47 protein-coding genes and 4 pseudogenes are annotated in these 56745 nt (G+C 74.2%); 30 read left to right on the top strand and 21 right to left on the bottom strand.

What is annotated here, in order from left to right:
- Window positions 1-39: 39 nt before the first annotated feature.
- The 3 genes from ACH4DX_RS05815 to ACH4DX_RS05805 are packed head-to-tail and all read left to right on the top strand — an operon-like array spanning window position 40 to window position 4186.
- The gene (locus tag ACH4DX_RS05815; protein WP_398122659.1) at window positions 40-2187 is read left to right on the top strand and encodes a putative cobaltochelatase; all 2148 of its coding nucleotides are present in this window, start codon (window positions 40-42) and stop codon (window positions 2185-2187) included.
- Entirely contained in the window at window positions 2187-2795 is a 609-nt protein-coding gene (gene cobO, locus ACH4DX_RS05810) for a cob(I)yrinic acid a,c-diamide adenosyltransferase (RefSeq protein WP_398154105.1), read from the top strand. Before ACH4DX_RS05815 ends, cobO begins: the two co-directional genes overlap by 1 nt.
- A complete protein-coding gene (locus ACH4DX_RS05805; RefSeq protein ID WP_398154104.1) occupies window positions 2789-4186 on the top strand; it encodes a cobyrinate a,c-diamide synthase in 1398 nt (465 codons plus the stop codon). Before cobO ends, ACH4DX_RS05805 begins: the two co-directional genes overlap by 7 nt.
- Before the next feature lie 29 nt (window positions 4187-4215).
- Here ACH4DX_RS05805 and ACH4DX_RS05800 read toward each other — a convergent pair whose 3' ends face one another.
- Window positions 4216-4947 carry a ZIP family metal transporter gene (locus tag ACH4DX_RS05800; protein WP_398154103.1) on the bottom strand — a complete coding sequence of 244 codons (732 nt, stop codon included), beginning with the start codon at window positions 4945-4947 and terminating at the stop codon, window positions 4216-4218.
- Between the two features lie 181 nt (window positions 4948-5128).
- Between ACH4DX_RS05800 and ACH4DX_RS05795 the strand changes: the two are divergent.
- Together ACH4DX_RS05795 and cobC are read left to right on the top strand one after the other, a co-directional pair.
- Window positions 5129-6601: pseudogene (locus tag ACH4DX_RS05795) on the top strand (cobalamin biosynthesis protein); the annotation flags it as partial.
- Window positions 6602-6658: 57 nt separating this feature from the next.
- A complete protein-coding gene (cobC, locus tag ACH4DX_RS05790) occupies window positions 6659-7753 on the top strand; it encodes an Rv2231c family pyridoxal phosphate-dependent protein CobC (protein ID WP_398154102.1) in 1095 nt (364 codons plus the stop codon).
- A gap of 208 nt (window positions 7754-7961) precedes the next feature.
- On the opposite strand, the gene ACH4DX_RS05785 is transcribed toward cobC, so the two are convergent.
- Window positions 7962-8900: an SCO1860 family LAETG-anchored protein gene (locus tag ACH4DX_RS05785; protein WP_398154101.1), complete on the bottom strand. Its 939-nt coding sequence runs from the start codon at window positions 8898-8900 to the stop codon at window positions 7962-7964.
- A gap of 432 nt (window positions 8901-9332) precedes the next feature.
- On the opposite strand from ACH4DX_RS05785, the gene ACH4DX_RS05780 reads away from it, so the two are divergent.
- Window positions 9333-11585: an NACHT domain-containing protein gene (locus ACH4DX_RS05780; RefSeq protein ID WP_398154100.1), complete on the top strand. Its 2253-nt coding sequence runs from the start codon at window positions 9333-9335 to the stop codon at window positions 11583-11585.
- 123 nt (window positions 11586-11708) lie between these two features.
- On the opposite strand, the gene ACH4DX_RS05775 is transcribed toward ACH4DX_RS05780, so the two are convergent.
- Window positions 11709-12797, bottom strand: coding sequence for an amidohydrolase family protein (locus ACH4DX_RS05775; RefSeq protein ID WP_398122666.1), 1089 nt, complete (start codon window positions 12795-12797; stop codon window positions 11709-11711).
- Window positions 12798-12940: 143 nt separating this feature from the next.
- On the opposite strand from ACH4DX_RS05775, the gene ACH4DX_RS05770 reads away from it, so the two are divergent.
- The 5 genes from ACH4DX_RS05770 to thpD all read left to right on the top strand — a co-directional run bounded on the left by ACH4DX_RS05770 (window position 12941) and on the right by thpD (window position 17873).
- Window positions 12941-14053, top strand: coding sequence for a pyridoxal-phosphate-dependent aminotransferase family protein (locus ACH4DX_RS05770; RefSeq protein ID WP_398154099.1), 1113 nt, complete (start codon window positions 12941-12943; stop codon window positions 14051-14053).
- Window positions 14054-14485: 432 nt separating this feature from the next.
- Window positions 14486-15043: a diaminobutyrate acetyltransferase gene (ectA, locus tag ACH4DX_RS05765; protein WP_398154098.1), complete on the top strand. Its 558-nt coding sequence runs from the start codon at window positions 14486-14488 to the stop codon at window positions 15041-15043.
- A gap of 127 nt (window positions 15044-15170) precedes the next feature.
- Entirely contained in the window at window positions 15171-16442 is a 1272-nt protein-coding gene (ectB, locus tag ACH4DX_RS05760) for a diaminobutyrate--2-oxoglutarate transaminase (protein WP_398154097.1), read from the top strand.
- Between the two features lie 65 nt (window positions 16443-16507).
- A complete protein-coding gene (locus ACH4DX_RS05755) occupies window positions 16508-16912 on the top strand; it encodes an ectoine synthase (protein WP_030571738.1) in 405 nt (134 codons plus the stop codon).
- Between the two features lie 61 nt (window positions 16913-16973).
- The gene (thpD, locus tag ACH4DX_RS05750; RefSeq protein WP_398154096.1) at window positions 16974-17873 is read left to right on the top strand and encodes an ectoine hydroxylase; all 900 of its coding nucleotides are present in this window, start codon (window positions 16974-16976) and stop codon (window positions 17871-17873) included.
- A gap of 123 nt (window positions 17874-17996) precedes the next feature.
- On the opposite strand, the pseudogene ACH4DX_RS05745 reads toward thpD, so the two are convergent.
- A pseudogene (locus tag ACH4DX_RS05745) lies at window positions 17997-19058 on the bottom strand (alkene reductase).
- Window positions 19059-19251: 193 nt separating this feature from the next.
- On the opposite strand from ACH4DX_RS05745, the gene ACH4DX_RS05740 reads away from it, so the two are divergent.
- Window positions 19252-19791: a MarR family winged helix-turn-helix transcriptional regulator gene (locus ACH4DX_RS05740; RefSeq protein ID WP_398154095.1), complete on the top strand. Its 540-nt coding sequence runs from the start codon at window positions 19252-19254 to the stop codon at window positions 19789-19791.
- Between the two features lie 147 nt (window positions 19792-19938).
- Here the strand turns inward: ACH4DX_RS05740 and ACH4DX_RS05735 are convergent, their stop codons facing one another.
- The 3 genes from ACH4DX_RS05735 to ACH4DX_RS05725 all read right to left on the bottom strand — a co-directional run bounded on the left by ACH4DX_RS05735 (window position 19939) and on the right by ACH4DX_RS05725 (window position 22418).
- Window positions 19939-21048, bottom strand: a complete 1110-nt coding sequence (locus ACH4DX_RS05735) for an aminotransferase class V-fold PLP-dependent enzyme (protein WP_398154094.1) — start codon at window positions 21046-21048, stop codon at window positions 19939-19941.
- Window positions 21049-21161: 113 nt separating this feature from the next.
- On the bottom strand, window positions 21162-21917 hold the full coding sequence (locus tag ACH4DX_RS05730; protein WP_398154093.1) for a DsbA family oxidoreductase: 756 nt from the start codon (window positions 21915-21917) through the stop codon (window positions 21162-21164).
- A gap of 156 nt (window positions 21918-22073) precedes the next feature.
- Window positions 22074-22418, bottom strand: coding sequence for a winged helix-turn-helix transcriptional regulator (locus ACH4DX_RS05725; RefSeq protein ID WP_398122675.1), 345 nt, complete (start codon window positions 22416-22418; stop codon window positions 22074-22076).
- Between the two features lie 62 nt (window positions 22419-22480).
- On the opposite strand from ACH4DX_RS05725, the gene ACH4DX_RS05720 reads away from it, so the two are divergent.
- Window positions 22481-23620 (top strand): Gfo/Idh/MocA family protein, encoded by a 1140-nt coding sequence (locus ACH4DX_RS05720; RefSeq protein ID WP_398154092.1) that lies wholly within the window; start codon window positions 22481-22483, stop codon window positions 23618-23620.
- 25 nt (window positions 23621-23645) lie between these two features.
- Here ACH4DX_RS05720 and ACH4DX_RS05715 read toward each other — a convergent pair whose 3' ends face one another.
- The gene (locus tag ACH4DX_RS05715; RefSeq protein WP_398154091.1) at window positions 23646-24278 is read right to left on the bottom strand and encodes a DUF1349 domain-containing protein; all 633 of its coding nucleotides are present in this window, start codon (window positions 24276-24278) and stop codon (window positions 23646-23648) included.
- Between the two features lie 4 nt (window positions 24279-24282).
- On the bottom strand, window positions 24283-25911 hold the full coding sequence (locus tag ACH4DX_RS05710; RefSeq protein ID WP_398154090.1) for an aldehyde dehydrogenase (NADP(+)): 1629 nt from the start codon (window positions 25909-25911) through the stop codon (window positions 24283-24285).
- Window positions 25912-26079: 168 nt separating this feature from the next.
- On the opposite strand from ACH4DX_RS05710, the gene ACH4DX_RS05705 reads away from it, so the two are divergent.
- The 4 genes and pseudogenes from ACH4DX_RS05705 to ACH4DX_RS05690 form a co-directional block, all read left to right on the top strand.
- Window positions 26080-26853: an IclR family transcriptional regulator gene (locus tag ACH4DX_RS05705; RefSeq protein WP_398122679.1), complete on the top strand. Its 774-nt coding sequence runs from the start codon at window positions 26080-26082 to the stop codon at window positions 26851-26853.
- 318 nt (window positions 26854-27171) lie between these two features.
- Window positions 27172-28509 carry a sensor histidine kinase gene (locus ACH4DX_RS05700; protein WP_398154089.1) on the top strand — a complete coding sequence of 446 codons (1338 nt, stop codon included), beginning with the start codon at window positions 27172-27174 and terminating at the stop codon, window positions 28507-28509.
- Window positions 28510-28524: 15 nt separating this feature from the next.
- Window positions 28525-29196: a response regulator gene (locus ACH4DX_RS05695; RefSeq protein WP_398154088.1), complete on the top strand. Its 672-nt coding sequence runs from the start codon at window positions 28525-28527 to the stop codon at window positions 29194-29196.
- Between the two features lie 105 nt (window positions 29197-29301).
- Window positions 29302-29574: pseudogene (locus ACH4DX_RS05690) on the top strand (penicillin-binding transpeptidase domain-containing protein); the annotation flags it as partial.
- Window positions 29575-29940: 366 nt separating this feature from the next.
- Here the strand turns inward: ACH4DX_RS05690 and ACH4DX_RS05685 are convergent.
- The 3 genes from ACH4DX_RS05685 to ACH4DX_RS05675 all read right to left on the bottom strand — a co-directional run bounded on the left by ACH4DX_RS05685 (window position 29941) and on the right by ACH4DX_RS05675 (window position 33054).
- Window positions 29941-30555: a TIGR03086 family metal-binding protein gene (locus tag ACH4DX_RS05685; RefSeq protein ID WP_398154087.1), complete on the bottom strand. Its 615-nt coding sequence runs from the start codon at window positions 30553-30555 to the stop codon at window positions 29941-29943.
- Window positions 30556-30877: 322 nt separating this feature from the next.
- Window positions 30878-32044: a hypothetical protein gene (locus ACH4DX_RS05680; protein WP_398154086.1), complete on the bottom strand. Its 1167-nt coding sequence runs from the start codon at window positions 32042-32044 to the stop codon at window positions 30878-30880.
- Window positions 32041-33054, bottom strand: coding sequence for a 5-dehydro-4-deoxyglucarate dehydratase (locus ACH4DX_RS05675; RefSeq protein WP_398154085.1), 1014 nt, complete (start codon window positions 33052-33054; stop codon window positions 32041-32043). Before ACH4DX_RS05675 ends, ACH4DX_RS05680 begins: the two co-directional genes overlap by 4 nt.
- Window positions 33055-33298: 244 nt before the next feature.
- Between ACH4DX_RS05675 and ACH4DX_RS05670 the strand changes: the two genes are divergently transcribed.
- The 8 genes from ACH4DX_RS05670 to ACH4DX_RS05635 all read left to right on the top strand — a co-directional run bounded on the left by ACH4DX_RS05670 (window position 33299) and on the right by ACH4DX_RS05635 (window position 42406).
- A complete protein-coding gene (locus ACH4DX_RS05670) occupies window positions 33299-34108 on the top strand; it encodes an NAD-dependent epimerase/dehydratase family protein (protein WP_398154084.1) in 810 nt (269 codons plus the stop codon).
- Between the two features lie 100 nt (window positions 34109-34208).
- Complete coding sequence (locus tag ACH4DX_RS05665) at window positions 34209-35396, top strand: alpha/beta hydrolase family protein (protein WP_398154083.1); 1188 nt, start codon at window positions 34209-34211, stop codon at window positions 35394-35396.
- Window positions 35397-35804: 408 nt separating this feature from the next.
- Entirely contained in the window at window positions 35805-36566 is a 762-nt protein-coding gene (locus ACH4DX_RS05660) for a DeoR/GlpR family DNA-binding transcription regulator (RefSeq protein WP_398122687.1), read from the top strand.
- A gap of 142 nt (window positions 36567-36708) precedes the next feature.
- Entirely contained in the window at window positions 36709-38079 is a 1371-nt protein-coding gene (locus ACH4DX_RS05655; RefSeq protein WP_398154082.1) for an ABC transporter substrate-binding protein, read from the top strand.
- Complete coding sequence (locus tag ACH4DX_RS05650) at window positions 38076-39026, top strand: carbohydrate ABC transporter permease (protein WP_398154081.1); 951 nt, start codon at window positions 38076-38078, stop codon at window positions 39024-39026. The genes ACH4DX_RS05655 and ACH4DX_RS05650 overlap by 4 nt, the downstream gene beginning before the upstream one ends.
- Window positions 39023-39955, top strand: coding sequence for a carbohydrate ABC transporter permease (locus ACH4DX_RS05645; RefSeq protein ID WP_398154080.1), 933 nt, complete (start codon window positions 39023-39025; stop codon window positions 39953-39955). The genes ACH4DX_RS05650 and ACH4DX_RS05645 overlap by 4 nt, the downstream gene beginning before the upstream one ends.
- Window positions 39952-40941 carry a zinc-dependent alcohol dehydrogenase family protein gene (locus tag ACH4DX_RS05640; protein ID WP_398154079.1) on the top strand — a complete coding sequence of 330 codons (990 nt, stop codon included), beginning with the start codon at window positions 39952-39954 and terminating at the stop codon, window positions 40939-40941. The genes ACH4DX_RS05645 and ACH4DX_RS05640 overlap by 4 nt, the downstream gene beginning before the upstream one ends.
- A 250-nt stretch (window positions 40942-41191) precedes the next feature.
- Window positions 41192-42406: a TerD family protein gene (locus ACH4DX_RS05635; RefSeq protein WP_398154188.1), complete on the top strand. Its 1215-nt coding sequence runs from the start codon at window positions 41192-41194 to the stop codon at window positions 42404-42406.
- 60 nt (window positions 42407-42466) lie between these two features.
- Here the strand turns inward: ACH4DX_RS05635 and ACH4DX_RS05630 are convergent.
- A pseudogene (locus tag ACH4DX_RS05630) lies at window positions 42467-42760 on the bottom strand (TROVE domain-containing protein); the annotation flags it as partial.
- Window positions 42761-43062: 302 nt separating this feature from the next.
- On the opposite strand from ACH4DX_RS05630, the gene ACH4DX_RS05625 reads away from it, so the two are divergent.
- Together ACH4DX_RS05625 and ACH4DX_RS05620 are read left to right on the top strand one after the other, a co-directional pair.
- Entirely contained in the window at window positions 43063-43371 is a 309-nt protein-coding gene (locus tag ACH4DX_RS05625) for a hypothetical protein (RefSeq protein WP_398154078.1), read from the top strand.
- Between the two features lie 150 nt (window positions 43372-43521).
- Window positions 43522-44133 carry a PQQ-binding-like beta-propeller repeat protein gene (locus ACH4DX_RS05620; protein WP_398154077.1) on the top strand — a complete coding sequence of 204 codons (612 nt, stop codon included), beginning with the start codon at window positions 43522-43524 and terminating at the stop codon, window positions 44131-44133.
- 13 nt (window positions 44134-44146) lie between these two features.
- Here ACH4DX_RS05620 and ACH4DX_RS05615 read toward each other — a convergent pair whose 3' ends face one another.
- Window positions 44147-45622 (bottom strand): alkaline phosphatase PhoX, encoded by a 1476-nt coding sequence (locus ACH4DX_RS05615; protein WP_398122694.1) that lies wholly within the window; start codon window positions 45620-45622, stop codon window positions 44147-44149.
- Window positions 45623-45775: 153 nt separating this feature from the next.
- Here ACH4DX_RS05615 and ACH4DX_RS05610 point away from each other — a divergent pair, with 153 nt between their 5' ends.
- Window positions 45776-46723 carry an SDR family NAD(P)-dependent oxidoreductase gene (locus ACH4DX_RS05610; RefSeq protein WP_398154076.1) on the top strand — a complete coding sequence of 316 codons (948 nt, stop codon included), beginning with the start codon at window positions 45776-45778 and terminating at the stop codon, window positions 46721-46723.
- A 734-nt stretch (window positions 46724-47457) separates the two neighbouring features.
- Here ACH4DX_RS05610 and ACH4DX_RS05605 read toward each other — a convergent pair.
- Window positions 47458-48966, bottom strand: a complete 1509-nt coding sequence (locus ACH4DX_RS05605) for a hypothetical protein (RefSeq protein ID WP_398154075.1) — start codon at window positions 48964-48966, stop codon at window positions 47458-47460.
- 301 nt (window positions 48967-49267) lie between these two features.
- Between ACH4DX_RS05605 and ACH4DX_RS05600 the strand changes: the two genes are divergently transcribed.
- Complete coding sequence (locus ACH4DX_RS05600; RefSeq protein ID WP_398154074.1) at window positions 49268-51118, top strand: endonuclease/exonuclease/phosphatase family protein; 1851 nt, start codon at window positions 49268-49270, stop codon at window positions 51116-51118.
- Between the two features lie 51 nt (window positions 51119-51169).
- Here ACH4DX_RS05600 and ACH4DX_RS05595 read toward each other — a convergent pair whose 3' ends face one another.
- The 5 genes from ACH4DX_RS05595 to ACH4DX_RS05575 all read right to left on the bottom strand — a co-directional run bounded on the left by ACH4DX_RS05595 (window position 51170) and on the right by ACH4DX_RS05575 (window position 54962).
- Window positions 51170-52084 (bottom strand): SRPBCC domain-containing protein, encoded by a 915-nt coding sequence (locus ACH4DX_RS05595; RefSeq protein ID WP_398154073.1) that lies wholly within the window; start codon window positions 52082-52084, stop codon window positions 51170-51172.
- Between the two features lie 110 nt (window positions 52085-52194).
- Complete coding sequence (locus ACH4DX_RS05590) at window positions 52195-52896, bottom strand: antibiotic biosynthesis monooxygenase (protein ID WP_398154072.1); 702 nt, start codon at window positions 52894-52896, stop codon at window positions 52195-52197.
- 190 nt (window positions 52897-53086) lie between these two features.
- On the bottom strand, window positions 53087-53884 hold the full coding sequence (locus ACH4DX_RS05585; RefSeq protein WP_398122700.1) for an SGNH/GDSL hydrolase family protein: 798 nt from the start codon (window positions 53882-53884) through the stop codon (window positions 53087-53089).
- A 167-nt stretch (window positions 53885-54051) separates the two neighbouring features.
- Entirely contained in the window at window positions 54052-54798 is a 747-nt protein-coding gene (locus ACH4DX_RS05580) for a hypothetical protein (RefSeq protein WP_398154071.1), read from the bottom strand.
- Window positions 54795-54962 carry a hypothetical protein gene (locus ACH4DX_RS05575; protein ID WP_398154070.1) on the bottom strand — a complete coding sequence of 56 codons (168 nt, stop codon included), beginning with the start codon at window positions 54960-54962 and terminating at the stop codon, window positions 54795-54797. Before ACH4DX_RS05575 ends, ACH4DX_RS05580 begins: the two co-directional genes overlap by 4 nt.
- A gap of 256 nt (window positions 54963-55218) precedes the next feature.
- Here ACH4DX_RS05575 and dapA point away from each other — a divergent pair, with 256 nt between their 5' ends.
- Window positions 55219-56229 (top strand): 4-hydroxy-tetrahydrodipicolinate synthase, encoded by a 1011-nt coding sequence (dapA, locus tag ACH4DX_RS05570; RefSeq protein ID WP_398122703.1) that lies wholly within the window; start codon window positions 55219-55221, stop codon window positions 56227-56229.
- A gap of 202 nt (window positions 56230-56431) precedes the next feature.
- On the opposite strand, the gene ACH4DX_RS05565 is transcribed toward dapA, so the two are convergent.
- Complete coding sequence (locus ACH4DX_RS05565; protein WP_398122704.1) at window positions 56432-56632, bottom strand: hypothetical protein; 201 nt, start codon at window positions 56630-56632, stop codon at window positions 56432-56434.
- Between the last annotated feature and the right edge of the window lie 113 nt (window positions 56633-56745).

Below are 56745 nucleotides of genomic sequence, written 5' to 3'. Positions count from 1 at the left end.
CGCCGAGCGGTCACCGCAGCACACTCAGGAGGTCACCGCGTGAGCACCCCGTACCCCTTCACCGCCCTCGTCGGCCAGGACGACCTGCGCCTCGCCCTGCTGCTCAACGCCGTGTCCCCCGCCGTCGGCGGCGTCCTGGTGCGCGGCGAGAAGGGCACCGCGAAGTCCACCGCCGTACGCGCGCTCGCGGCGCTGCTGCCCGCGGTGGACGTCGTGCCAGGATGCCGGTTCTCGTGCGCGCCCGGCGCACCCGACCCGGGGTGCCCCGACGGGCCGCACGAGGCGGGTACCGGCACGGCGCGGCCCGCGCGCATGGTGGAGCTGCCCGTGGGCGCCTCCGAGGACCGCCTGGTGGGCGCCCTGGACATCGAGCGGGCGCTCGCCGACGGCGTGAAGGCCTTCGAGCCGGGGCTGCTCGCGGACGCGCACCGCGGGATCCTGTACGTGGACGAGGTGAACCTCCTCCACGACCACCTGGTCGACCTGCTGCTCGACGCGGCTGCCATGGGCGCAAGCTACGTGGAGCGCGAGGGCGTGTCCGTGCGGCACGCGGCGCGGTTCCTGCTCGTGGGCACGATGAACCCCGAGGAGGGCGAGCTGCGGCCGCAGTTGCTCGACCGGTTCGGGCTCACCGTCGAGGTCGCCGCCTCGCGCGAGCCCGACCAGCGCGTGGAGGTGGTGCGTCGGCGGCTCGCGTACGACGACGCCCCGGAGGCGTTCGCCGCGCGCTGGGCGGAGGACGAGGCCGAGGTGCGGGAGCGTGTCGTCGCCGCCAGGGCGCTGCTGCCGAAGGTGCGGCTCGGGGACGGCGCGCTGCGGCAGATCGCGGCGACGTGCGCGGCCTTCGAGGTGGACGGCATGCGTGCCGACATCGTGATGGCGCGGACGGCGACCGCCCTGGCCGCGTGGGCGGGGCGCGAGGACGTCCTCGCCGACGACGTGCGGCAGGCGGCGCTGCTCGCGCTGCCGCACCGGCGGCGCCGCAACCCCTTCGACGCGCCGGGGCTCGACGAGGACAAGCTCGACGAGACCCTCGAGGAGTTCGGCGACGACGACCCCGGCACGCCCCCCGAGGACGACCCGGACCCGGACAGCGGCCCCGACGGCGGCCCGGACGGCGGTGGCGGGCGGCCCCCGCGGGACCCCGGCCCCGAGGGCCCCGGGAACGACGGCACCACCGAGACCCCTGAGGCCCCTGACGCTTCGGAGGCCCCCGAGTCCCCCGAGGCCCAGGACGCCACCGACCCCGCCGACTCCCCCGACGACCGGCAGCCCCGGCCCCAGCGCCCCGCCGCCCCCGAGCAGCCGCCCGTACGCGCCTCGGAGCCCTTCCGTACGAAGGTCCTGAGCGTGCCCGGGCTCGGCGAGGGCGCGGCGGGCCGGCGGTCGCGGGCCCGTACCGAGCACGGCAGGACGACGGGGGCGCGGCGGCCCCGCGGCGCCCTCACGAAGCTGCACCTGGCGGCGACCGTGCAGGCCGCCGCGCCGCACCAGCGGGCACGCGGGCGGTCAGGGCGTGGGCTCGTGGTGCGCAGGGACGATCTGCGCCAGGCGACCCGGGAGGGGCGCGAGGGCAACCTCGTGCTCTTCGTCGTGGACGCGTCCGGGTCGATGGCGGCGCGGCAGCGGATGACCGCGGTGAAGGGCGCGGTGCTCTCGCTCCTTCTCGACGCCTACCAGCGGCGGGACAAGGTGGGTCTGGTGACGTTCCGCGGGAGCGCGGCGGAGGTGGCGCTGCCGCCGACGTCGTCGGTCGACGCCGCCGCGGTGCGCCTGGAGTCGCTGCCGACGGGCGGGCGCACACCGCTGGCGACCGGTCTGCTGCGGGCGCACGACGTGCTGCGGATCGAGCGGCTGCGGGACCCCTCGCGGCGTGCCCTCGTGGTCGTGGTGACGGACGGGCGGGCCACGGGCGGCGCCGAGCCGCTGGAGCGGGCGGGGCGTGCCGCCCGGCTCTTCGCGGCGGAGGGGCACGCCTCGGTCGTCGTGGACTGCGAGTCGGGTCCTGTGCGGCTCGGGCTCGCCGCGCGGTTGGCGCGGGAGCTGGGCGGGAGCGCGGTGACCCTGGACGAACTGCGGGCGGACACGATCGCCGGGCTCGTCGAGGATGTTCGGGGCGGCACCCGGGGTGCGGCCGGTGTACACGGCGGGCAGCGTGCCCGCGGTGCGAAGAGGAGGGTCGCCTGATGCCTCAGGGACAGCCGAGTGTGGTGCCGCAGGACGGCCTGACGACGCGGCAGCGGCGCAACCGCCCGCTGGTGTTCGTGCACACGGGGATCGGCAAGGGCAAGTCGACGGCCGCGTTCGGGCTCGCGCTGCGCGCCTGGAACCAGGGCTGGCCGATCGGGGTCTTCCAGTTCGTCAAGTCGGCGAAGTGGAAGGTCGGCGAGGAGAACGCGCTGCGGGTGCTCGGCGCCAGCGAGCAGGGCGGCACCGTCGACTGGCACAAGATGGGCGAGGGCTGGTCGTGGATCCAGCGCGTCCCCGCCGAGGGCGAACCGACCAACGAGGACAAGGCCCGTGAGGGCTGGGAGCAGGTCAAGCGGGACCTCGCGGCGGAGCGGTACCGGCTCTACGTCCTCGACGAGTTCGCCTACCTCCTGCACTGGGGCTGGATCGACGTCGAGGAGGTCGTCTCGGTGCTCCGCGACCGGCCGGGCACCCAGCATGTGGTGATCACCGGGCGCAACGCCCCGGAGCAGCTGGTGGAGTTCGCCGACCTCGTCACCGACATGTCCAAGGTCAAGCACCCGATGGACGCGGGCCAGAAGGGGCAGCGGGGCATCGAGTGGTAGCACGTCTCGTCGTCGCGGCGCCGTCGTCGGGAAGCGGGAAGACGACGGTCGCGACCGGTCTGATGGCCGCCTTCGCCGCGGCCGGGCTCGCCGTGTCCCCGCACAAGGTCGGCCCCGACTACATCGATCCCGGGTACCACGCCCTGGCCACCGGGCGTCCCGGGCGGAACCTGGACGCCTTCATGTGCGGCCCCGGCCTGGTCGCGCCGCTGTTCGCACACGGCGCGCGCGGGTGCGACGTCGCCGTCGTGGAGGGCGTGATGGGCCTGTACGACGGGGCCTCCGGGCAGGGCGAGCTCGCGTCCACGGCCCATGTGGCGAAGCTGCTCCGGGCCCCCGTGGTCCTCGTCGTCGACGCGTCGTCGCAGTCGCGGTCGGTGGCGGCGCTCGTGCACGGCTTCGCCTCCTGGGACCCCGGGGTCCGGATGGGCGGGGTGATCCTGAACAAGGTGGGGTCGCAGCGCCACGAGGAGCTGCTCCGGGACGCGCTCGGCTCCTCCGGGGTGCCGGTGCTCGGCGCGCTGCGCCGGGCCCCGCAGGTGCAGGCCCCCTCCCGGCACCTGGGCCTGGTGCCGGTGGCCGAGCGGGGCGCCGCGGCCCTGGAGTCCGTGGCGGCGTCGGCCGAACAGGTGCGGCGCGGCTGCGACATGGAGGCCCTGCTCGCCCTCGCCCGGAGCGCGCCGGAGCTGCCGGGGGCGGCCTGGGACCCCCACGAGGCCGTCGCCTCCGCCACGGGGACCGCTTCCGCCGGGCTCACCTCCGCGGGAGCCGCACCCCCCGCACCCGGTGCGGCACCCGTCGTGGCCCTCGCGGGCGGCGCCGCGTTCACCTTCTCGTACGCGGAACACGCCGAGCTGCTCACCGCGGCGGGCGCCGACGTCGTGCCCTTCGACCCGCTGCACGACGAGGAGCTGCCGCCCGGCACCCGCGGCCTCGTCATCGGCGGCGGGTTCCCCGAGATGTACGCGCCGGAGCTGTCCGCCAACGAGCCGCTGCGCAAGGCCGTGGCCGACCTCGCGGCGAGCGGGCGCCCGGTGGCCGCCGAGTGCGCGGGGCTGCTGTATCTGGCGCGGGATCTCGACGGCAAGCCGATGTGCGGGGTCCTGGACGCGCGGGCCCGGATGTCGGAGCGGCTGACCCTCGGCTACCGCGAGGCCGTCGCCGTGTCGGACAGCGTGCTCGCGCCGGCGGGCACCCGGATGCGCGGGCACGAGTTCCACCGCACGGTCGTGGAGCCGGGCGCGGGGGCGGTGCCCGCCTGGGGCATGCACACCCCGGAACGGCGCGTCGAGGGGTTCGTGGCGCGGGGGGTGCACGCCAGCTATCTGCACACCCACTGGGCCGCCGAGCCGGGGGTCGCCCACCGGTTCGTGACGCGGTGCGCGGCGTGAGCGCTGCGCCGCCCGCGGCCCCGGCCCGCTCACTCCGCGAGGCCCACCACCAGCCAGATGAACGCCGCGCCGGCCACCGTGCACAGCACCGTCGAGCGCGCGGGGTGGTCGTGGTGCGCCTCGGGCAGGATCTCGGCGGCCGCGAGATAGAGCAGGGCGCCGCCGAAGAAGCCGAGGTAGCCGCCGAGCAGCGGTTCGGGAAGGGTGAAGGCGAGCGTGGTCGCCGCGCCCACGACGGGGGCCACGGCGTCCGCGAGGAGCATCAGGACGGCCTTGCGGCGCGCGTTCCCGTACAGGCGGGTGAGCGTGTACGTGTTGAAGCCGTCCGCGAAGTCGTGGGCGATGACGGCGAGCGCCACCGCGGCGCCCATGCCGCCGCCGACCTGGAACGCGGCGCCGATGGCGACGCCGTCCATGACGCTGTGGCCGACCATCGCCGCGGCGGCCGTCAGGCCCACCTGCGGCACCCGGTCGTTCGCCGTCTCCGCCCCGCCGTGCGCCGCCCGCCGCAGGGCGAGCAGCCGCTCCACCACATGGGCGAAGAGAAAGCCCGCGACGACGAGCAGCAGCGCCGCGGGCACGCCGAAGACCGGCCCGCCGGCCGCGTCGAGGGCCTCGGGGAGCAGGTCGAGGCCGACCACGCCGAGCATCAGGCCGCCCGCGAGGCCGAGGACCAGATGGCGCCGGTCGGTGACCCGCCCCGCGGTCCAGCCGCCGACGAGGGTCATGAGGAACGCGCCGAGTGCCACGAACACCGCCATGCGCCCTTGCTAGCGGATTGATCCCGTCCGTGCACCGCGCACCCGCCCGCGGGCCCCGCGAGCCACTCGCCCGGCCCCGGCCGCACCGCTCCCCCGGCGCCCGATCTATTCTCGGCGGTTGTCCGCTGTTCCGCTGTCCGTCACGTTCGTTCCGCCGTCCGCCACGTTCAAGAGACACCAGGTACTCCCCATGGCCGAAGTCGCGCCCACCGGCAGGGCAGCATTCGGCGACGCCGGGTTCGACACGCTGGGGTTCCCCGTGGAGGGCGACATCGCCGGGGTGACGCGGGCCGTCCTCGGCGGTGAGCCCGTGGCCCTGGACGCGGAGCTGGCGTGGCCCCTGCCCGCCCTGCCGCCCAATGTCACTCCCCTCGCCGCGCCCGGCGAAGGACAGCGGCCCGGCCGGGCGACCGTGCGGATATCCGACCGCACCTGCACGCCGTCGCTGCGCGAGGTCACGCTCCGGCCGCCCTCCCTGGTCGTGGGCGTCGGGGCGGGCAGCGGCGCGCCCGTCGACGAGGTCCTGGAGCTGGTGCGGGAGTCGCTGCGGGCCGCGGGGCTCTCCGCGCTGTGCGTACGGGAGTTGGCCACCGTCGCGGGCAAGGGGGACGAGGCCGGGGTGGCCGGGGCGGCGGCGCGCCTCGGGGTGCCGCTGGTGACGTACCCCGCCGCCGAGTTGGCAGAGGTGGAGGTGCCCCACCCCTCACGGGCACCGCTCGCCGCCGTCGGGACGCCGTCGGTCGCCGAGGCCGCGGCGCTGCGCGGCGGCGGCGAACTCCTCGTGCCCAAGCGGAAGTCGGAGCGGCCCGACGGCGGGCCCGCGCGCGCCACGTGCGCCGTGGTGCGGCGGTCCGCGCGGGGGCGCCTCGCCGTGGTGGGCCTCGGCCCCGGCGACCGGGACCTGCTCACGCCGCGCGCCCTGGACGAACTGCGGCGGGCCGGGGTGCTCGTGGGCCTCGACGGGTACGTCGAGCGGATCAGGGACCTGCTGCGGCCGGGGACGCGCGTCGTCGCCTCGGGTCCCGGCGCCGAGGAGGAGCGGGTCCGCACGGCCGTGGCCGAGGCCCGGGCGGGGCGGGCCGTCGCCCTGGTCGAACCGGGAGACACCGGTGGGCACGCCGGGCACGCGCTGGCGTCGCCCGCGCTCGCCGACGCGGGGGACGGCATCGACGTCGTGGGCGTGCCCGGGGTGACGGCCGCGGCCGGGGCCGCGGCGCTGCTCGGCGCTCCCCTCGGCGACGACCACGTCTCGATCGCCTGGTCCGACGCGCGCACACCGTGGGAGCTCGTGGAGCGCCGGGTGCGGGCGGCGGCGGAGGTGGACCTGGTGGTGACGCTGCACGCCCCGTACGCCTGCGGCGCCGAGCGCCCCGGCGACGTCGGGCAGCGGCTGCCGAGGGCCCTGCGGCTCCTTGCCGAACACCGCGCGCCGACCACCCCCGTGGGCGTCGTACGCGATGCCGCGCACCCCGGCGGGAGGGTGCACCCCGACGAGAGGGTGCGCCTGACGACCCTGGCCGCGCTCGCACCGGACGACGTCGACCGCACGGCCGTGGTGATCGTCGGCAACTCCGCGACCCGGACGGTCGCGGGCCGCATGGTGACGCCGCCCGGCGGCCACCGACCGCCCGCTCCTGCCGATGAGCACCAGTGACGACCCCCTACGCGTACGAGCACGAGCACGAGGACGAGCATGAGAGCGGCGGCAGCCATGGGCACTTCCACTGACGCGGGGCCGGAGGCCGAGGCGGGGTACGAGGCCGAGGCGGAGGTCGATCTGCGGCATCACGGGGACGCCGAGGTGCGCGGCGGTGGCGGGCTCGTCGACCTCGCCGTCAATGTCCGTGCCGGTACGCCGCCCGCGTGGCTGAAGCAGTGTGTCGCGGATTCGCTCGACGGGCTCGCCGCCTATCCGGACGGGCGGGCCGCGCGGGCGGCGGTGGCGGCGCGGCACGGGGTGGTACCGGAGCGGGTGCTCCTGACGGCGGGGGCGGCGGAGGCCTTCGTGCTGCTCGCGCGGGCGCTGCGGGTGCGGCGGCCGGTGGTCGTGCATCCGCAGTTCACCGAGCCGGAGGCCGCGCTGCGCGACGCCGGGCACCGGGTGCGGCGGGTGGTGTTGCGGGCCGCTGACGGTTTCCGCCTCGATCCTGACGCCGTGCCCGCGGACGCCGACCTGGTCGTCGTCGGCAACCCGACGAACCCCACGTCGGTCCTGCACCCGGCGGCGGACCTGATCGGGATCGCTCGGCCCGGGCGGATCCTGGTGGTGGACGAGGCGTTCATGGACGCGGTCCCCGGTGAGCGGGAGGCCCTGGCGGGACGCGTGGACGTGCCGGGGCTCGTGGTGCTGCGGAGCCTGACGAAGACATGGGGCCTCGCGGGGCTGCGCATCGGCTATGTCCTGGCCGACCCGGACGTCGTCGCCGAACTCGCCCGCGCCCAGCCGCTGTGGCCGGTGTCCTCGCCCGCCCTCGCCGCGGCGCAGGCGTGCGTGGGGCCGCGTGCGCTCGCGGAGGCGGGGCATGTGGCGCACCGTGTCGCCGCCGAGCGGGCGCGTCTGGTGGCGGGGCTCGTCGAGGTGCCGGGCGTGTCGGTGGCGGGGCCCGCGGAGGGGCCGTTCGTGCTGGTGCGGGTGGACGGGGCGCGGGAGGTGCGGGCGCGGTTGCGGGAGCGGGGGTTCGCTGTGCGGCGCGGCGACACGTTTCCTGGCCTGGGGCCCGAGTGGGTGCGCGTCGCGGTTCGCGACCGCGCCACCACGGACGCCTTCCTCTCCGCCCTGCGGGCGGTCTTGCGCGTCACGTCCTGAGCCCCCACGTCTTCGCACCGCGCGCCGCGGGCTGTGCCCCACCCGTTCCCGCCCCTGGCGGCCCGCTGTCCGTCCTCCTGTGGGCAGCTGGGCCGCCCAGAGGGCGGAACGGGTGGGCACAGCCCAGGCCGACGGTGCCGTCATGGCTGGCGGAGGGGGCAACCCGGCCCCGGGCCGGGGGATACGGTGCCCCGACCCGGGTCGCTGGTCAGCGGCGGCGGCGGGTGTAGGCCAGCGTGCCACCTCCGGCGAGGAGGAGGGCGACGGCGCCTCCGGCCACGTACGGGGTGGCCGAACTGCCGCCGGTCTCGGCGAGGTTGTCGTCGGGGGCCTCCTTCTCGGCGACGACCGGCTCCGCCGCCTTGCCCTGCGGCACGGGCTCCTCCTCCTGCGGCCGCGGCAGCGGCTTGGCCCCGGGCCCGGGCACGGTGCAGTCGGCCCCGGCCAGCGTGACGGTCCCCTCCACCGCCGCGACCCCGAGTTTCAGCGGATCCACGGACACCTTGAGCCGCAGGGCGACCGCCGCCGCCGTACGGGACGTGGTCCGCGTCGAGGACAGGTCGAGCCGCACCTCACCGACGCCGGGCACGGCGACCTGCGTGGAGCCCGCGGCCCGCAGCGCGACCCGCTTGCCGAGCACGGTCACACCGCCGAGCAGCTCCGACTCGGCAACGGGCCGCTTGCCCGACACGCACACGGCCCTGGACGTCACCTGGTCCACGGCGACGAGGGGCAGCGCCGGCAGCGCGGGCAGGTGCACCTTGGCGCGCACGAGGTTGCTGTACCCCTCCGCCGTGCCGCTCCTCACCGTGGCCCGCGCGGTCGCCACGTCCGCGCGCAGCACGTGGAAGGGGCGGCCGCCCTCGACTCCGTCGAGCTTCGCGGTGAGCGTGGACTTCGTGGCGTTCGCGGGCGCGGACACGTCGTTGAGCGCGGTGTTCAGCGGAAGGTTCACCGTCTTGTCGAGCAGGGACACGTCGAGGCCGGTGCGGAGCACGACGGCGCTCGCGCGGCCACCGCGGTCGTCGTCGGTGGCGTGGGCGGTGCCCGCGGAGGCGAGCGCCGTACAGCTCGCGGTGGCGAGGGTGGCGGCGACGACGGCGACGGTGCGGCGGGCGGGCAGTCTGCGGAAGGCGTTGCTGGTCAAGGTGGTGGAACCTCACATGAGTCACGGAAGTGCCGGCCGCGCACGCCACACGGGGACATCGCGTGCGCGGGGCACCGCGGATGCCGGGGCGCGTCCTGCGGCGCCCCGACTCCGGGAATCTTTACGCACGGAGAGTGAACGGTCAGCAACCTGACGTGAGTTCACTCCAAGGAGAGGTTTCCGCCGATGCATTCGAATCCGGCGGCACGGGCGTTCCCTCGGGTCCCGTGACTCCCGTCCGTGCCGGGGGCGAGGGGGTGACAAGCGGGGTCGCCCTGTTGACAGTGGGGCGCGCCGAGGGGACGTACAACGAGTCCGGGCCCGTACGGGTAACTCCCCGTCAACGCACGGGAGGCACGGGCCATGAGCAACGGGCGGCGGGCAGGGCACTATGGCTGGGTGCGGCGTGCGGAGGGGGGCGGGCCGGGGCCCGTGGGGGTCCGGTACCTGCTGCTCGTGGTGCTCGGTACGGTCGGGGCGCTGGCCCTCGCCCGGTACTTCGCGCTGGGCACGGCGGCGACGGCCGCGACGCTGCTGCCCGCGATGGCGCCGCTGTACCTGGCCTGGGCCGCCTTCCGGCACCAGGCCGCCGGGGCGGGTCCCGTGGACCTGGACCTCGCCGCCGACCAGTTGGCGCACGCGGTGCGCAGGCAGTGGGCCGCCGAGGCCCGGCTCCGGCGGGTGAACGACCCCTACCCGCTGCCGGTCTCCTGGCGCGGCGCCGACGCCGAACTCGTGGAACCCTGGAGCCTGTTGACGTATCTGCCCCGTGCCTGGCCCGGCGGCCCGCCCGGGGACCCCGCCGCGTGGCCCGCGGACCCGGCGGGCCTCGCCGGGTCCGGCGCGCAGATCGGCGAGGTGTTCTCCGACCGGGTGCCCACCGGGCGCCTGGTCGTGCTGGGGGAGCCGGGCGCGGGCAAGACGGTGCTCCTGATCCGGCTCCTCGAGGACCTGTGCGAACGGCGCACGGCGGGCGGTCTCGTACCCGTGCTGTTCTCGCTGGCGTCCTGGGACCCGGCCCGCGAGGAGCTGACGGACTGGCTGGCCGAGCAGCTGCGGCGCAGCCATCCGGCGCTGCGCGCCCCGGCGGCGGGCACCGGGGGCGGGCTCGCGCGGGCGCTGCTCGACGAGCGGCGGATACTGCCGCTGCTCGACGGCTTCGACGAGCTGCCGCCCGCCCTGCACCCGCGGGCGCTGGCCGCGGTCAACGGGGCGCTGTCCGCGAAGCAGCCCGTGGTGCTCGCCTGCCGTACCGACGGCTACCGGGCCGCCCTCGCCCGCAGCGCGGGGGCCGTGCGCCTCAACGGCGCCGCGGGCATCCAGCTCCTGCCGCTCACCGCCGCGCAGGCTGCGGCGTATCTGCGCCGTGACGCGGGTGGCCCGCACGCGCCCGCCGCCGAGCGCTGGCGGCGCGTGGTGAGCCACCTGGGCACGGACACCCCCGTGGGACAGGCCCTGAGCACCCCGCTCGGCCTGTTCCTGGCCCGCACCATCCATAACCCGCGCACCTTTCCCCAGGACCCGGCCCACACCACCGCCCTTCCCCAGGACCCGGCCCGCACCACCCATGACCCGCACGCCCTACCCCAGGACCCGGCCCGCACCACCCATGACCCGCACGCCCTACCCCAGGACCCGGCCCACACCACCTCCCCCGGCGCCCGCGGCGAGCCCGTCCCCCACCCCGACACCCTGTGCGACCCCGTCGCCTTCCCCACCCGGGCGGCTCTCGACACGCATCTGTTCAACGCCTTCATCCCGGCCGCCTACGCCCCGTACGGCCCCCGCCCGCCGCGGTGGACGGCGGAGCGGGCGCGGCACGTGCTCGTGTTCCTCGCCCGGCATCTGGCCGCGCACCACGGCGGCGGCTCCGACCTCGCCTGGTGGGAGTTCCACCGGGCGATGGGCGTGGGGACGCTGCGGCTGTCCTCGGGCCTGGTCTCCGCACTCGCGTTCGGCCTCGGCGGCGGGCTCGCGGTGGGTCTGGTCCTCGGGACGGGGCCCGGGCTCGCGACGGGCGGTTCGGGCGGCCTCGTGTACGGAGGCACGGTGGCGCTGCTCCAGCGCCCCAGCACGCCGGGGACCCGGCCGCGGCTGCGCCGGTCGTCGGGTCGGCTCCGGTCCGGGCTCTCGGTGGGGCTCGCCTTCGGTCTCGCTGGCGGGCTCGCGGGGGGACTCGCCGCCGGGGTCGCCGGCGGGGTGGTGTGCGGGCTCGCCGTCGGGTTCGCGGGCGCCCTCGTGGGCGGGATCGGCGTCGAGAAGCCCGACCTCACCACCGCGATCGGTCCCGGCACTCTGCTCGCTCTCGACCGGCGTACGTTCCTCGTCATCGGGACCGCGGCCGCGCTGGTGGTGGGGCTCGTGTACGCGCTCGGGGTGCTGTTCGCCGGGGGGTTGCTCGGGGGGCTCGTCGTGGGCATCGGGGGCGGGCTGGCGGCCGGGCTCGCCACCGGGCCGCTGCCGACGGCCTGGGCGGACTTTCTGCTGGCCAAGGCCTATCTGGCGGTGCGGCACCGGTTGCCGTGGAACCTCATGGCGTTTCTACGGGACGCGCATGAGCAGCGCGGGGTGCTGCGGCAGGCGGGGGCGGTGTACCAGTTCCGGCACATCGACCTGCAACGCCATCTGGCCGCCGGGGCGCCGGGGGCCGTCGCGGGGGCGCCCCAGTCCCGCCCCTTCCCGTAACCAGGGGCGCTGCGCCCCCTGGACCCCAGCCCTTTGCCGGCGCTCCGCGCCTCGTCCTCAAACGCCGGACGGGCTGAGATCTCGCCGCCCGGCGAAAGTTCAAGCCCCTTGCGCGTCGCCCCCTCAGCCCACCACCCGCCCGTTCACCACCACCGCCTCCGGCGCCCCCAGCACCCGCACGTCGGCCCGCGGGTCCTGCCCGTACACGACGAGGTCCGCCGGAGCCCCCTCCACGAGCCCGGGCCGCCCGAGCCAGTCCCGGGCGGACCACACGGCGGCGGACAGGGCCTCGACGGCCGGGATGCCCGCCTTGGTGAGTTCGGCGACCTCGCCGGCGATCAGGCCGTGGGCGAGGGAGCCGCCCGCGTCGGTGCCCGCGTACACGGGAACGCCCGCGTCGTAGGCGGCTCGCACGGTGTCGTAGCGGCGGGCGTGCAGGCGGCGCATGTGGGCGGACCACTGGGGGAACTTCTTCTCGCCGCCGGCGGCGAGCTGCGGGAAGGTGGCGATGTTGACGAGCGTAGGGACGATCGCGACGCCGCGCTCGGCGAACAGCGGGACGGTGTCCTCGGTGAGGCCGGTGGCGTGCTCGACGCAGTCGATGCCCGCCTCGACGAGGTCGCGCAGCGAGTCCTCGGCGAAGCAGTGGGCGGTGACCCGGGCGCCGAGCCTGTGGGCCTCGGCGATGGCCGCCTCGACGGCGCCGCGCGGCCAGCACGCGGTGAGGTCGCCCGCGTCGCGGTCGATCCAGTCGCCGACGAGCTTGACCCAGCCGTCGCCGCGCCGGGCCTCGCGGGCGACGTACGCGACGAGGTCGTCCGGTTCGATCTCGTGGGCGTAGTTGCGGATGTAGCGGCGGGTGCGGGCGATGTGCCGCCCCGCGCGGATGATCTTCGGGAGGTCCTCGCGGTCGTCGATCCAGCGGGTGTCGGACGGCGAGCCCGCGTCCCGCAGGAGCAGCGCGCCCGCGTCGCGGTCGGTGAGCGCCTGCTTCTCGGCCTCCTCCGGCGGAACCGGGCCGTGCGCGTCCAGACCCACGTGGCAGTGCGCGTCGACCAGGCCCGGCAGCGCCCAGCCCCGGACCGTGCTGGTGTCCGCGGCGGCGGGGCGCCGGTAGGTCACCCGCCCGCCGACCACCCACAGTTCGTCCCGTACGTCATCGGGCCCGACGAGCACCCGCCCCTTCACGTGCAGCACCGCGCGATCGCTCATGGGCAGCAGCTTAGACAGGACCGTGGCGGGCGAGAGGGCTGACTTCGGCAGTCGGTACGCTCGACGGCGAGCGGCCGGGGCCCGTGCCCGCGGCCGCCGCGACCGACCCGCCGTACAGACCCCTCACCGAAGCGAGCAGCAGCGTGACCCACCCCTTCCTTGACCTGGCGCCGCTCGGCGCCGCGCACTTCGCCGCCATCGAGGACCGGGTGGCCCGGCTCCTGGACACCGGGCAGGACGTCGTGATCATGCAGGGCGAGGCGCTGCTGCCGCTCGAGGGCTGCATCCGCGGCGCCGCGCGGCCCGGCACCACCGCCCTGAACGTGATCACGGGGCCGTACGGGCAGACCTTCGGCGACTGGCTGCGGGACTGCGGCGCCACGGTCGTCGACCTCACCGTGCCGTTCCACACCGCGGTGACCGCCGCGCGGGTCGAGGAGGCCCTCGCCGGGAACCCGGAGATCGACTTCGTGTCGCTCGTGCACGCGGAGGCGGCCACCGGCAACACCAACCCCGTCGCGGAGATCGGGGAGGTCGTGCGGGCGCACGGCGCCCTGTTCATGCTCGACGCCGTGGCGTCGGTGGCCGCCGAGCCGCTGCTCCCGGACGCGTGGGGCGTGGACCTGTGCGTGATCGGCGCGCAGAAGGCGATGGGCGGTCCCGCGGGTGTCTCCGCGGTGTCGGTGAGCGAGCGGGCCTGGCAGCGGCTCGCCGCCAACCCGCAGGCCCCGCGCCGCTCGTACCTGTCGCTGCTCGACTGGAAGGAGCGGTGGATCGACGGCGGCCGCAAGGCGCTCCTGCACGCGCCCGCGCAGCTGGAGATGCTGGCGCTCGAGGCGTGCGTGGAGCGTATCGAGGCGGAGGGTCTGGACGCGCTCATGCGGCGGCACGCCACGGCCGCCGCGGCGACGCGCGCGGGCGCGGTGGCGCTCGGCGGCGGCCTCGAGCCGTATGTGCACGCGGCGTCGGACGCCGCTCCCGTCGCCACGACGCTGCGCGTCCCACAGGGGGTCGACGCCTCCGCCCTCGTCGCGCGGGCGCTCGCGGCCGACCCGGTCCTGCCGCTGGTCGCGGGCGGCGGTGCGCTGGCGAAGGAGATGATCCGCGTCAACCACTACGGTCCGAACGCCACGCGCGGCGTGGTGCACGGCTGCCTGGCGGCCCTCGGCGCCGCGATGGGCGAGACGACGGGCGGGACGGGGCGCGCGGTCGATCTGGAGGCGGCCCGGCGCGCGGTGACGGCTGCCTGGGCGTAGGGGGCACGCAGGGGCATGTAGGGGACACGAGGGAACACGAGGGGACGGGACGGTCGCGCGCCGCCGCCTTCCGCGGCGGTGGTGCGCGGCCACGCAAACCTCCACGACAATTCACCCGCGAATTCCATGCGCACGCTTTAATGAATTCCTAATACGAACAGCTTGCCGTATTCTTCTGCCCGCTTTCGTGAAGGCTAAACACTAAGGTTTTGTAAGAGTCAAAGGTCGCAATCCGGGCGCATCCAGTCGACCTTATGGCTCTGTGACGCACTCCACAGAGCGCCCGTAATGCCGGATATAAACTGGACAAATCCCTATGAAACACCAGCCGCTCATGCGGGCGTACGCGCATGCGTGATAACAGACAGGAGGCCGTGGCGTAACCCCTTTCCCCGATGCAATCCCAGAAATTGCTCGGTAAATTCAATCCGCATGACCGCTGCACAAGCCGATCTACCGACCGACCTGCAAGCGAAATTCCTCGGAATGCCCGAGGGGCTGCGACTCGACACCCCGGGTGTCGCCGACGGTGCCGCGATCTGGCGGATCGCCCGCGACTCCAAGGTCCTCGACCTCAACTCGTCGTACAGCTACCTGCTGTGGTGTCGCGACTTCGCGGCGACGTCCGTGGTGGCCAGGGAGGCCGACGGCGCGCCCGCAGGCTTCATCACCGGCTACATCCGCCCCGACAAGCCGCGCACCCTGGTGGTCTGGCAGGCGGCCGTCGACCACGCACACCGTGGCCGGGGCCTCGCCGGTGCGCTGCTCGACGGGCTCGCCGCGAAGGTCGCCGCGGACCGCGGCCTCGACGCCCTGGAGACCACCATCACTCCGGGCAACACCGCCTCCGAGCGGCTGTTCCTGTCGTTCGCCGAGCGGCACGGGGCGGGCGTCGAGCGGACCGTGCTGTTCGACGCGGCCCTGTTTCCCGGTGACGACGGCGGGCACGAGCCCGAAGTCCTCTACGACATCGCTCCGCTGTCCTTCTGACCTCGGCTCACGGGGCATGGCGCCCCGGCCGCCGCCACGGTTCAGTGCTGACACTCCGTCACCTGCCGGGGCGCGACTCCCGTCCACTCAAACCCCTCACGACATTCCATCTCCCAGGAGATTCGCTGTGACCATCACCCAGCCCGACCTGAGCGTCTTCGAGACCCTGGAGTCGGAGGTGCGCAGCTACTGCCGCGGTTGGCCCACCGTCTTCGACCGCGCGCAGGGCAGCCGCATGTTCGACGAGGACGGTCATGAGTACCTCGACTTCTTCGCGGGCGCCGGCTCGCTCAACTACGGCCACAACAACCCGGTGCTCAAACGCGCCCTGATCGACTACATCGAGCGGGACGGCGTCACCCACGGCCTCGACATGTCGACGACGGCCAAGCGTGCCTTCCTCGAGTCCTTCCAGAACCTGATTCTGCGCCCGCGCGACCTGCCGTACAAGGTCATGTTCCCGGGCCCGACGGGCACCAACGCGGTGGAGTCCGCGCTGAAGCTGGCCCGCAAGGTCAAGGGCCGCGAGTCCATCGTGTCGTTCACCAACGCCTTCCACGGCATGTCGCTCGGCTCGCTCGCGGTGACCGGCAACGCCTTCAAGCGCGCCGGCGCCGGCATCCCGCTGGTGCACGGCACACCGATGCCGTTCGACAACTACCTGGACGGGCGCACCCCCGACTTCATCTGGTTCGAGCGCCTCCTCGAGGACTCCGGGTCCGGCCTGAACCAGCCCGCCGCCGTGATCGTGGAGACGGTGCAGGGCGAGGGCGGCATCAACGTCGCGCGCGCCGAGTGGCTGCGGCAGCTCGCCGACGTCTGCAAGCGCTGGGACATGCTGCTCATCGTCGACGACATCCAGATGGGCTGCGGCCGCACGGGCCCCTTCTTCTCCTTCGAGGAGGCGGGCATCACGCCGGACATCGTCACCGTCTCCAAGTCCATCAGCGGCTACGGCATGCCCATGGCCCTCACGCTCTTCAAGCCCGAGCTCGACGTGTGGGAGCCCGGCGAGCACAACGGCACCTTCCGCGGCAACAACCCGGCGTTCGTGACGGCCGCCGCGACCCTGGAGACGTACTGGGCCGACGGCTCGGCCATGGAGAAGCAGACCCGGGCCCGCGGCGAGCAGGTCGAGCAGGCCCTCGTCGCCATCCGTGACGAGCACCCCGAGGCCACCGTCGAGTACCGCGGCCGCGGTCTGGTGTGGGGCATCGAGTTCCGCGACAAGGAGCGCGCCGGCGCCGTCGCCAAGCGGGCCTTCGAGCTCGGCCTGCTCATCGAGACCTCCGGTCCCGAGAGCGAGGTCGTCAAGCTGCTCCCGGCCCTGACCATCACGGCCGACGAGCTCGACGAGGGCCTGCGCACGCTCGCCCGCGCGGTCCGCGAGACCGCCTGAGCGCACTGCGCCGCGCCGAGACCCTCGTACCGTACAAACCCAGCACAGAACAGGAAGCACCCACTGTGATCGTCCGTTCGTTCAAGGACATTGAAGGCACCGACCGGCACGTCAAGGCCGCGTCGGGCACCTGGGAGAGCAAGCGCATCGTGCTCGCCAAGGAGCGCGTCGGCTTCTCGCTGCACGAGACCATCCTGTACGCGGGTACGGAGACCTCCATGTGGTACGCGAACCACATCGAGGCCGTGGTGTGCACCAAGGGCGAGGCGGAGCTCACCGACCACACCAACGGTGAGACCCACGTCATCACCCCCGGCACCATGTACCTGCTGAACGGGCACGAGAAGCACACCCTGCGGGTGAAGGAGGACTTCCACTGCCTGTGCGTCTTCAACCCGCCGGTGACCGGCCGTGAGGACCACGACGAGAACGGCGTCTACCCGCTGCTCACCGAGCCGGACGCCGAGTAGGACCGCACCCCCCACAGACATCCCGCACCAGGGCCGTACGAGAGGAGAGGCAGGCACCACCATGACCACCGCACCCGAACGCACCGCCGACCTGTACCCGACCCGAGGCACCGACGAGGTGCTCATCGAGCGCAGGGACCCCGTCGTGTGGTCCGAGCCGGGTACCCCGGGTCCGGCGTCGGCCGACGAACTCGCGGGGTTCGAGCGCGACGGATTCCTGGCGATCGAGCAGCTCATCACGCCGGACGAGGTGACCGAGTACCACGCGGAGCTGGAGCGCCTGATCAACGACCCGGCGATGCGCGCGGACGAGCGCTCCATCGTCGAGCCGCGTTCCCAGGAGATCAGGTCGATCTTCGAGGTGCACAAGATCAGTGAGGTCTTCGCGCGCCTCGCCGCCGACCCGCGCGTCGTCGGCCGCGCCCGGCAGATCCTCGGCTCGGACGTGTACGTCCACCAGTCCCGCATCAACGTGAAGCCCGGCTTCGGGGCCTCCGGCTTCTACTGGCACTCGGACTTCGAGACCTGGCACGCGGAGGACGGCCTCGCGAACATGCGGACCGTCTCGGTGTCGATCGCGCTCACCAAGAACCACGACACCAACGGCGGGCTCATGATCATGCCCGGCTCGCACAGGACGTTCCTCGGCTGCGCGGGCGAGACGCCGAAGGACAACTACAAGAAGTCGCTCCAGATGCAGGACGCGGGCACGCCCTCGGACGAGGCGCTCACCAAGCTGGCGTCCGAGCACGGCATCCGCTTGTTCACGGGTGAGGCCGGTTCGGCGACGTGGTTCGACTGCAACGCCATGCACGGCTCCGGGGACAACATCACGCCCTACCCCCGCTCGAACGTCTTCCTGGTGTTCAACAGCGTGGAGAACACGGCGGTCGAGCCGTTCGCGGCGCCGGTCAGGCGCCCCGACTTCATCGGCGCGCGGGACTTCACCCCCGTGGGGTGACGCCGCAGCGACGTGCGCGGGCCCGGGACCTGGTCAGGTCCCGGGCCCGCGCGCGTCTGCGGCTGCGGCTGTGTCTATGTCTGCGGCTGCGGCTGCGGCTACGGCTGTATGTGCGTACGGGGGTCAGAGCGCCGGGTAGTCCGTGTAGCCCTTGGCGTCGCCGCCGTAGTAGGTGGACTGGTCCGGGGTGTTGTACGGGCCGCGCGTGCGCAGCCGGGCCGGCAGGTCCGGGTTGGCGAGGAACAGCGCGCCGAAGGAGATGAGGTCGGCGGTGCCGTCCTCGATCAGGGCGAGTTCGTCGTGGCCGGTGGGGCCCTCGGTGGCCGGGTTGAGGACGAACGGCCCGTCGAAGTTCTTGCGCAGGGTGGTGACCAGGTCGCGGATCGGGCTCGCCTCCAGGATGTGCAGATAGGCGAGGCCGAGCGCGTCCAGCTCGCGCACCAGGGCCGGGTAGGTCAGCTCGGGCTCGGGCTCCTCGATGTCGTTGAAGGGGTTGCCGGGCGACAGGCGGATCGCGGTGCGCGCGGCCCCGATCTCGGCAACGACGGCCTTGGCGACCTCCACCGCGAACCGGATGCGGTTCTCCGGCGAGCCGCCCCACTCGTCGGTGCGCCGGTTGGAGCCGGGCGCGAGGAACTGGTGGATGAGGTAGCCGTTGGCGCCGTGCAGCTCCACCCCGTCGAAGCCCGCGTCGACGGCGTTGCGGGCGGCGGTGACGAAGTCGCCGATGGTGGCGCGCACCTCGTCGCCGGTCAGCTCCCGGGGCGTGACCAAGTCCTTGGGTCCCTCGTGCGTGTACACCTGGCCCCGCGCGGCGACCGGGGACGGGCCGACGTTCACCAGGCCGTCGGGCAGCAGCACGGGGTGGCCGACGCGGCCGGTGTGCATGAGCTGCGCGAAGATCCGGCCGCCTGCGGCGTGCACGGCGTCGGTGACCTCGCGCCAGCCCGCGATCTGCTCGGCGCTGTGCAGCCCCGGGGTGCCCGGGTAGCCCTAGCCCACCGGGGAGGGCTGCACGCCCTCGGTGATCAGGAGCCCGGCACCGGCGCGCTGGGCGTAGTACTCGGCGGTGAGGCCGGTGGGCACGCCGCCCGCGCCCGCCCGGCTGCGGGTCATCGGCGCGAGGGCGATGCGGTTGGGGAGTACGAGGCCGGACAGGTCGATCGGGTCGAACGCGGTGGTCATCACGGCTCCAGGACGTATGAGGAGGGGCCTGCTGAAAGTCGTACCGGGCAAAGATTGGTCGGCCAATCAATTCGACCGGGAGTCACTGTAGCGCATTTCTTGGCCGACCAAGTTAATCTCGTGGGAGTCGCAGGACCACACTGGTGGCGACGGCGGCGGACAGGCCGCGCCGACCGAACGGGCAGGAGTTCCGATGAAGGCCGAGACGAACACGGCGGGGGCCGCGCAGGACGACCCCGCCTGTAGTGCGCGGCTGCCCCTGGCCGCACGCAACGGCCCGGTCTCGATGCTGGTGAGCCGGGTCGCGAGGCTGCACCGGATCGCGGCGGGCAAGCTCCTGAAGGGCCTCGGCCTCTACCCCGGCCAGGAGTTCCTGATGATGCACCTGTGGGACACCGGCCCGGTGCGCCAGTCGGAGCTGATCAAGGCGGTCGACCTCGACCCGTCCACGGTCACCAAGATGCTCCAGCGCCTGGAGCAGGCGGGGCACGTGCGGCGGCGCCCCGACCCCGAGGACCGGCGCGCGGTGCTCGTCGAGTCCACCGAGACCAGCTGCGCCCTGCTCACCGAGGTCCAGCGCTCCTGGGGCGAGCTGGAGGAGCAGACCCTGGCGGGCCTCACCCCGGACGATCGCGCCCAGCTCGCCCGCCTCCTCACCCGCGTCGAGGCCAACCTCTGCACGGAGACGGCGGACTGCCCGGAGGAGGCGCGCCGGGCGGCGGCCCTGCGGTGAGGGCGCACGGCCGCTCGGTGCGGACGCGCGGGCGGGTGGCGGGGTGAACGGCCGCGTGGTGAGGACGCACGGTCGGGTGACGGGGGCGCACGGAGGCGTCCCGCACGGTCGGGTGACGGGGGCGCGCGGAGGCGTCCGGGTGGCGTGTCAGGCGGTGCGCAGCGCGTCCAGGGCGCGCCGGACGTCCGCCTCGGTGTTGTACAGGTGGAAGGCGGCCCGCAGATTGCCCTCCCGGTCCGACGCCTCGATGCCGGACGCGCTCAGTTCCCGCTGCCTGACGCCGAGGCCGGGCACGGACACGATGGGCGATCCCGGCGCGGGCACCGGCTCGTGGCCCAGCTCGGCGAGCCCGGCGCGGAAACGGTCCGCGAGCGCGAGGTCGTGGGCGCGGATCGCGGCCACCCCCAGCTCCTCGATCACGTCGAGGGAGTGCCGCGCCCCCGCGTACGCGAACAGGCTCGGGCTCTCGTCGAACCGGCGCGCGGAGCGGGCGAGTTCGGTGACGGGGCCGTAGCAGCTGTCCCAGGGGCGCTCCCCCGCGACCCAGCCCGCGAACAGCGGGGGCACACCGCCGAAGTCCTCCCCCTCCGCGGGTACGACGAAGAACGCGACGCCGCGCGGGCAGGTGAGCCACTTGAAGGCGACCGACGCCAGATAGTCCACGTCCGCGACGTGCGCGGCGAGGTCGAGCCAGCCGGTCCCCTGCGAGGCGTCCAGGTAGAGACGGGCGCCGTGCGTGCGGACCGCGGCGCGCAGCGCCGCCAGGTCGACGATCCGGCCGTCGGCCGACTGCACCGCGCTGACCGCGACCAGCGCCGTCCCCGGCCGCACGGAATCGGCGATCCGCTCCAGCGGTACGGCGCGCACCTTCAGGTCGCCGCGTATGTGGAAGGGGTTCACCGTCGAGCTGAAGTCGCCCTCCGCGGTGAGGACCTCGGCGCCCACGGGCAGGGAGGCGGCGACCAGGGCCGAGTACACGGCGACCGAGGCGCCCGCCGCGACCCGCTCCGGGGCCACGCCCACCAGCCGCGCGAAGGAGGCGCGGGCCGCCTCCACGTCCGCGAACATGTCCTCGGGGCGGCCCGCCGCCACGGACAGGGCCGCCCGGTGCATCGCGCTCACGGCACGGGCGGGCAGCAGTCCGGTGCTCGCGCTGTTCAGGTAGGTGGTTCGGGGGGCGAACTCGGAGCGTACGAGAGCGGTGAAGCCCTCGGGACGCGGGACGGACTTGTCGTGGCCCTGGCCGGTGTTCTCCATGGGCTCACTCTGCCCCGTCGACCGGGCGCGGTCCATTGCGCATGACTGCGGCGTACTGCTCAGCACTGCTTACGCATGACCTCCGAACAGGGCTTTCGTCCGTCCCCGCGGTGTCAGGAGCGCGGGATCTCGCAGCCGTCGGGGCCGCAGGCCGCACCGTCGGCGCTTCGCGGGCCGTCGGCGCTCTCCGGGCCGCCCGCACCGATGACCGTCAGCGGGGGCCGGGTGCCCCACGCCTGCTCCAGGGCCTGGGTGAAGACCTCGGCGGGCTGGGCGCCGGAGACGCCGTACTTGCGGTCGAGGACGAAGAACGGGACGCCGTTCGCCCCCAGTTCCGCGGCCTCGCGCTCGTCGGCGCGGACGGCGTCGGCGTACGCGGTGGGGTCGTCGAGGACCGCGCGGGCCGCCTCCGGGTCGAGGCCCGCGTCGGCGGCGAGGGCCACCAGGCGTTCGGTGTCGTCGAAGACCGAGCGCTCCTCGGCGAAGTTGGCGCGGTAGAGCAGGCCGATCAGCTCGTCCTGCCGCTGCCTGCCGCCCCGCTCCGCCGCGAAGTGCAGGAGGCGGTGCATGTCGAAGGTGTTGCCGTGGTCACGGCCCTCGGTGCGGTACGCCAGGCCCTCGGCCGCCGCGTTGTCGCCGAGGCGGCGCTCGGCGTCCTTGGCCTGTGCCTCGGTCATGCCGTACTTCCGCGCCAGCATCGGGATCACCGCGGCCGTGTCGCCCTTGGGGCGGTCGGGGTCCAGCTCGAAGGAGCGGTGGACCACCTCCACGCCGTCGCGGTGCGGGAAGGCCGCGAGGGCCTTCTCGAAGCGGGCCTTGCCCACATAGCACCAGGGGCAGGCGATGTCGCTCCAGATCTCGACGCGCATCTGCTTCTTCCTCGGATCGTACGAAACGGAGACGTCCTCCGCGTCGTGGTCCAACCCGTGCCGGGCGCCATCCATTCCCCCGGTACGGGCGCCATCCCTTCCCCAGCCTCGGGCGTCATCCATTCCCCCCGCCGATCTCCCCGGCCCGGGGTGCCGTCACGGGCCGGTCAGGCCGAAGTGGTGCGTGTTGGCGCGGATCCAGGTGCGCAGGTGGGCCAGGGGTTCGAGCGCCCCCCTGCCCAGGGGGGTGAGCGCGTACTCGACGCGTGGTGGAACCTCCGCGAAGACCGTGCGCCGCACGAGCCCGTACTCCTCGAGGCGCCGCAGCGTCTGCGTGAGCACCTTCGGGCTCACGCCCTCCAGCTTCGCGCGCAGTTCCCCGAAGCGCCGCGGCCCGTCGGCGAGCGCGGTGATCGCCAGGCCCGTCCACTTGTTGGCCAGCAGCTCGAACACCTCCCGCCCGGGGCACAGCAGGCCGTAGATATCGTGCTGAGCTGTCATGGTTTCCAGAATATAGTTGCCGCCCTTGCGGGTGACCGGCCCCCGGGACCTACGTTCTCGCCATGATCGAGAACGCACTCCCCCGCGGAACCTCCGGCACCGCGACGGTCGGCGCCGGCGTCGTGGGCCTCTCCGCCCGCTCCGGCTGGGCCGCGCACTCCCACCTCCCGGCCCTGACCCGCCTGCCCGGCTACGAGCTGCGCGCCCTTGCCGCCTCCACCCCGGAGTCGGCCGCGGCGGCCGCCGAGAAGTACGGCGTCGCCCGCGCCCACCACAGCGCCGCCGGTCTTGCCGCCGACCCGGCCGTCGACCTGGTCGTGGTCAGCGTCCGCGTACCCCTGCACCGCGAGGTGGTCCTCGCGGCCCTCGCGGCGGGCAAGCACGTCCTGTCGGAGTGGCCGCTCGGCAACGGCCTCGGCGAGGCCGAGGAGCTGGCGGCCGCCGCCGGACGCGCCGGGGTGCGGACCTTCGCGGGGCTCCAGGCGCGCTCCGCGCCCGCGGTGCGGCACGTGCGCGACCTGGTGGCAGGCGGCTATGTGGGCGAGGTCCTCTCCACCAGCCTGATCGCCTCCGGACGCCGCTGGGGGCCCACCTTCGAGCCCGGGGGCGCCCATCTCCTGGACCGCAGGAACGGCGGCACGATGCTGACCATTCCGTTCGGGCACACCGTGGACGCGCTGACGATGGTGCTCGGCGAGTTCGCGGAGGTCTCGGCGACCACGGCGACCCGGCGGCCGCTCGTACGGGAGGAAGGCAGCGGGCGCACCCTCCCCATGACCGTCGAGGACCAGCTCGCGGTGAGCGGCAGGCTCACGTCCGGAGCCGTCGCCTCCCTCCACTTCCGGGGCGGCCTCTCGCGGGGCACCGGCTTCCACTGGGAGATCAACGGCACCGACGGCGACCTCGTCGTCACCGGTGACCACGGTCATCTCCAGCAGGCCCGGCTGACCGTACGCGGCGGGCGCGGCGGGGCGGACGGGCTCACCGAGCTCCCGGTCCCCGAGCGCCTGTTCGACGTGCCCGAGCTGGACGACCTGCGCGACACCGCCGCGTACAACGTCGGCGTCCAGTACGCCCATGTGCTGCGCGACCTGCGCGAGGGCACGCGGGACGTCCCGGACTTCGCGCACGCCGCGTGGCGGCAGCGGCTGCTCGACGCGGTCGAGCGGGCCGCTGCGACCGGCGCGCGCGTGCCGCTGTGACGCGGGGCGCCCCGGCGCCTGCCGGTCACGAGCCGTCGCGCAGGCCCTTCGGCCAGCTCGGGCGGAACTCGATCCCGTCGAACGTCACCACGCACCCCTCGCCCTGCGGGGACTGCGCGAGGAAGCCGACGAGCGCGGCGGCGGCAGTCCGCTCGTCGCCGAGCTGGAAGATCCGCACGAACGTCCAGTGCTCGCCGTCCGTCGAGGCGTGGAAGGCGAACGCCATACCGGTGCGGCTGATCCGCAGCCAGACCATCGAGCCGTCCACGACGAAGGCGTTGGCGTCGTCGGAGCGGCCGCGCGTGACGACCGTGCAGATCGTGGGCCGGTCCGGGGAGCGCTCGAAGCACAGCTTGGCCCACTCCCGCTCACCCACGTGCAGATAGAGCACGCCCGCGTCGAAGGCGGCCGCGAACCCGACCGTGACGCGGGCGATCAGCTGGAAGTCGCCCTCCGGCGCGCCGAGCAGCCGGGGCGCGTCGGACGCCGGGTCCAGGGCCTCGCCGGTGGGCGGCACGAAGCGGTCCTGGCGAGGTCCCGCCCAGCCGGTGAGGACGCCCTCGGTGTCGTCGTACGACCAGTTCCCCTCGGGGCCGTAGGGCCGCAGGGGGAAGGGGAGTTCGGGCAGGGTCAGGCTTCCGGTCTGCTTGGCGTTCATGGCGTCAGTGTTCCAGGCGGCCGTCGTAGCGGCGGGGCAGTCCGAGGGGATTGGCGTCGTGCAGCTCCGGCGGAAGCAGCGCCTCGGGGGTGTTCTGGTAGACGACGGGGCGCAGCCAGCGTTCGATCGCGGTGCCGCCGACGGAGGTGGCGGTGCTGGTCGTCGCCGGGTAGGGGCCGCCGTGCTGCTGGGCGGGGGCCACCGCCACGCCGGTGGGCCAGCCGTCGACCAGGACGCGCCCCGCCAGCGGGGTCAGTTCGGCGAGCAGCCGCGCGCCCCTGCCGGGTCCGGCGGCACTGTCGGCCCCACTGGTTCCACTGGCCCCCCTGGCCCCATAGGACCCGTCAGCCCCACCGGACCCGTCAGCCCCACCGGTCCCGTCGGTCCCTGCCGCCTCGGCGGTCGACAGGTGCACGGTCGCGGTGAGGTTTCCGGGGAGGCGGGAGAGCACGGCCGTGATCTCGGCGTCGTCCCGGTACCGGGCGACGACGGTGACGGGCCCGAAGCACTCCTCGAGGAGCAGGTCGTGGGCGCCACCGGCGGCGAGCCTGGCGGCGGGGACGGTGAGGAATCCCGCCGTCACCGTGTGCTCGTCGCCCGCGCCCGGCTCCACGGGGGCGGACACGTCGGGCAGTCGGGTGCGCTCGGCGACCCCGGCGACGAAGTGGTCCCGCATGCGGTGGTCGAGCAGCACCCCGTCGCCGGTGGCGCCGACGGCCTCCGTCAGGGCCTTCAGGAGGCGGTCGCCGCCCGCGCCGGCGGGCGCGAGCACCAGGCCGGGCTTCACGCAGAACTGGCCGACGCCGAGCGTCATCGAGCCCGCGAGTCCGCTGCCGATCTCCTCGCCGCGCTCGGCGGCCGCGGCCTCGGTGACGACCACCGGGTTCAGGGAGCCGAGCTCGCCGTGGAAGGGAATCGGTACGGGGCGTGCGGCCGCCGCGTCGAAGAGGGCGCGGCCCCCGCGTACCGAACCGGTGAAGCCCGCAGCGGCGACCAGCGGGTGGCGCACGAGCTCCACGCCCGCGTCGAAGCCGTGCACCAGGCCGACCACGTCCTCCGTGATCCCGTGGCGCCCGGCCGCCACGCGCAGCACGGCGGCGACGCGCTCGGACGTCGCGGGGTGGTCGGGGTGCGCCTTGACCACGACGGGGCAGCCCGCGGCCAGGGCGCTCGCGGTGTCGCCGCCGGGCACGGAGAAGGCGAAGGGGAAGTTGGACGCGGCGTAGACGGCGACGACGCCGAGCGGGATCTTGTGACGGCGCAGGTCGGGAACGGGCGGTGTGGCCGTGTCGTCGGGGTGGTCGATGACGACGCCGAGGAACGCGCCCTCGTCGACGACGTCCGCGAAGGCCCGCAACTGGTAGCAGGTGCGGGCGAGTTCGCCGGTGAGCCGCGCGGTGCCGAGGGCGGTCTCCGCGTCCGCCACGGCGACGAGGTCGTCCTTGGCCGCGTCCAGGAGACCGGCGGCGCCGCGCAGGAACGCCGCGCGGGCGGTGCGGTCCGCGAGCGCGGCACGCGCGGAGTGCGCGGCACCGACCACCCGGTCCACGTCCTGGGCGGTGGCTTCCGCACCGACCTGCTCACGCTGCTTCCCGGTTCGGGGGTCGACACTCCAGACTGGTGCTGCTGCCACCGCGGGTCCCTCCACTGGTCCGACTTGCCCGACTGCTGGTCCGACTGCCCGTGTGCTCTGATCTGCTGCCGCCCCCGAGGGGCGTTCGATATACTGAACGCTGTCTCTGGTGCTGAATCTTCGGGGGCAGTGGCACTATTTCTCGTCGGACGTGAGGGGTCAAGGGCGATGTCTGCTGGGGAGACGGGCGGGGGCGCGCAGGTCAAGTCCGCGGTGCGTACGGTGGAGTTGCTGGAGTTCTTCGCGGGCCGGCCCGGCATGCACGCGCTCGCCGACGTCCAAGAGGCCGTCGGCTACCCGAAGTCCAGCCTGTACATGCTGCTCCGCACCCTCGTCGAGCTGGGCTGGATCGAGACGGACGCGACCGGGACGCGGTACGGCATCGGGGTGCGCGCGCTGCTCGTCGGCACGTCGTACATCGACGGCGACGAGGTCGTCGCGGCGGCCCGCCCCACCCTCGACCGCCTCTCGGACGACACCACGGAGACCATCCACCTCGCCCGCCTCGACGGGACGAACGTGGTGTACCTCGCCACCCGCCAGTCGCAGCACTATCTGCGCCCTTTCACCCGCGTGGGACGGCGGCTGCCCGCCCACTCCACGTCGCTCGGCAAGGCGCTGCTCGCCAGCCACACCGACGAGCAGGTCCGCAAGATGCTGCCGGAGACCCTGCCCTCGCTCACCGAGCACACCACCACCGACCGCGAGAAGCTCATCGAGGAGCTGCACGCGGTGCGCGAGCAGGGCTTCGCCGTGGACCGCGAGGAGAACACCCTCGGCCTGCGCTGCTTCGGCGTGGCCATCCCCTACCGCACGCCCGCGCGGGACGCCATCAGCTGCTCGGTCCCGGTGGCCCGGCTCACGCCCGCGCACGAGCAGATGGTCAAGGACGCGCTGTTCGACGCGCGGGACCGGCTGACGCTGGCCACCCGCCGGCTCTGACCCCTCTCCCTCCGAGTACCGGCCCCTTCCGGCCTTCAGGCTTATTCCGGCTCCTTCCGGCTCCGGGAGAGGCCGTGGCGTGCTGGGGTGCCTGGCCGTTCGCGACGTCGTTCGCGGGTTCTACGGGGGTGGCCGAGCAGCCCACGGCCGTGTGCTCCTGACCTACGCTGTGCAGATGATCATCGGACCGCTCGTGGCCGCCATCGGGGTGCGGTTCCTCGGGGTGTGCCCCCTCGGGGAGCGCACGGCCGGGGCGCGGCGGTGCCCGGCGTGAGACGGTCTGCGGCACCCGGCGTGAGACGGCACCCGGCACCCGCCGTGAGGCGGTTCGTGGGGGTTCTCGTCGGGCGGCGGGCGCGGCGGCGGTGGGTCCATCTGGTCCTCGGCGGCGCCGTCTGCATGCCGTATGTGTTCGTCGGGTCGATCCTGGCCGGGCCGCTGGTCGGCGACCGCGTCGTCCTTGGCTCCCTCGCCTCCCAGCTCCTGTCCTTCGCGTTCGGGCTCCCGCTCGCCGCCGTCACCGCGCTGTTCCCGCTGACCCGGCCCATGTCGGTGGCGGCGGTACGGGCGCTGTGCGACGTACCGGACGCCTCGCTCGCCGACGGGCCGCCGCGGTCGCGGGCCGCGCGCGCCCGCACCGCGGCCTGGTTCACGCTGCACCTCGGCTTCGGCGGCATCGTCAGCGGCATGACGCTGGCCCTGGTGCCGTTCGCCGCGTTCCTGCTCGCGCTGCCCTTGACCGTGAGCCTCACCGACTCCTGGATCGGCGTCCCCGAACACCTCCACAGCGTCTGGACGCCGCTGCTCGCGCCGGTCGTGGGCGCCGTGTCCCTTCTCGCGCTCGCGGGGTGCGCCGCGGGGGCCGGCCTGCTGCTCGCCCGGTGGGCGCCCGCGCTGCTCGGGCCCACGCCCGCCGACCGGCTCGCGGACGCCGAGCGGCGCGCCGCCGACCTCGCGGTCCGCAACCGCCTTGCCCGGGAGCTGCACGACTCGGTGGGCCACGCCCTGAGCGCCGTCACGTTGCAGGCGGGCGCGGCCCGCAAACTCCTCGACCGGGACCCGGAGTTCGTCCGCGAGGCCCTGGCCGCCATCGAGGACACCACCCGCCGCACCGTCGGCGAGCTCGACGCCGTCCTCGGCGTGCTCCGCGAGGGCGGTGAACGCGGGCGCGACGGCCACGCGGCCCCCGCGCCCACGCTCGAAGCCGACCTGGACGGGCTGCTCCGCCGCACCCGCGCGGGCGGCCTGCGCGTCGACGCCGCCGTCGACCTCGGCGGGCCGGGGGGCACGGCGGCGCTGCCCGCCATGGTCTCCCGCGAGGGCTACCGCATCGTGCAGGAGGCCCTGAGCAACGTACTCAGACACGCGGGCCCGGACTCCGAGGTGACGCTGCGCGTCCGCCTCGACGGCACCGGCCTGGAGATCGTCGCCGAGAACCCGCTCCCGGACGGGGCGCGACCGCCCGCCACCCGCCCCGGCGGCGGCCACGGCCTGCGCGGCATCGCCGACCGGGCCCGCCTCCTCGGCGGCACGGCGGAGGCGGGCGCCCACGACGGCTCCCCCGACGGGCGGCGCACGCACCACCCCCAGGGCACACACCACCCGTACGGCACGTGGAGGCTGCGCGTGCGGCTGCCCCTGCCCACCCACCCCTGAGAGGCAGGACACCCCATGACCGGCGCCGCATCCCCCGCCCCGCTGCGCATCGTGCTCGCCGACGACGAGCGCATGGTGCGCACCGCGCTGCGCGCCATCCTCGCCGCCGAACCCGACCTGGAGATCGTCGGCGAGGCGGCGACCGGCGCGGAGGCCGTGTCCGTCGTGCGTGAGTTGCGCCCCGACGTGGTGCTCATGGACGTCCGCATGCCGGAGATCGACGGCATCCGCGCCACCGAGCAGATCCTGCGGGGCATGGACGACCCGCCGCGCGTCGTCGTCGTCACCACCTTCGAGAACGACGCGTACGTGTACGAGGCGCTGCGGGCCGGCGCCTCGGGCTTCCTGCTTAAGCGGGCCGAGGCCGAGGCGCTCGTGCAGGCGGTGCGGCTCGTCGCGCGCAGTGACTCGCTCCTGTTCCCCGCCGCGGTGCGTGCGCTCGCCGCCGAGTACGCGCGCGCCGAGGCCGCGACGGCTCCCTGGGTGGCGCGGCTCACCGGACGTGAGAGCGAGGTGCTGCGGCAGATGGCGGCGGGGCTCACCAACGCGGAGATCGCCCGGCGGATGAAGGTCGGTCCCGCCACGGTGAAGACGCATGTCGCCGCGGTCCTCGCGAAGACGGGGGCGCGGGACCGCACGCAGGCCGTGATCGCCGCGTACGAGGCCGGGTTCATGAGGAGTTCCTGAGGAAGCGGACACTTCGGTGCAAGAGGGGAACGGAACGCCGGGGGGTGCTCGTCCTCCCGTGGGATGAACAAGACGATCAGACATGCCTCGGTTTCGTGCTGCTCCTTCAACGCCGACATGTTCGACGTGCCCGTGCGGGCCTCGACCAGCGGCTACCCCTCGGGCATGGACAAGGCGCAGACCGCGCTGACCGGCATCGGCCAGTTCGACGTGACGGCGACGCCGCTACAGATGGCCATGGTGTCCGCCGCCATCGCCAACGGCGGGGAGCTGGCCGCGCCGCACATGGTCTCCCGGGTCACCGACGCGGACGGGAACGTGCTGCGCGACGTCGACGGCTCGGGCTCCCGGCGGGTGGTGGGTGCCGCCACCGCCGAGGGGGCGGGGCTGCGCTAGCTCTGCGGGGCCCGGCGCTACCGCGCCGGGTTCCCCCTCCCGCCCGCCCGTTTCCAGTCCGCCATGGGCTTCTGGCGCCCCGTGTCACCCTCCCTCCGTCGGCGGCCGTCCCGCCGTCCCGCCACCGCTACCGCGGCGGAAAGACTCTCCCACCCGCCCGCCCGTTTCCAGCCCGTCGTGGGCTTCTGGCGCCCCGTGCCGCCCTCCGTCCGTCGGCGGCCGTCCCGCCGTTTCGCCACCGCTACCGCGGCGGAAAGACTCTCCCACCCGCCCGCCCGTTTCCAGCCCGTCGTGGGCTTCTGGCGTCCTGTGCCGCCCTCCGTCCTACGGCGGCCGTCCGCCGTCTCCTCACGGGCGCGGGCGCCATGACGGGTCGCGGCCGCTCAGCGCCACCAACCGCTCCAGTAGCGGTGCCTCTTCGCGGACCGGTACCGGGGGGCCGAAGAGCGTGCCCCTCTCGTTCGGGGGTTCCGTCGCCGTGGCGGAGACCAGTGCGTGGGAGACGGCCAGGCTCGCCGCGTCGGGGGCGTACTCCTGGCCCGTGGATCGGGCCAGGTCCCAGCCGTGGACGACCAGTTCGTTCAGGGCGACCACGCCCGCGATGTCGCCGGTGAGGTCGACGCCGCCCGCTCTCGTCGCGCCGGTCCACGCCGCCGGGTCCCGCCACACCTCGGCGAGTTCGTCCAGCGCGCGCGGGAGCTGCTCGCGCCAGTCGGGGCCGACGTCCGGCAGGGTGCTCGACGGGTCCGTGTCCGTCGTCGGCCCTAGGCGCTTGCGGCCCGCGTCGGCGAAGGCGGCGGTGAGAGCGACGATGTGGCCGAGCAGATGGCGTACGGCGTAGTCCGGGCAGGGGGTGGGGCCTTCGAGCAGGGCGTCGGGGAGGGCCCCGGCGAGGCGCGCCACCAGTCGGGTCTGCGGGCCGAAGTCCGGCAGGTCGTCCGGGTGCTCTGCGATGTCCGACATCTAGGTCTCCTCGGGGCGTGCGGGGCGCGGGGCGCGTTGGGCCCCTGCCCTGGACGACTCCTCCCGTGCCCCGAACTCATCGGTCGCAGCTGAGGCATCCGCCCGATCCGGGACGGGGGGCCTCAGCTCGAGGATCGGACGCATGCCGACGATCAAGCCGACGCCCACGAGCGTCGGACATTGCGCCCGCCCGGCGGTCGGGCCGCGCGGGCGGCGGGCGCACACCGCGCCGGGATTCCGCCGGTTGCGGCACTGCGGGGCGGACGCCGCCCGCAGGCGGGGTACGGATCGCAGCTTGCGTCAGCGCGGAACGCAGCTCGCGTCAGCCGATCCGCGACAGCGCCCGCCGGACCAGGGCGAGGTCGTCGTCCGATGCGAGGCCCGCGTGGTAGAGCCGGAGTTCGGTGGCCCCGGCGCCGGCCGCGGCGTGGGCGTCGGCGGCCAGCTTCGCGGGGCATCCGCCCATGCCCGTGACGACGGTCAGGTTGGCGGCCAGGACGGTGTGCTCCCGGGCGTGGGCGGTGAACGGCGCGAGCGCCCCGGGGCCGCCGGTGCAGGGTACGACCACGCCGTCGGCCACGGACAGGACGTGCTCGGGGTCCACGCCGGCGTTGGCGCCGCAGTGGTGGGCCACCGGGTCGGCGTGCAGCAGGACCGGAAAGCCGGCGGGGGCCGCGGCGCGCACGGCGGCGACCGCGGCCTCTTGGAGGGTGCGGGCGCAGGCCTCGCGCCAGGCCCGCGTGGCGGCGGCGGGCCCAGCGCCGACGAGCTTCTCCACGCCCCTCCAGCCGGGCTCGGTGGCCGCGCCCCGCCACACCGGTTCCAGGGCGAGGCGCACCGCGGCCGCGAGTTCGTCGGGGTCGTGGCCGCGGCGGGCGTACCCGGCGCCGCAGTCGGGACAGAAGCACAGCGACATCAGATACTGCCCGGCCTCGCCGAGGCCGACGCCCGCGATCTTGTCGTGGGCGTGCAGGTGCGCGAGGCCGTACCAGCCGCACGACTCCAGTTCCGTGCCGCCCGCGCCCGGCCGGACGGCGGCCTCCGCCGCGAGGTCGACGAGGTAGGCGCGGGTCGCGGGCTGCGCGATGCAGGGCGCCCAGGGGTAGCGGTCGCCGTAGGCGTTCACGACGGAGGTGGTGGGGTGTTCGGCGCCGAGGCGGGAGTCGTGGGCGAGCACGACCCAGGTGTGCACGTCGAGTCCGGCCGCGGTGAGGGCGGCCGCTGCCTGCCCGAAGGCGTCGCCCGGGGCCCAGTCACCGGCCGGGCGTGGGCGCAGCGCGCGGCCGCGCCAGCGGTCCCCCGGCGGGTACAGGACGGCGGCGTGCTCGGCGGTGACGACGCGGTGGCGGGGGTGGCGGGGGGTGAGGGCGCGGGTGGAGTGGTAGGCGGCGGCGAGCGTGACCTGCCGTACCCCCAGGTCCGCGACGCGGGCGGGCGCCGCGGGGTCACCGGTGACGTCCCACGGGTAGAGGAACGCGGACGCCTTCACTCGCCCGCCCGCAGCGGTGCCCGGCCGCCGTTTCGCGACAGCACCCGGCCGCCGCCCGGCAGCGGCCCCCGGCCGCCCTGCCCCAGCAGGGCCCGGCCGCGCTCGACGAGTTCGGCGAGCCGCTCGACGTGGTCGTCCGACGGCTCGTGCAGGGGCGGGCGCACCCCGCCCACGTCGAGTCCCGCGAGGCGCACGCCCGCCTTGACGAGGGAGACGGCGTAGCCGCGGCCCTCCTTGCGCAGTTCGGCGAAGGGCCGGTAGAAGCCGTCGATGAGGCGTTCCGCGGTCGCGTCGTCGCCGGAGTTCAGCGCCTTGTGGAAGGCGAGCGCGAGGTCGGGGGCGAAGCAGAAGACGGCCGATGAGTACAGGCTCACTCCGATCCCGCGGTAGGCGAGTGCGGTGAGCTCGGCGGTGGGCAGGCCGTTGAAGTAGAGGAAGTCGCCGGGGACCTCGGCGCGCACGGCGCTGACGATGCGCTGCATCAGGTCGAGGTCGCCGAGGCCGTCCTTGAAGCCGATGACGCCGTCCGCGCGCGCCAGCCCGACGACGGTCCCGGGGGTGAACACGGCGTTGTCGCGCTGGTAGACGATGACGTCGAGCGAGGTGGCCGCCGCCAGTTCCGTGTAGTGCCGCAGCAGGCCCTCCTGGCCCGCGACGACCAGGTACGGCGGCATCGCGAGCAGTCCGTCGGCGCCCGCGTCCTCGGCGAGCGCGGCGTACCGCACGGCGAGGGCGGTCCCGTACCCGGCCCCCGCGACGACCGGGACGCGGCCCGCGGTCTCCTCGACGGCGGCCCGGACCAGCGCCCGGAACTCCTCGGGCGTGAGCGCGTGGAACTCCCCGGTGCCGCAGCAGGCGAACACCGCGGCGGCGCCCGCCGCCACGCCCTCGCGCACATGCGTACGGAACGTCTCGATGTCCACGGAGCCGTCGGACCCGTACGGGGTGACGGGGAAGAACAGCGGCCCGCTGGGAACGCGGAGCCGAGAGGCGAGAGGGGCTGACGTCACGGGCTCTCCCTGGCGTGCACGCTTCTGATGTACGTCACGTTTCTGATTTACGTCCATATCCCTGAACGCGCCCACGCTAGAGCGCCGCACCTGGCCGGTCAAGCGCGCGCACGGGCGACCCGGGAGCGGATCCGCCGACTCCGCACCCCACTTGACCCCAGCGGGCGGCGCTCCCTAGCTTGTCCCTGCATGCTCGTCCATGAATGCGAATTCCATATATGAACGCGTACGAGGAGATCACCGCATGCCCGCTCCCCGCACTGTCCTGCTGACCGGCGCCGCCGGTGGCCTCGGCACCCTCATGCGGGGCCTGCTGCCCGCCTACGGCTACGACCTGAGACTGCTCGACCTGCGCCCCGTCGACGGCGAGCCCGGCGCCCTCACGGTGGACCTGGCCGACCGGGCCGCCCTGCGCGACGCGGTGCGCGGCGTCGACGCGGTCCTGCACCTCGCCGGGATCTCCCTGGAGTCCACCTTCGAGAAGATCCTGAAGGCGAACGTCGAAGGCCTGCACCACCTCTACGAAGCCGTGCGCGAGGAAGGCGTCCCCCGGGTCGTCTTCGCCTCCTCCAACCACGCGGTCGGCTACACGCCCCGGCCGGTGGGCGACGACCCGCTGATCCCCGTCGACACCCCGCGCCGCCCGGACACCTTCTACGGCCTCTCGAAGTCCTTCGGCGAGGACCTGGCGCAGCTCTACTGGGACAGGCACGGCGTGGAGACGGTGTCCGTGCGCATCGGCTCCTGCTTCCCCGAACCCGCCGACGTGCGCATGCTGTCGGTGTGGATGTCGCCGGGCGACGGGGCCCGCCTCTTCCACGCGGCGCTCACCGCGCCGGACGTCGGCCACACCGTCGTCTACGGCTCGTCGGCCAACACCCGGCTGTGGTGGGACCTGGGACCGGCCCGGGCGCTCGGCTACGCACCGCGGGACGACTCCGAGCGGTTCGCCGAGAAGCTGGTCGCGGAGCACGGCGAACTCGACCCCGCCAACCCCGAGCACGCGCACCTGGGCGGCCGCTTCTGCGTGAATCCGCCGGTTTGGCCGCATTAGCCTCGTCCTTGGAGTTGACGGTTCCGTACGCCTGACGGCGGGGGTGGGTCAGCCCGTGGTCCGACGTGGTGCGTCGCGGCGCTGACTAGCGTGAGGTGCCATGACACGAACCCGAACCGCCGTGCGCGGGCTCGCCGTTGCCGCCGCGATCGCCGTGGCGCTCGCCGTGCCGCTGCCGGCCACGGCCGTCGCGCAGACCGCCCCGGCCCCCGCCGCCGTGACCGACACGAGCACCACCGGGACGACGGCGTCCCGCACCGCCCTGCCCCGCCCCACCGGGCCCTTCGCGGTCGGACGCGACTCCCTGCACCTGGTCGACGAGAGCCGCAAGGACCCGTGGGTGCCCACGGCGAACGCGCGGGAACTGATGCTGTCGCTCTACTACCCGGCGCGCGCGGCGAGCGGGCGCACCGCCCCGTACACCTCCACCGAGGAGGCCCGGCTGCTCCTGGAGGCGTTCCAGGTCGACGCGTCCGCGGCCGCGGTGAGCGCGACCCGCGCCTACGCCCGGACCGGGGCACAACCCGTCGGCGGGCGCTTCCCCCTGGTGGTCCTGTCGCCCGGGTTCACCGCGCCCCGCTCCACGCTGACGCACCTCGCCGAGGACCTGGCGAGCCGGGGCTACGTCGTCGCGACGGTCGACCACGCCTACGAGTCGGCGGGCACCGCCTTCCCCGGCGGGCGGATACTGACGTGCGTCGCGTGCGAGCAGACCCAGGAGCCCGAGAGCGGGAAGGTCATCGCCGAGGTCCGGGCCAAGGACCTGTCGTTCGTTCTCGACCGGCTCGTGGGGCCCCGGGCGGCCTGGCGGCACTCCGGCCTGATCGACGCCCGGCGGATCGGCATGGGCGGGCACTCCATCGGCGGCGCCGCCACCGTCGCCGTCATGAACAGCGACCGGCGGGTGCGGGCGGGCATGAACATGGACGGCGGCATCCAGGTCATGCCCGAAGGCCTCGGCGGGCGCCCGTTCCTGCTCCTCGGCACCCAGCGCTCCGCCCAGCCCGAGGACCCCTACACCTGGGGCAGCGCCTGGCCCCGCTTCGAGGGCTGGAAGCGGTGGCTGACGGTCGCCGGGTCGGGGCACTTCACGTTCACCGACGTGCCCGTCCTCTTCGACCAGCTGGGCGTGGACGACCCCGGCGCGACGATCTCGGGGCAGCGCGCCGCGCAGATCACCCGCGCCTACATCGCCGCGTACTTCGACCGGCATCTGCGCGGCACCGCGCAGCCGCTGCTCGACGGGCCCACGCCCGCACACCCCGAGGTCGGGTTCCACCGGCCCTGACCCACGACCGCCGCGGGCGGCCGGGACCGAGGCGGGGGACCAAGACGGGAGGCCGAAGCGGAAGGCCGAGACGCGGGACCGAGGAGCGGGACCGAGGAGCGGGACCGAGGCGGAAGGGCGTCGAGCCGCCTCGGTCCCGACCGTCGCTTTCCGGCCGTTCGCCACCCCTCCCCAGCGCCAAGCGGGCAGCAAACGGGCACGGTGAGCCCGCCGACGGGCCCATGACCGGCCCGTCCCGCAGGCTGCCGTCTCGGCAAACGGGCGGATACGGGCACCATCGGGCTCAGGACGTGCCTGGCCACCCTCTTCCCGGAGCTGTAGAACTTCCTGCACAGGGCCCGAACGGGCAGCACGCGGAAGTGCGGTCCTTCGGAGGCACCGGGGGGACCGGGGAGAGGGGTGTCGTCCATGACGGCGGAGGAACGCCAGCGGCAGATCGTGCGCGCGGCCCGCCGCTCGGGTTCCGTCGACGTCACGGTGCTCGCGGCCGAACTGGGCGTCGCGAAGGAGACCGTACGCCGCGATCTGCGCGCCCTGGAGGACCACGGTCTGGTCCGCCGCACCCACGGCGGCGCCTATCCGGTGGAGAGCGCGGGCTTCGAGACGACGCTCGCCTTCCGCACCACGATGCACGTACCCGAGAAGCGCCGCATCGCGGCCGCGGCGGCCGAGCAGCTCGGCGACGCCGAGACCGTCTTCATCGACGAGGGCTTCACCCCGCAGCTCATCGCCGAGGCCCTGCCGAAGAACCGCCCCCTGACCGTGGTCACGGCATCACTCGCCACGGCGGGCGCGCTCGCCGGGGCCGACCACGTCAGCGTGCTGCTGCTCGGCGGCCGGGTGCGGCCCGGAACGCTCGCCACCGTCGACCACTGGACGACCCGCATGCTCGCGGGCTTCGTGATCGACCTCGCGTACATCGGCGCCAACGGCATCTCCCGCGAACACGGCCTCACCACCCCGGACCCGGCGGTCTGCGAGGTGAAGGCGCAGGCCATGCGCGCCTCGCGGCGCACCGTGTTCACGGGCGTGCACACCAAGTTCGGCGCTGCCAGCTTCTGCCGCTTCGCGGACGTCAGCGACCTGGAGTGCATCGTCACCAGCACCCAGCTGCCCGCCTCCGAGGCTCACCGCTACTCCTTGCAGGGGCCGCAGGTCATCCGGACCTGACCGCCCCGCCGCCCCCTACCTCCACCCACCCCCGGTCTCCACCGCCCACCGCCGCCCACGCCCCCGCGGGGCAGACGGTGCGGCACCCCCTGCCCGCAGCCGTGCGGGCACGGCCCCTGCCCCCCTCGTTCAGGAGCGATTCATGCGAACCCACAGCCGACGGAGATCACGGCGGCTGCTCGTCGTGACCGCCGCAGGGACGCTGCTCGCCCCGCTGCTCTCCGGCTGCTGGGCCGGGGCGGGCGGGACCGGTTCCGGCGGCGACTCGATCAACGTACTGATGGTGAACAACCCGCAGATGGTGGAGTTGCAGAAGCTCACCTCCGACCACTTCACCAAGAGGACCGGTATCGAGGTGAACTTCACCGTGCTGCCCGAGAACGACGTCCGCGACAAGATCAGCCAGGACTTCGCCAACCAGGCGGGCCAGTACGACGTGGCGACCCTGAGCAACTACGAGATCCCCATCTACGCCAAGAACGGCTGGCTGCACGAACTCGGCTCCTACACCCGCGAGGACCGCGCCTTCGACCAGGGCGACATCCTGCCGCCGATGCGCCAGTCCCTCACCGGCGAGGACGGCAAGCTCTACGGGCAGCCCTTCTACGGCGAGTCGTCCTTCCTGATGTACCGCAAGGACGTCTTCGCGAGGAAGGGCCTGACCATGCCCGCGAAGCCGACCTGGCGGCAGGTCGCGGACCTCGCCGCGAAGGTCGACGGCGCCGAGAAGGGCATGAAGGGCATCTGCCTGCGCGGACTGCCCGGCTGGGGCGAGGTGATGGCGCCGCTGACGACCGTCGTCAACACCTTCGGCGGCACCTGGTTCGACAAGGACTGGAAGGCCCGCCTCGACTCCCCCGAGTTCGCGCGGGCGACCCGCTTCTACGTGGACCTCGTGCGCGAGCACGGCGAGTCCGGTGCCGCCCAGTCCGGGTACGCGGAGTGCCTGAACAACCTCACCCAGGGCAAGACCGCCATGTGGTACGACGCCACGGCCGCCGCGGGATCCCTGGAGGCCGCCAAGTCACCGGTCAAGGGCAGGATCGGCTACGTACCCGCACCGGTGGACAGGACCGAGAGCTCCGGCTGGCTCTACACCTGGGCGTGGGGCCTGCAAAAGGCCTCGCACAACCCCGACAAGGCCTGGGAGTTCATCTCCTGGGCATCCGGCAAAAAGTACGAGCAACTGGTCGGCGAGAAGATCGGCTGGTCCAACGTGCCCGCGGGCAAGCGCGCGTCCACCTACGAGCACCCGCGCTACCGCGAGGAGGCGGGAGCGTTCCAGAGCGTCATGCGCGCCGCCATCGCCGACGCCCGCCCCCGCGACCCGGGCCTCCAGCCCCGGCCCGCACCGGGCATCCAGTTCGTCGGCATCCCCGAGTTCACCGACCTCGGCACCCGGGTCTCGCAGGAGATTAGCGCGGCCATCGCCGGACGCCAGTCCGTCGACGCGGCCCTGGAGAAGTCCCAGCAGCTCGCCGAGAAGATCTCCGAGGAGTACGAGGGACGATGACCGCCACGACCAGCACCCCGCACACCCGCGCACCCGCGCGGACGGCCCCGCCGCGCCCCTCGGGACGGCTGCGCGCCTGGGCCACGAGGGCCCCCTTGCTGCCCGCGCTGATCTTCATGGTCGCCGTGACCCAGCTGCCGTTCGTGGCCACGCTGGTGATCTCCTTCTTCGACTGGAACGCCCTCTACCCCGACGCCCGCTCCTTCACCGGACTCGCCAACTACCAGGAGGTCCTCACCGACGCCGACCTGCGCAAGTCCGTCTGGACGACGATCCTGCTCACCGCGACCGTCGTCCTCGCGAGCCTCGTCGTCGGCCTCGGCCTCGCGCTCCTGCTCGACCGGAGGTTCCGCGGCCGCGGCGTAGTGCGCACGCTGCTCATCGCGCCGTTCCTCCTGGTGCCGGTGGCCGCGGCACTGCTGTGGAAGCACGTGCTCTACAACCCCGAGTACGGCCTGTTCAACGGCATCCTGCACTGGGTCGGCGGCGACGGCGCGAGTCAGCCCGACTGGGTCTCCAACACCCCGCTGATCGCCATCGAACTGTCCCTGATCTGGCAGTGGACGCCCTTCATGATGCTGATCCTGCTCGCCGGGCTACAGAGCCGTGACACCGAGCTGATCGAGGCGGCCCGCATGGACGGCGCAAGCAACTGGCAGGTCTTCCGCCACCTCACGCTCCCGCACCTGCGCCGCTATCTGGAACTGGGCGCCCTGCTCGGTTCGATCTACATCGTGCAGAACTTCGACGCCGTCTTCACCATCACCTCGGGCGGCCTCGGCACCGCGAACCTGCCCTACACCGTCTACCAGAGCTTCTACCAGGCCCACGAGAACGGCCTGGCGTCCGCCGCCGGTGTCCTCGTCGTCATCGGCTCCCTCGTCATCGCGACCTTCGCGCTCCGCGTGGTGTCGTCCCTCTTCCGCGAGGAGGTGTCCCGCGCATGAGCGGCGTCCGCACGAGCGACGACGTACCCGTCAGCGGCACCCGGTCCGGCACCCGGCCCGGCCCCCGCTCCGGCGCCCGACCCGAGGTGCCGAGCGCACGGCCGCGCACACGGGCCGGGGGCGCGGGGCTCACGCTCGCCGCCTGGCTGGCCGGGGTCCTCTTCTTCCTGCCCATCGCCTGGATGGCGCTGACGTCCTTCCACTCCGAACAGGACGCCGCGACGAACCCGCCCTCGGTCGCCGCTTCGCTCACCCTGGACGGCTACCGGGAGTTCTTCGGCGCGAGCGGCGGCGCGAGCCCCTGGCCCTCGCTCATCAACTCCTTCGTCGCGTCGACGGCCTCGACGCTGCTCGTCCTCCTCCTGGCCCTCCCGGCGGCGTACGCCCTGTCGATCCGGCCGGTGAGGAAGTGGACGGACGTCCTCTTCTTCTTCCTCTCCACCAAGATGCTGCCGGTCGTCGCGGGCCTCCTGCCCCTCTACCTCTTCGCCAAGAACACCGGCTTCCTGGACAACATCTGGCTCCTTGTCATCCTCTACACGTCGATGAACCTGCCGATCGCCGTCTGGATGATGCAGTCGTTCCTGTCCGAGGTGCCGGTGGCGATCATCGAGGCCGCGCAGATCGACGGCGCGCGGCTGCCGACGGTCCTCACCCGCGTGGTCGCCCCCATCGCGCTCCCCGGCATCGCCGCGACGTCCCTGATCTGCTTCATCTTCAGCTGGAACGAGCTGCTCCTCGCCCGGGTCCTGACGGGCGTCGTCGCCCAGACGGCACCCGTCTTCCTGACCGGCTTCATCACCAGCCAGGGCCTGTTCCTGGCCAAGGTCTGCGCCGCGTCGCTCATCATCTCCCTGCCGGTGCTCGCCGCGGGGTTCGCCGCCCAGGACAAGCTGGTCCAGGGCCTGTCGTTGGGAGCCGTCAAGTGAAAGCCGCCATCATCGAGTCCGTCGGCAAGGCCGTGGTCGGCGAGGTGCCCGACCCCACGCCCGGACCGCGCGACGTCGTCGTGGAGGTCGCCGCGTGCGGCATCTGCGGCACCGACCTGCACATCCTGCGGGGCGAGTTCGCGCCGACGCTGCCGGTGGTGCCGGGACACGAGTTCGCCGGCCAGGTGGTGGGCGTGGGCACGGCCGTCACCGAGCTGTCGATCGGCGACCAGGTCGCCGTCGACCCCTCCCTGTACTGCTACGAGTGCCGCTACTGCCGCGACGGCCACAACAACATGTGCGAACGCTGGGCCGCGATCGGCGTGACCACGGCGGGCGGCGCCGCGCAGTACGCGGTGGCGCCGGTCGCCAACTGCGTACGCCTTCCCGAGCACATCCGCACCCAGGACGCCGCCCTCATCGAGCCGCTGTCCTGCGCGGTGCGCGGCTACGACGTCCTGCGCACCCGGCTCGGCGCCCACGTCCTGATCTACGGCTCCGGGACCATGGGCCTGATGATGCTGGAGCTCGCCAAGCGCACCGGCGCCGCGAGCGTCGACGTCGTCGATCTCAACGCCGAGCGGCTGGCCACCGCGCGGCGGCTCGGCGTCAGCGGGTCCGGTGCGAGCCCCGACGAGCTCGACCGGCCGCAGGGCTGGGACGTCGTCATCGACGCCACCGGCAGCGCCGCCGCCATCCAGGACGGGCTCGACCGGGTCGCCAAGGCCGGCACCTTCCTCCAGTTCGGCGTCGCCGACTACGCCACCCGCGTCACCATCGACCCCTACCGCATCTACAACCAGGAGATCACCATCACCGGTTCCATGGCCGTCCTGCACAGCTACGAACGCGCCGCGGAGCTGTTCGCCGCGGGGGTTCTCGATCCGGACGTCTTCATCAGCGACCGGCTGCCGCTGGCCCAGTATCCCGAGGCCCTGGACAGGTTCGCGGCGGGAGAGGGCCGCAAGATCGTGGTGGTGCCGTAGGGCTCCGCCCCCGGGTCCCGCTCCGTCGGCGCTCCGCGCCTCGTCCTCAATCGCCGGACGGGCTCATTCGAGCCCGTCCGGCGATTGAGGACGAGGCCGCAGGCCGATGACGGGGTCTGGGGCGGAGCCCCAGTTTCGGAGAAGGGGCGGGACTGGGGCGCCCCCGCGAGGGCACCCACCCCCCGCCCAGAAAAACCCCTGGGTAAGGGAACGGCAAAGTCCGCCCGCTCGTTACCCCGGCATGACAGCTATGACCCCCGGCTCGAACATCCCGCTGCCCGCACCCCGCGTGGCGGTGGACGTCTCCGCCCCCGTGCGCCTTGACGTATCGGGCCTGCTGCTCACCGCCGACGGCAAGGTGCGCTCCGACGACGACTTCATCTTCTACAACCAGCCCACGGGCCCCGGCGTGACACACCGCTCGGGCGGCGGCTCCGCCCCCGACGCGATCACGGTCGACACCGCCGCGGTGCCCCCGGGCATCGAGAAGATCGTCGTGACGGCGAGTCCGGACGCGGCGGGCCAGTCCTTCCAGGGCGTGGAGCCCACGGCCACGATCCGCAACGCGGACGACGGCTCGGTCCTCGCCACCTTCACCCCGCCGCGGCTCGGCACGGAGACCGCCCTGGTCATCGTCGAGATCTATCTGCGCAACGGCGCGTGGAAGGCCCGCGCCGTCGGCCAGGGGTACGCCAACGGCCTCGCGGGCATCGCGACGGACTTCGGCGTGACGGTCGAGGAGCCGACCCCGACGCCCACCCCCGCGGCACCGCCGCAGCCCGCGGCTCCCGCGGCCCCGATGGCGCCCCCGACCGGCGCGCCGGTGCAGATGCCGCCGCCGCCCGCCGCCCCGGCCGCCGCGCCCTCCGCCCCGGCCCCGGGCGCCGGGAAGATCAACCTCGACAAGGGCCGCGTCAGCCTCCAGAAGAACCAGACGGTGTCCCTGGTCAAGGGCGGCCGTCCGCTGCTCGCCCAGGTCAAGATGGGCCTCGGCTGGGAGCCCGCGTTCCGCGGCAAGGACATCGACCTGGACGCGTCGGTCATCGCGTACGGCCCGCAGCGCAATCACATCGACAGCTGCTACTTCGGCAAGCTGAAGATCCTCAAGGGCGCGGTCAAGCACTCGGGCGACAACCTGACGGGTGAGGGCGGCGGTGACGACGAGGTGATCGTCGTCGACCTCGGCGCGCTGCCGCAGGAGGTCACGGGCCTGGTCTTCACGGTGAACTCCTTCTCCGGCCAGAAGTTCACCGAGGTCGCGAAGGCCTACTGCCGGCTGATCGACGGCGCCACGGGCGAGGAGCTGGTCCGCTTCGACCTGACGAACGCCGAGGCGCAGACGGGCGTGATGATGGCGAAGCTGGTCCGCCAGTTCACCGGCGAGTGGGACATGACGGCGATGGGTGACTTCGTGAAGTCCCGCACGGTGCGGGGCATGGTGAAGCCCGCGGCGCAGGCGCTGTGACACACGGCCCCGGGCGGCGGTGGCGACGGCGGTCCGCCACCACCGCCGCCGGGGGCCGGTTCACCGCAGCCGGGGCCAGTCCGCCGACCGGCCGGACTCGAGCAGCTGCACCATGCGGAAGGCCGCGTCGGAGAGACCGCCGGACACATGGCGGTTCGCCGTGCCGGAGGCGCCGTGGCCCGTGCGGCAACCGGCCAGGTTCCAGGTGTGGACCGGGACGTGCGCCGGTACGTGCTCGGTGGGCCCGCCGCGGTGGTGGTGCGCGACCTGCTCGTCGGTGACGATCAGGACCCGGTCGTGGCTCCGGTAGTGCCTGCGCACGGCCTCCGTGGTGTCCGTGCCGCCGAGGTCGCCGCGCCCTCACCCGGCGTGCCGCACTCACCGCGGGCGGCGGCGCGGCCGCGGCCCTCGCGGGGTGGGCCATCAGCACGGCATCGGGACGTGCCGGGGACACCGCCGACGAGGGCACGCTGACGCTGCGGGCGGGCAGGGGCACGGCGGGGGCGACCCGGTGGACGCTCACTCTCGACGAAGCACTGGGCGACGGCAGCGGCAACGGCATCGGCAACGGCCTGAACGGGCTGCTGCTCAGCGGCGACACCGTATTCGTACACGGTCCGGCGCGCGGCACGACGCTCGGCGGCGCGGTCCGGGCCGTGCGGGCGTCCGACGGCACGAAGCGGTGGCACCGGAGCGCGGGGACGCGGGAGCCGCCCGCGCTGTGGGGCGTGACCGGCGGGCTCCTGGTCGCGCCCGACGTCCTGCCGGACGTCGTCGGTGTGCCGACGGGCGAGCCCTGGCCGGTGCGGGACGCGTGGCCGTCGGCGACCGCACGGTGGTACGCGGCCGCCGGCCGCCGCCTGGTGACGCTGCACACGACCGGCTCGTCGAACGCCCCCGAACTGCGCCTGCGCACGCTGCCCGACGGCACGTCCCCCCGTACCCGCGAGGACGTCCCCGCCTGACTGCCGCCCGCCGTCTCCGGCTCCTCGCTGCTGCTCGCGCCGGAGCCCGCGGCCCTCGACGACGGGGCGACCTGCCTCGACGCCCGTACGGGCGACCCGCAGTGGACGTACGAGCACCTGCGCGCCGCGGACCGCGCGGTGGCCGCCCCCGTGACGCTCCCGCGCGACGGCGCACGGGAGGCGCGGTTCGCGCTGCTCACCGAGGAGTCCGAGCTGCATCTGATCGACGTCGGTGACGGCGGCAGGACGGCCAGGACCCGTCTCGGCGTGGCGGCGGGACGGGGCACCACGGCACTCGGGTACGCCGCGGGCACCGGCCTGGTGCTCGGCGGCGGCCGGCTCGTCGGCTTCGACCCCGGGGACGGCGCGGAGCTGTTCTCGCACGCCTGCGCCGGGCTCGACGCGAGCTGGCCGCGGCGGGCGGGCGGCGTACCGGGTCCTGTGACCGCCGACGGCGTCCTGGTGCACTGGACGGACACCCGCACGCTCCAGGGCGTCGACCTGCGCGACGGCCGCGAGCCGCTGTGGCGGGTGTCGTTCGAGGCGACCGGCCGGCGCCCGCCCGCCGTCGGCGGCGGCCTCGTCTACGTCACGGCGGGCGACGAGGTCCGCGCCATCGGCCCCCGGGACGGGGAGCGCAGGGCCCGCTGGTCCCTGCCGGGGGCGGAGGGCACCGTCACCGCGCTCGCCGCCGACACCCGGGGCTGGTACGCGCTGCTCGGCGGCAGGTCCGTACGCGCCGTCAACGCGCCCGCCCGGTGACGGCGCGGGGCGCTCAGGGGCGCTGGCGCCGCCACGGTCCCGTGATCGCCAGCATGATGCCGGGCGTCTGGATGTTGGCGTACAGCGTCCGGCCGTCGGGCGAGAAGGTGACGCCCGTGAACTCGCTGTAGGACGGCTTCTCCGGGGTGCCCGCGTTCAGTTCGTTGCGCGCGATCGGGTACGTGCGTCCGCGCTCGGTCGCGCCGAACAGGTGCTGGACGCCGTCGCCGTCCTCGGCGACGACGAGGCCGCCGTAGGGCGAGACGGTGATGTTGTCGGGGCCGTCGAACGCGCCGTCCCTGTCCGGGTCCGGATTGACACCGAGGAGCACCTTCAGGGTCAGGGTGCGGCGGCCGGGGTGGTAGAACCACACCTGCCCGTCGTGCTGCTCGGGGCTCTCGGCACGGGCGTACGAGGACACGATGTAGGCGCCGCCGTCGCCCCACCACATGCCTTCGAGCTTGCGGGCGCGGGTGACGTCCCCGGGGCCGAACTGCTTGCGGACCGGCACGGTGCGCGCGTCGCGGTCCTCGACCTCCTCCCAGTCCACGCCGTACACGGTGCCGATCCTCGTGGCGCGCGCGAGGTCGTCGACGAAGCGGCCGCCGGAGTCGTAGCACTTGAGCGCCTTCAGGACACCGGCGTCGTCGGCGAGCGTGCGCAACCTGCCGCGGCCGTGCCGGAAGCCGTGCGGCGGTGTCCAGCGGTAGAGCAGGCCGTTGGGGTTCGAGGCGTCCTCGGTGAGGTAGAGGTGGCCGCGCTTGGGGTCGACGACGACGGCTTCGTGGGCGTAGCGGCCGAGGGCCTTGACCGGCTCGGGGTCGCGGTTGGCGCGCCGGTCGTAGGGGTCGACCTCGAAGACGTAGCCGTGGTCCTTGGTCATGCCGTTCTGCCCCGCGCGGTCCTCGGTCTCCTCGCAGGTGAGCCAGGTGCCCCACGGGGTGGCGCCGCCCGCGCAGTTGGTGGCGGTGCCCGCGACGCCGACCCACTCGGCGACCTCGCCGCCCCGGCGCACCTCGACGACCGTGCAGCCGCCCGCCGCCGCCGGGTCGTACACGAGCCCTTCGGTGAGCGGCACCGGGTGCTTGGCGCGGGTGCGGGGGCCGCCGATCTCGTGGTTGTTGACGAGCAGGGTGACGCCGCGGCGGCCCTCGAAGGCGGCGGTGCCGTCGTGGTGGGACGGCGTGAACTCGCCGGTCTCCAGCCTGGTCCTGCCGCTGTGCGTGATGACGCGGTACGAGAATCCGGCGGGCAGCGCGAGGAGGCCTTCCGGGTCGGGGAGCAGCGGGCCGTAGCCGGGCGAACCGTGGCCGTGGCCGTGACCCCGGCCGTCGGCCGCGTCGTGGCCTTCGGGCCCGACGACCTCGGGGTCCTCGGCGGCGAGCGCTCCCGGCGCGGTGGCGAGCGCGCCGACACTCCCGACCAGGGCGACGCCCGCCCCGGTGACCGCCGACCGTCTGCTGAAGTCCTTGCGGCTGAGCGACGACATGATTTCTCCTGAGGGGCGCGTACGACCGGGCCTGGGCCTGCTGTCGCGTCACGGTCCCGCTCACGTATAAACGGCAGTTGAACGAAGGCCGACTTCGGCGGTCGACTTCCGGACGCACAGATTCCGCCAGGAGGCTCTCATATGAGGACGCGTATGACGACGACCATGGATGTTGGGGCGGGCTCGCGTGCGGGTGCCGGTGCGGGCACGCGTGCGGGTGCGGGGGTGGAGGTGCATCCGGGGGTGGACGCGGGCGCCGGTCCGGAAGCGGACGCCGCTGCCGGTGCGGACACGGCCACGGGTACGGCCCCTGCCCCTGCCCCGGTCGCGCCGGAGGGCTTCCCCGCCACTGGTCGCCGGGTGCTGATCAGCGGGGCGTCGCGTGGGCTCGGCCGTGCCCTGGCCCGGGCCTTCGCGGACAACGGCGACCGGGTCGCGGTGCACTTCGGTTCGCGCGCGGACGACGCGCGGGCCACCCTCGACTCGCTCGCCGGTTCCGGGCACGCCCTGGTGGGCGGGGATCTGGCGGACCCGGCGGGCGCCCGGGACGTGGCGGAGCGCGCGGCGCGGGCGCTCGGTGGCATCGACGTCCTGGTCAACAACGCCGCCGTCAATCTGCCGCACCCGCCCGCGAGCACCTCGTACGAGGACTGGTCGGCGCTGTGGCAGCAGCACGTCGCGGTGAATCTGGTCGCGACCGCGAACCTCAGCCATCTGGCGGCCCACCGCATGATGGGCCAGGGCGGCGGCGGCCGGATCGTCAACATCGGTTCGCGCGGCGCCTTCCGGGGCGAGCCCGACTATCCTGCGTACGGTGCGACGAAGGCGGCCGTGCACGCGCTCGGGCAGTCGCTCGCCGTGGCGCTGGCGCCGCACGGGATCGCCGTGGCGTCGGTGGCGCCCGGATTCTTCGGCACCGAGCGGGTCGCGCACCGGCTCGTCGGTGCGGAGGGTGCGGCGATCCGCGCGCAGAGTCCGTTCGGGCGGGCGGGCACCGCCGAGGAGATCGCTGCCGCGGTGCTGTGGTTGGCGTCGCCGGCCGCGGAGTGGGCCTCCGGCGCGGTCCTCGACCTCAACGGGGCGTCACACCTACGCACCTGACCCCCCGGGTCCCCCCCATCAGGGACTCCCCCACCCACCCGCCCACCCATCGCGCTACGCGCTCGTCCTCAATCGCCGGACGGGCTCCAATCAGCTGCGGCGGGAGGGCGGGGGCGCAGGCCGGTGGGACGGCGCCCCGGTGAGACAGAGCCCGTCCGGCAATGGAGAGCGGGGACGCAGGCCGATGAAACGGCGGGCGGGCGCGTAGGGAAGAGCCCGTCCAGCGGTAGAGAGCAGGAGCCTAGGCCGGTCAGACAACGGCCGGGTGAGATGGAGCCCGTCCGGCGATTGAGGACGAGGCCGCAGGCCGATCAAAGGGCGGGCGGATGGGGAAGAGCCCGTCCAGCCGTAGAGACCGGGAACGCAGGCCAGCCAGACAACCGCCGGGCAAGAAAAAGCCCGTCCCGCGGTCAAGGACCAGGCCGCAGGCCGAAGAAACGGCGGGCGGGTGGGGAAGAGCCCGTCCAGCCGTAGAGACCGGGAGCGCAGGCCAGTCAGACAACCGCCGGGCAAGAAAAAGCCCGTCCGGCGATTGAGGACGAGGCCGCAGGCCGATCAAAGGGCGGGCGGGTGGGGAAGAGCCCGTCCGGTGGTGAGGACAAGGCCGCAGGCCGGTGGAAGGGCGGGTGGGTGGGGGACAAGGCCTTCGCGGTGGCGAGCGGAGGACGGGGCCGGTGTGCCGGGGGCGTGCTGCCCGCGCGGAACACCGGCCGAGCCCCGGCCAAGGGAGGAACTCAGGCCTGCTGCGAGCGGGCCTTGAAGGCAGCCTTGCGAGCCTCCTTCGCCACCTTCTTGTCGGGATGCAACCGCCCCATCGCCTCGAGCACATCCGCGGTAGCGGGATGCTCCACCCGCCAGGCGGCAGCGAAGAACCCACTGTGCTGAGCGGCAAGCCCCTCCACGAGCCCCTGCAACTCCTCGGAGTTCCCCTCCGCGGCAAGCTGCGCGGCAATCGTGTCGACGGTGAGCCAGAACACCATCCCCTCCGACGGCGCGGGCACCTCCGCGGCCCCGTGCTCCGCGAGCCACACCCGGGCGAGCCCCCCGAGCTCCGCGTCGTCGAGCACCTCGCGCAGCGCGGGCTCGGCCGTGCCCCCGACGAGGGAGAGCGCCTGCTGGCACCGCAGCCGCCGCAACGGCGCCCCCTCGTCGCCACCGCGCGCCGCGGCGAGCAGCTCCCGCGCGGCATCGAGCGGGGCCCGTCGACCGAGCCACAGCTCGATCTCGGCCTGCGCGGCGGCCTGCGGGAAGACGGCCGTGGCGTCGAGCAGCGTGTCGGCGCCCTTGTCGGCGAGGTCACCGACGGCGGGCGCGTCGATGCCCGCCTCCAGCATCCGCGCCCGGATCCCGAACAGGCCGAGGGGCGTCAGCCTGACCATCCCGTACCGCGTGACGTCCTCGTCCTCCTCGGCGGGCGGCAGCGGCTCCTCGCTGTCGATGTCGGCCATCAGGGCCTCGTCCACGGGCTGGTACTCGACGAGTCCGATCGGCTCCAGCATCCGGAACTGGTCGTCGAGGCGCATCATCGCGTCCGAGACCTGTTCCAGGATGTCGTCCGTGGGCTCGCCCATGTCATCCGGAATGATCATGGAGGCGGCGAGCGCGGGCAGCGGCACCGCGCCGCCGTCGGGGGCGTTGTCACCGACGGTCAGCAGGTACAGGTTGCCGAGGACGCCCTCCAGGAAGTCCGCCTCGCCCTGCGGGTCCCAGCCGAGCTCCTCGAAGTCGATCTCGCCGCCGCCCTCGATGGCGTCGACGAGGTCCTCCAGGTCGGGGACCGTCGCGTCGGCGAACACGGTCTCCAGGGCGGCGAGCCAGATGCCGAGGACGTCCTGGGGCCCGCCGGAGGTGAGCAGCCCGAGCTCCTCACCCGCGGTGACGGTGCCATCGGCCTCCTCCCCCTCGGCGTCGGCCTCGTCGGGGTCCCGCACCTCCACCAGGCCGGTGTCGACGGCGACCCGCCACGCCTCACTCGCGTACGCCGCCGCGTCACCGTCGTCCACGGAACCGGCATCGGAACCACCATCGGAACCGGAACCGGCGCCGGTGAGCCCGAGCTCGGCCGCGGCGGCCGGCAGCTGCTCGTCGACGAGCTCGCCGCCCGCGCCCACCCGGGTCCCGGGTCCCGCCCAGCGGGCGAGCCGCACGGCGCGGGCGAGCAGGGGTGCGGCGAGGGCGTCCCGCGCGAGCTCCGCTTCGGAGTGCAGCAGCACCGGCGGCAGGGTGGCGGGGCTTTGGGACATCGGCTGGTTCTCCTGACGGGCGTACGGGTCTGCTGCGTGAAGCCTAGACGGATTTGACCGTTTGCCGCCCGCCCGTCCGGCGTACCGGAACCGGTCGGGTTCCCGCCCCGCCGCCGGGCGGCCCCGCCCCACCGCACCCGGCGCGCCCGGCCCGGCGCCCGAGCCATCCGCCCGTCGCCCGGCGTACAGCCGCCGCACACCCGAAGAGCCTTGACAACTCCACCGTCCGCACAAGAGATTGACGCGCGTAGAGCGCCACTCCCCAAGCCGCGCCCCACCCCTCCTCACCTCGGAGTCCCCGATGCCTCACATACCGAGATCCGCCGCTGTCGGCGCCGTCGCCGCGACCGCCCTCGCCGCCGGACTGCTCGCCGCCACGGCCGGAGCCTCCACGGCTTCCCCCGCCTCGCCCGCCTCCCCCGATCAGGTCCGGGTGCACGACATCCAGGGCGGCACGCGACTCTCGCCGCTCGCGGGACAGCAGGTCGACGGCGTGCCCGGCATCGTCACGGGCGTGCGCGCCTACGGCTCGAAGGGCTTCTGGATCCAGGACGTGCGCGGGGACGGCGACCGCGCGACCAGTGAGGCCGTCTTCGTCTACACCGGCGCCACGCCGACCGTGCGCACCGGCGACGCCGTCCGGGTCTCCGGCACGGTCACCGAGTACGTGCCCGGCGGCGCCTCATCCGGCAACCAGTCCCTGACCCAGATCACCAAGCCGACGGTGACCGTGGAGTCCTCCGGCAACGCCCTGCCCGCGCCCGTGACCGTCAGCGCCAGGTCCGTGCCCGGCGCCTACGCCCCCGCGGGCGACCCGGCCGCGGACAACAGCGTCAACGCGCTGCCCCTCAAGCCGCGTTCGTACGCCCTGGACCTCTACGAGTCGCTGGAGGGCATGAACGTACGGATCGGCTCCTCGCGCGTCGTCGGCGCCACCGACCCGCACGCCGAGCTGTGGGTGACCGTGAAGCCGCAGGAGCGCCCGACCCGGCGCGGCGGCGCGCTGTACGGCTCGTACGCGGCGCAGAACACCGGCCGCCTCCAGGTGCAGCAGCTGGCCCCGCTCTCGGAGCGGCCGTTCCCGAAGGCGGACGTGGGTGACGTCCTGACCGGCGGCGCGGAGGGGCCCCTGGACTTCAACCAGTACGGCGGGTACACGCTGGTCGCCCGGGAGCTCGGTGCGGTGAAGGGCAAGGGCCTGGAGCGGGAGCGGACCCGGCCGCAGCGCGCGGGCGAGCTGGCCGTGGCCACGTACAACGTCGAGAACCTCGACCCGGGCGACCCGCAGGCGAAGTTCGACGCGCTCGCGTCCGCGGTGGTCACCAACCTGGCCGCGCCGGACATCGTCGCCCTGGAGGAGATCCAGGACGACAACGGCCCGAAGAACGACGGCACGGTCACCGCGGGGCAGACCCTGCGGAAGTTCACGGACGCGATCGTCGCGGCGGGCGGCCCGCGCTACTCCTGGCGGACCGTCGACCCGGAGAACAACAAGGACGGCGGCGAGCCGGGCGGCAACATCCGGCAGGTGTTCCTCTTCAACGCCGAGCGGGTGTCCTTCACCGACCGCGGCGCCGGTGACGCGACCACCGCGACGGGCGTCGTGCGGAACGGCAAGCGGGCCGCGCTCACGCACTCGCCCGGCCGGATCGCCCCCGCCGACGCGGCGTGGGCCAACAGCCGCAAGCCGCTCGCGGGCGAGTTCAGCTTCCGTGGCCGGACCGTCTTCGTGGTCGCGAACCACTTCGCCTCCAAGGGCGGCGACGAGTCGCTGACCTCGCACCACCAGCCCCCGGTGCGCTCCTCGGAGGCCCGGCGGGTGCAGCAGGCCGAAGCCGTGAACTCCTTCGTGCGGGAGATCCGGGGGGTGCAGAAGGACGCGGACGTGCTCGTGGTCGGTGACATCAACGACTTCGAGTTCTCCGCGACGACCAAGGCCCTGGAGGCGGGCGGCACGCTGCGCGCCGGCGTCAAGTCGCTGCCGCGCTCCGAGCGCTACTCGTACGTCTTCCAGGGCAACTCCCAGGTCCTCGACCAGATCCTGGTGAGCCCCGGCGTCGGCCGGTACCACTACGACAGCGTGCATGTGAACGCGGAGTTCGCGGAGCAGAACAGCGACCACGACCCCCAGGTGGTGCGGTTCCGGCCGTAGCGGTTGCGGGCGTAGGGGTCGCGGGCGGTCGCAGCCCCCGGGGCGCGGCGCTCAGGCGTAGAGGCGCGTCAGCCAGTCGTGCCAGGCGGCCTCGGTGCCCTTGGCGTCGGCGCCCGGCGCGAAGTCGTGGATGCTCAGCGCGACGGGCCTGCCGAAGTGGTTGCGGCCGAAGAAGCGGTAGAGCGCGTCCTCGGTGCGCAGGCCGATGAAGTACGTCGTACGGAAGTCGATCACGGCGTCCAGTTCGGTGGCCGCCGCGCCCAGGCGGACGCGGGCGCCCTCCGACGCGTCGTCGGGCAGGCCGAGTTCCTGCGCGAGCCTGACGAAGGCGGCCGCGTCCACGGCGGCCGCCGGGGCGTCGAGGGCGGTGAAGGTGACGGGGCGGCCCGCGAAGTACGTCAGGTACTGCCGCAGGCTGTGCAGATAGAAGTCGGTGTGCTTGCTCGCGGCTTCGTACTGGTCGTCCCAGTCCTGGGCGGCCCTGGCGGTCTGCGCCGCCTGCGCGGCCCTGGAGGCCCGGGTGACCTGGCGCCGGGCGGCGGCGCCCTGGAGGCCCCTGGCGCCCCGGACGCCCCGGGGGCCGGGGGCCTCCGGCGCGTCCGGGGGTCCGGGGGCGAAGGTGCCGCCGTGCGCATGGCGCACCCAGGAGCGGCGGCCGCCGTCGCGCGGCTCGATCCGGTGCTCCAGGTGGGCGGCGTTCCGCTCCGGCGGGAGCGCCCCGAGGCGGTCCGAGCGGATCGCGAGGCGGCGCGGCGGATCCCAGACGGTGACCACGGCGTCGCGCGCCGCGTCGCCGCCCACCCGCGGCTCGTACACCATGGGCCACAGCCAGCCGCCGGTGCCGGTGGTGAACGCCTCCCACACGTCCCGGGGCGGCGAGTCGACCTCGAACTCCCGGACTATCTCGAACTCCCTGCCGCTGCTGCCACTGTCGCTGTCGCTGCCGGTGCCGCTGTCCATCGTCATGACGACTCCTCGGGGCCGAGCGGGACGGCCGGGGCCGCCCGATCCTCGATCACACGCTCACGTCCTTATGACTCCACCTGCGGCGGCCCCGGTAAAGCCCTGCGGCACGACTACCCGGGTACGACTCCGTACGCCCGCCGGTAGCGCCGCACCCGGCCCGGCTCCAGCGTGCCCGGGAAGTCCCGTACCCGCCGCCACTCCTCGGAGAGCGTGCCGATGCCCTCGCCCGGGCTCTCGATCGCCCGCGCGTGGTGTGCCGCGGTCTCCCACTCCGCGTAGTTGACGATGTGCGTGCCGTCGGTGCTCAGATGGAAGTGCGCCGCGAGGAGGCCGGGAACGGCGGGGCCCGCGGCGATGGCGTCGGTGACCGTGCGCACCCAGGCCCGCTGCCGGTCGGCGTCCGGTCCTTCGAAGGACACGTCGACGGTCACGAACGCCTCGGGAACGGCTGCGGCGGGGCCGGGGCGCACACTGGTGTGCAAGCGGGTCCTGGTCAGCCCGAGCCGCTCGACGCCGGGCACGGCGGCGTCGATCTCGGCGTTCCGCTCGTCCCTGCCACGGGCGAAGAAGTCCTGGTAGGCCTTCTCGTCGTGCCACTGCGAATGGTGCATCAGGGTGGCGCCGTCCTCGCCCTCGTACACGTGGTAGGACAGCAGGCCCTCGTGCGGCCAGGGACGGCTCTCCCAGGCCTTGGCGATCGCGTCGACCGTCGCCCGCTGCCGCTCCGGGGTGCCGACGTGCCAGGTGCTGAAGAAGGCGAGGCCCGCGTCGGGGCGGGTCGGGTCGGGGTGCGTGGTGGCGCGCTGCGTCATGGGACTCTCCACTGGCGTAGGGGTGTTGCCTGCCGAACTCGCCCTACGCTCCAATGTGAACCTTGGTTCAGGTCAAGCCCGTCCAAGTCGGGCCCCGACATCGGACCCGCTCACGGCGGGCCCGTCCACGTCGGACCTGCTCCCGTCGGGCCCTCCCGTGTCGGACCCGCCGCCCCCGGACCCGCTCACGTCAGGCCCGTTCCGGCTCCGGCAGCGTCACCGCGACGAGGCCGGGGCGCTTCGCCCGGTGCGCTCCGCCCGGCCCCGGCCGCACCCGGACGACCCGGCGCCGCACCCACGGCCCCACCGCACCGGCCAGCCAGCGCACCTCCTGCGCCGCGCCGCCCAGCGCGGAGACCGGGGCAAGCGGTGGCAGCGGCCGGGCCCAGTCCGCGAATCCGGCGAGGCCGAGCACGTCGGCGACACCGGCGGCTATGCGGGCGTGGCCGACGGGGCTCGCGTGCGTGCGGTCACGACTCCACAGCCGCGGGTCGGCGGTGATGCGCTGCGGGAACAGGTCGAGGACCAGGACGCCGTGCCGGTCGGCGGCGGCGCGGACGCGGGCGTTGAGGTCGACGACGCGGGGCTGCGCCCGGCGGGCCAGGGGCGCGATGCGGGCGATGTCGGGGAAGGTCACGGTGACCACGCGGGCGCCGGTCCCGGCGAGTTCGGCGAACATCTCCTCCACGGCGCGTGCGGTGCGGGCCGCGTCGTAACCGGGCCTGACCAGGTCGCCCGCGCCCGCGACCACCGTCACGAGGTCCGGCTTGAGGGCGAGGGCAGGGGCCAGTTGCTCGTCCCTGACCTGCTCCGCGAGGCGCCCGCGCACGGCCAGGTTGGCGTACGCGAAGTCCGGATGTCCGACGGCGAGTATCTCGGCGAGCCGGTCGGCCCAACCGCGGTACCCGCGCCGTTCGTCGCCGTCGCCGAGGCCTTCCGTCTGGCTGTCTCCGACGGCGACGTAACGCTCGTACGGATGCGGGGTCATGGCCCGAGGGTCCTGCGCCCGCAGGGGCCCGTCAACGACGCCTGGCCGACGCGCGCCCCACTCCGGCCAGGCCCGCCCCACCCGTGCCCCCGCGCCCCACCACGCACGCCGATCCGCCCGGCTCGTGAGGGAGCGCACGACGGCCACGGCCGGCGCGCGCCCGCTCGCTACGCCCGTTCCCGCCCGTTCCCGCCCTGTCCCTGCCCGCCGATGCGCCCCAACTCGACCTGGAACCAGTCGAGGCGGGCCTGTAGCAGGGCCGCCTCGGCGGCCAGCTCGGGCAGCCCGACATCGGCGGTGGCCGCACCGAAGGGGCCGGGCGAGGAACCCGGCGCCGGACCCGGCACGGCACCGGCCCCGCCGGGAGCCGTCGCGGGCGCCGGAAGCACCCGCAGCCCCTCTCCCGCCACCGCCGCGAACCGCGGCAGGCTCACCGCCGTGCCACCACCGCCGCGCCCGCACGCGCCGCACACCGCTGCGAGCGCGCGCCAACCGGGTCTGCCCCAGCCCGCGTCCGCGAGGCCGGTGGCCGCCGCGCCACAGCCACACGGCTGCACGGTGACGACCCGCACCCGCTGGCGCGCGTAGCGAAAGCCCTTCTCGAAGCGGATGTAGGCGCCGAGCACGGCCACTTCGAGCAGGGCGGCCCCACGGTGCTCGGCGGTGCACAGGAGCCCTTCCGCCGCCGAGCGCTCGTGCACGCAGTGGAAGCCGCAGTCGCAGCGCCGGTGCGGTGCGCGGTGCCGCCGGCCGTAGGCGCAGTGGGCCTCGTCGAACGCGCCGTAGGGCAGGGAGCCGCCCAGCGAGACGCCGGTGAACCCGGCCCGGGTGCCGTCCTGGGAGAGGACCGGGTGGGCGATCTTGTATCCGGTGGGCGGCTCCGCGAGGCGTTCCTCGGGAAGCCGTAACCTCATCGGCCGACCGGCACCTCGACCTGGACGGGGGCCGACTCCACGGCCGCCGGGGCGGTTTCGGACACGGACTCCGCGGCCCCCGGCGGGAACTCGGGCCGCTCGGCCTGCCGCTCGAGCGGCCTCTCCTCGGCGATTCCGGTGGCGACTGCCTTGCCCAGCCTCATGGTGCCTCCTGTGAACGACCTGTGGACGTCCCGGCGTCTGCGCGTCCGGCTCCCGCCATGGTGACGCATTTCCGTGCGCGTGGGTACGGTCCCTCAAGGGTTCGCCATGGATTCGCCGAGGATTCGCCGCCACCTCCCCCGCCGCGCCGACGACCCGCGCCGCGTGGCTGCCGCCCGGCACCTCGTAGCACCGCTGCCCGGCATCTCGTAGCAGAATTAAGTGGAGCTCAACTCCCGGCGGGCCGAGACTTCCCCCATGACCGCTGCTCACCTGCCCCCCACGGTGTTTCCCACAGTGCCTTCCACGGCCCCCACAGCGCGTGACGTACCCGCCGCCCCGCTCGGCCGCGCCCTGTGCGCGATGGTCACGCCCTTCACCGCGTCCGGCGCCCTCGACCTCGACGGCGCCCAGCTGCTCGCCGACCGCCTCGTCACCCAGGGCTGCGAGGGCCTGGTCCTCTCCGGCACCACCGGTGAGTCACCGACGACGTCGGACGCGGAGAAGGCCGCGCTCGTGGAGGCCGTCAGGGAGGCGGTCGACGGCCGGGCCTCGGTCGTCGCGGGCGTCGGCAGCAGCGACACGGCGCACACCGCCGAACTCGCCCTGCGGGCCGAGAAGGCGGGCGCGGACGGCCTGCTCGTGGTCACGCCGTACTACAGCAGGCCGCCGCAGGAAGCGGTCGAGGCGCACTTCCGCGCGGTCGCCGACGTGTCGGGCCTGCCCGTGGTCCTGTACGACATCCCGGGCCGCACCGGCACCCGCATCGAGCCGGACACGATGCTGCGGCTCGCGGACCACCCGCGGATCGTGGCGGTCAAGGACTGCGCGTACGACCTGCTCGGCTCCGCGAAGGTGATGGCCAACTGCGACCTCGCGTACTACACCGGCTGCGACGAGTTCGTGCTTCCGCTGTACGCGCTCGGCGGCGCCGGTTACATCAGCACGGTGGCGAACGTGGCGCCGCGCAGCCTGCGGGCGATCGTGGACGCGTTCGACGCGGGCGACACGGCGGGGGCCGCGCGCGGGCAGCGGCAGCTCACCGAACTCATCGAGCTGATGATGGCGTCGGGCCTGCCCGGCGCCGTCACGGCGAAGGCACTCCTCGACGCGCTCGGCCTGCCCGCGGGCCCGGTCAGGGCGCCGCTGCTGCCCGCCGACCGCGAGGCGGTCGACGGGCTGCTCGCCGCCTACGAGGCGCTCGGCGGAGCGCTGCCCGCGGGGGCGGTCCAGCGGGTCGTGAGCATCGGCGACCGGACGCCCTTGTAGCCCTCGGGCCGCCCGCGCGGCCCGTGGTGTGCCGGTCGCGGTAGCCCTGGCCGCCGGGGCCCTCGTACCGCTGTACGTGGAGCAGCCTGCCGTCCTGGCTCCGGTGCGGGCCCTGCCGGGCGAGGCCGCCGAACCGGCCGCCCGTCTCGCCCTGCGGCCTCTGCCCCTGATGACGTGCGCGGACGTGCGCCGACTACGCCTCTCAGCCGTCGGAGTCCTCGGTGAGGTGGCGGTTCCGCTCGTCGGTGTGCCCGCCCGCGGCCCCCCGGTCCGTGCCGTCGCGCTCCGCCGCGTCCCTGCCGAGGCTCTGCCCGCTGCCCGCGAGCAGGACGGCCACGGCAGCGGCCCCGGCGGCCAGGGCCCGTAACCCGACGACCAGGGCACGTGACCCCGTCTTGTACATGTCGATCTCCCTCCGGTAGCGCGCAGCATACGCACGGAGGGCGCCCCTCCGGTACGGGAGTGGCGCCCTCGATGCAGAGGCGTGACCGGGCGGGCGCGGGGCGACCCGGGCGG

The organism is Streptomyces sp. NPDC017940, from assembly GCF_044328435.1.
Lineage (GTDB): Bacteria > Actinomycetota > Actinomycetes > Streptomycetales > Streptomycetaceae > Streptomyces.
The sequence above is the reverse complement of the archived record's forward strand: the minus strand, read 5'-3'. Positions and strand labels throughout refer to the sequence as shown.

Coding starts and splice junctions, on each gene's coding strand:
- ACH4DX_RS05635 (WP_398154188.1), top strand. CDS start 41,192: ATGACCCCCGGCTCGAACATCCCGCTGCCCGCACCCCGCGTGGCGGTG.
- ACH4DX_RS05650 (WP_398154081.1), top strand. CDS start 38,076: ATGACCGCCACGACCAGCACCCCGCACACCCGCGCACCCGCGCGGACG.
- ectA (WP_398154098.1), top strand. CDS start 14,486: ATGACCGCTGCACAAGCCGATCTACCGACCGACCTGCAAGCGAAATTC.
- ACH4DX_RS05660 (WP_398122687.1), top strand. CDS start 35,805: ATGACGGCGGAGGAACGCCAGCGGCAGATCGTGCGCGCGGCCCGCCGC.
- ACH4DX_RS05740 (WP_398154095.1), top strand. CDS start 19,252: ATGAAGGCCGAGACGAACACGGCGGGGGCCGCGCAGGACGACCCCGCC.
- ACH4DX_RS05665 (WP_398154083.1), top strand. CDS start 34,209: ATGACACGAACCCGAACCGCCGTGCGCGGGCTCGCCGTTGCCGCCGCG.
- thpD (WP_398154096.1), top strand. CDS start 16,974: ATGACCACCGCACCCGAACGCACCGCCGACCTGTACCCGACCCGAGGC.
- ACH4DX_RS05715 (WP_398154091.1), bottom strand. CDS start 24,278: ATGAACGCCAAGCAGACCGGAAGCCTGACCCTGCCCGAACTCCCCTTC.
- ACH4DX_RS05575 (WP_398154070.1), bottom strand. CDS start 54,962: ATGAGGCTGGGCAAGGCAGTCGCCACCGGAATCGCCGAGGAGAGGCCG.
- ACH4DX_RS05800 (WP_398154103.1), bottom strand. CDS start 4,947: ATGGCGGTGTTCGTGGCACTCGGCGCGTTCCTCATGACCCTCGTCGGC.
- ACH4DX_RS05695 (WP_398154088.1), top strand. CDS start 28,525: ATGACCGGCGCCGCATCCCCCGCCCCGCTGCGCATCGTGCTCGCCGAC.
- ACH4DX_RS05725 (WP_398122675.1), bottom strand. CDS start 22,418: ATGACAGCTCAGCACGATATCTACGGCCTGCTGTGCCCCGGGCGGGAG.
- ACH4DX_RS05600 (WP_398154074.1), top strand. CDS start 49,268: ATGCCTCACATACCGAGATCCGCCGCTGTCGGCGCCGTCGCCGCGACC.
- cobO (WP_398154105.1), top strand. CDS start 2,187: ATGCCTCAGGGACAGCCGAGTGTGGTGCCGCAGGACGGCCTGACGACG.
- ACH4DX_RS05685 (WP_398154087.1), bottom strand. CDS start 30,555: ATGTCGGACATCGCAGAGCACCCGGACGACCTGCCGGACTTCGGCCCG.
- ACH4DX_RS05615 (WP_398122694.1), bottom strand. CDS start 45,622: ATGTCGTCGCTCAGCCGCAAGGACTTCAGCAGACGGTCGGCGGTCACC.
- ACH4DX_RS05590 (WP_398154072.1), bottom strand. CDS start 52,896: ATGACGCAGCGCGCCACCACGCACCCCGACCCGACCCGCCCCGACGCG.
- ACH4DX_RS05645 (WP_398154080.1), top strand. CDS start 39,023: ATGAGCGGCGTCCGCACGAGCGACGACGTACCCGTCAGCGGCACCCGG.
- ACH4DX_RS05735 (WP_398154094.1), bottom strand. CDS start 21,048: ATGGAGAACACCGGCCAGGGCCACGACAAGTCCGTCCCGCGTCCCGAG.
- ACH4DX_RS05565 (WP_398122704.1), bottom strand. CDS start 56,632: ATGTACAAGACGGGGTCACGTGCCCTGGTCGTCGGGTTACGGGCCCTG.
- ACH4DX_RS05605 (WP_398154075.1), bottom strand. CDS start 48,966: ATGTCCCAAAGCCCCGCCACCCTGCCGCCGGTGCTGCTGCACTCCGAA.
- ACH4DX_RS05775 (WP_398122666.1), bottom strand. CDS start 12,797: ATGAGCGATCGCGCGGTGCTGCACGTGAAGGGGCGGGTGCTCGTCGGG.
- ACH4DX_RS05705 (WP_398122679.1), top strand. CDS start 26,080: ATGTCTGCTGGGGAGACGGGCGGGGGCGCGCAGGTCAAGTCCGCGGTG.
- ACH4DX_RS05585 (WP_398122700.1), bottom strand. CDS start 53,884: ATGACCCCGCATCCGTACGAGCGTTACGTCGCCGTCGGAGACAGCCAG.
- ACH4DX_RS05720 (WP_398154092.1), top strand. CDS start 22,481: ATGATCGAGAACGCACTCCCCCGCGGAACCTCCGGCACCGCGACGGTC.
- ACH4DX_RS05610 (WP_398154076.1), top strand. CDS start 45,776: ATGACGACGACCATGGATGTTGGGGCGGGCTCGCGTGCGGGTGCCGGT.
- ACH4DX_RS05655 (WP_398154082.1), top strand. CDS start 36,709: ATGCGAACCCACAGCCGACGGAGATCACGGCGGCTGCTCGTCGTGACC.
- ACH4DX_RS05670 (WP_398154084.1), top strand. CDS start 33,299: ATGCCCGCTCCCCGCACTGTCCTGCTGACCGGCGCCGCCGGTGGCCTC.
- ACH4DX_RS05595 (WP_398154073.1), bottom strand. CDS start 52,084: ATGACGATGGACAGCGGCACCGGCAGCGACAGCGACAGTGGCAGCAGC.
- dapA (WP_398122703.1), top strand. CDS start 55,219: ATGACCGCTGCTCACCTGCCCCCCACGGTGTTTCCCACAGTGCCTTCC.
- ACH4DX_RS05580 (WP_398154071.1), bottom strand. CDS start 54,798: ATGAGGTTACGGCTTCCCGAGGAACGCCTCGCGGAGCCGCCCACCGGA.
- cobC (WP_398154102.1), top strand. CDS start 6,659: ATGGGCACTTCCACTGACGCGGGGCCGGAGGCCGAGGCGGGGTACGAG.
- ACH4DX_RS05730 (WP_398154093.1), bottom strand. CDS start 21,917: ATGCGCGTCGAGATCTGGAGCGACATCGCCTGCCCCTGGTGCTATGTG.